We start from the raw sequence: 57,671 nt of genomic DNA on the forward strand, positions 1-57,671 counted from the left end.
TAAAAGGCTAAGGAATAGTCATAACTTTGAGCCATCGCACAAACCCCAATATCCACAAACTGAGCAATGTTTCTATCCATTCATATCGTGAAACATTCTGAATTAAAACTAATCGGGCAGTTTATTTGTTTATACATTGTTAACACATGTACGCTGAACAGCCACTAAAAAGGCAGCTCTCGCTGCCCTTCTATCTCTCTACTTTGAACCACCTAAGCACATTGGGCTATCAGGTGCTAAACCGTTCTGTTCTTTCCATTCAGAGCTTGTGTAAGTATGAATCGAAAGAGCATGGATATGATTGGCTAACTCATCTGCGAGCACTTGATTGACAAGTCGATGACGGCCGATCAATCGAACGCCTTCAAATTTCTCACTCACGATGATCACTTTGAAGTGACTTTCTGAACCTGGAGCAACATTGTGCATGTAGCTTTCATTAATAACTTTAAGGTACTCAGGCTCAAATTCTGTATGCAGTTTGGTTTCAATCACTTCTTCCAGCATTGTGTGTCACCATCTAATTATGAACAGTGTTAAAGAACAGATAATAATCGCACTCACCGTAAAGCAAAAGGTTTTAGTTTCCTGTTTGCTTAGCATCTGCGACAATTTAGCCACTGTTTATTAGCTAATTACTCAATTATGAAAACTGAGCTTACGTTACATCAGCGCACCCTTTCTCTCCATCGATTCCCTAAACGAAACAACGAAACCCTTCAAGCATGGGATGCTGGCGACGAATATCTCATCAATCATGTTGAAGAATTAGCTCTTGCTCATGACCAGAATGTATTGATTCTTAATGATCATTTTGGCGCATTAAGTTGTTGGTTCTCACAAAGACACCAGGTGACGATGATGAGTGACTCGTTCATTTCACATCAAGCAACGTTGGCCAATCTAGAACAAAATCAATGTAACCCAATCACGATGGCTTCAACGTTTGATCCGATTCCTAAAGATGTTGATCTTGTTTTGATGCAATTGCCAAAAAGCAATCGTCATCTCATCTGGCTGTTAACGCAATTAAGGCTCGCTCTACCAGCCGATGTGCCCGTTATTGCGGTTAACAAAGCCAAAGAGATCCATACCTCGACGTTAAAACTGTTCGAAAAATATTTGGGGGCGACGACAACTTCCCTCGCTTGGAAAAAACATCGCTTAGTCTTTGCCAACGCCAATTCACTAAAGGCTTTGGATGTTGAGCCATTTACCTCGTGGCAAGTCGAAGAACACGATATTCAGCTTGATAACTTACCAAACGTTTATTCCGGAGAGAGTCTCGATCTCGGCGCCCGTTTTATGTTGCCTAATCTACCGACAGGACTTGGCAACAAGCGAGTGATTGATCTCGGCTGTGGCAATGGGGTGTTATCCGTGAAGCTTGCGCAGCTCAATCCTGACATCACGCTGACCTGTGTTGACGAAAGCTTTATGGCAACACACTCGGCGCAGCGTAATCTAGACAAGAATGTTCCAAACGGAACAAATGCCAAATGTCTAACCAACAACTGTTTAGATGGATTTGAAGCCCACAGCGCCGATCTTGTCGTTTGCAATCCACCTTTTCATCAACAACAAGCCATTACCGATCATATCGCTTGGCAAATGTTCTGTGATGCAAAGCATGTTCTCAGTACTGGTGGGCAATTATTAGTTATCGGTAACCGTCACCTCGGCTACGATGGAAAGTTAGCAAGGCTGTTTGGTAAGTCGAACGTTAAGCAAGTTGCGGCAAACAAGAAATTTGTTATTTTACAAGCAACTAAATAGTTCACTATCCTAACTCTAGGATTATAGAGTTTCGAATAAAGGAAATTACAATGAGAAAACTGGTTTTAGCCGCATCAATGGCACTTCTCACTGCGTGCGCAGCTCCTCAACAAGAACAGATCAACTTTATGCCAAAAGCGGTATTGAGTAATGGTGATCTCGTTCAAGATGCGACATTTAGCTTGACCAGCAAGGATGTTCGCTCAGCACAATACGTCGCACTCGTTGACAGTGGCCGTTCTAACATTGAACCAATTCATTCAAAGCAGAACGTACGTATTTCGATCGAAAATGCCCTACTCGAACAGTTCCAGTCACAAGGGTTTAGAAACACAGTAACCAGCGAAAACAGCATTCAGATTGAAGTGCAAGAAGCGTTGGTATCGGTAAAACACACCATCATGGAAAACGAAATGGATGGTAAAGTGGTGATCGAAATTACTGCAGAAAACCCACAAGGCAAATTAGTTAAGACATACACGGGGACTGCGAAGCGTACTGGCGCGTTGAGTGCGTCTAACGAAGATATCGAAGTCGTTCTTTCAGATGTCGTCAACCTAGTGTTACAAGAAGTGGCGAATGATCGTGAGCTGCAAAACTACATGCAGGAGCGTTTCTAATGGGAAAATTTGCGATAGCCTCTTTAGCGCTTTTTACTAGCTTGGCGTTTGCTGGCCCTAAAGTCGAATTTGGTACCACAATGGGGTCGTTTACCATTGAACTGAACGAAGAACGTGCACCAATTACAGTAAAGAATTTTATTCGTTACGTTGAAGATGGCAGCTATGTCGGTACTCAATTCCACCGCGTTATCCCAGGCTTTATGGCTCAAGGTGGTGGTTTTGATAAAGAGATGAACATGGTACCAACGTACGCACCAATTAAAAACGAAGCGTCAAACGGTTTGAAGAACCAAGCGGCTACCGTTGCAATGGCTCGTACCAACGATCCAAATTCGGCCACTCGCCAATTCTTCATTAATTTCGTCGACAACAACTTCCTCGACTATGATCAACGCCCACCGGGTTACGCCGTATTTGGTAAAGTCACTGACGGGTTCAATATCATTCAAGACATGAGCCAAAAACGCACTCATTCGGTTGGACGTTATCGTGATGTACCTGTTGAACCTATCATCATCACCAGCGCAACTCTCATTCGTTAAGCTCTCACAAAAGATAGGCTCTCGATAGTCCTTGAGCCTATCCACTCTACATTCTTAAAAGGATTTGCGTATGTCTTCTGACTCCCCTTCCATGACTTGGCGAGAAACCATTCAAAGCTATATGGACAAGCGGCTACTTTGGGTGTTTATGCTCGGCTGTTCGAGTGGTTTCCCTTGGGTACTTATTGGTTCAAACATGTCAGGCTGGCTGAAAGATGCCGGATTAACTCGCGCTGCAATCGGCTACTTTGGCAGTGTGTTTGCCGTGTATGCCATTAACTTTCTTTGGGCTCCACTTGTCGACCGTGTCCGCTTACCTCTTTTACACTCCTTTTTAGGTCAACGTCGTAGCTGGATTTTCTTGTGTCAATCTATCGTTCTGATTTGCACACTCTTTATTGCTGGTGTCGATCCTTCTCAGAACTTGATGCTAACGTCGATGCTTGCACTTGGCATTGCAATCTCTTCTGCGACCCAAGATATTGCCATTGACGCTTTTCGTATTGATAGTTTCCCAAAATCTGAGCCTTCAAAATTGCCTCAAGCCTCTGCCATGGCGGTCGTTGGATGGTGGACAGGCTATTCGCTGCCAGGTTACATCGCCTTTATTAATGCAGATGCGATCGGTTGGAATGGTGTTTACTACGGCATGGCGGCCATTGTTGGTTTACTGATGATCTTTACGCTGCTAGTTGGCGAACCCAAGACCCATCGCGCGTCGCTGCAAGCGGAAGCTGAGAAACGTCATAGCCAAGTTGTTGGGAATAAAGTGCTTGCATGGATCACCGTAACGGTTGTCGAACCTTTCCTTGATTTCTTTAAGAGAAATGGTTTTCGTGTGGCTCTCACTCTGTTGTTGTTTGTTTTCCTATTCAAAATTGGTGAAGCATTCCTTGGTCGTATGTCGATCACCTTCTATAAAGAGATCGGTTTCTCCAACGAGCAAATCGGCTACTATTCGAAACTGATCGGCTGGGGTCTCACCATTCTATTCACGTTAATCGGCAGTATGGTCAACGTGAAGTTCGGAATTGTCCGTGGTTTGATGATTGGTGGTATCGCAATGGCATCAAGCAATCTCATGTTTGCTTGGATGGCGAAAGTTGGACCTAATGAACAGCTCTTCTTAGCGACCTTAGTCGTGGATAACTTTACCTCTGCATTTTCGACCGTGGCGTTTGTCTCCTTCCTGACAGTGGTAACAGGACAAGCCTTCTCAGCAACACAGTATGCCTTGCTTGCTTCACTCGGTAACTTTGGCCGAACAACTCTCGCCTCTTTCTCTGGTGAGTTGGTCGATTACCTCAATGATTGGTCAATGTTCTTTATCTTGACCGCGGTAATGGTCATTCCAAGTTTGTTAATGCTCTACTCGCTGCGACACTATTTCTCGGACATGTTGGATAAAGCACGCAAGCGTGACGCCGAAGAGCCGGCGCAAAGGGAAACAACCGAATCATAAACGTAAAAAAGGCTTGGATCTCCAAGCCTTTTTTTTGTTCGTAGCAAAGGATTACGGGTACATCCCCTTGCCAAACATGTTGAACAGACGCGCGACGCCTTGAGTGAATATCATTGGCTCGGTGAGCACAGCCAAGCACAAACAATCTTCCCCTGGTTTAGTAAATGGGCTGTGTTTGATGGAAGCATCCTTAACTAGATAGTCCCCCACTTCGTAGTGACCATCTTCATCACTAAAGCCCCCATGCAGTACTAGGGTAGACTCAATGCCTTTGTGCGTGTGTTGAGGGATTTGGACGTCTTCAGCAATGTACATCAAATTGACACGACATGAATCTGCGATCTCAATCGGCGCACTAAACACTTTACCGCCGTAGCTTTTCCAATCACCAATTTGGTCACTAAAACGTCCTAGAGCTCTTGGCAGCATAAACGTCTTGTTATTTACAGTGATCGGTTTTGCTTGCGGAGGCGCACGGAATGGTTCGCTGTTTTGCTCTAACGTCACAATTTGAGCGAACATGTCATCAAAGTTGTCTGGGGTTTGCTCAATCGAAGCGTGGCTCAGTGCTTCACCACACTTCTGCTCTGCAAGCGCAACTTTGCGTTTGCACTGCGGGCAAGACTCTAGGTGTATAGCGACGGTAAACGCCGTCACCTCGTCCAACGAACCTTCAACGTAGGCTTGTAAAATATCGCTTTGTGGGTGATAACTCATAACTTATCCGCCTCTATTGAAATTCGTAGTTTTTCGACAGCAAGTCTAAGTCGTGACTTTACTGTCCCCAAAGGTATATCAAGCATGTCCGCGACTTGCTGATGGGGCAAGTCTTCCAGGTAGACCGCTTGTACCACCTTTCTTTGTGCTTCAGGCAAAGTATCGAGGAACTTAACCACCTGCTCTTTCATCCTGTCAGCTTCGGGAGAGTAATGCTCTACCATATCAGGTGGGCAATAATCATTTGGCCAAATATCTTCTGAGTGGATATGCTGATCACGTCCTTTTTGTCTGCGTAACATATCAAAACAGAGATTCCTCGCTATGGTAAAAATCCATGTAGATAAAGAGCTTTTCTCACTGTTAAACAGAGCACTTTTCTGCCAGACCGTGGCGAGCGTTTCCTGCACCATCTCCATCGCGACTTGCTCATTACCGACGTGGCGATAAGTGAACTGCTTCAAGCGAGGAGAAAAGTGTTTAAAAACTAATGCGAACGCCTGCTTGTCTTGTTGTTTAACGCGCTCCATACACGAAGCCCAATCGGATTTCGAAAAGTTTTGCGTGTCCACGTTGCTCATTCGACTGTCCTTTGCACCCTTAAGATTCACTTTCTACGTTAAAGCCGAGTGTCGAGATCACTTTGCTCGTCATTTATTAACGCTCGGCTCAAGTACTCTATTGTTACCGTACAATCTAACTCTAATGCAAGGAGGTCAAATTGCTTATTTGACAAGGGGAGAATTTCTAACCAACGCTGGCTAACCCAACATTCATCATCAAAAAATTTCTGTTCGTACAGCTCATCTAATTGTTCAAACTGAGCATAAACTTGCTGCAGTTGCTGACTGAGCGATGCCCCCTGCTTCGAAAGCGGCATTAAAGGCCAGTTTGCCAACGGCTCTATCTTTGCAAAGCGCAGCCCATCGTGCTCTGTTCTCACTTTTCGTATCATGAAGCGATGAAGACCAGTGACAGTGATCCCCAACAAACCATCGTCCAGCTGCTCAAAGTCGACGATTTTGACCAAGGTTCCGACTACTGACAACTCACTGTTCTCTGCGCTCGCCTGCTTTTGGAACAAGCAGATACCAAACGTGCCATCGCCTTTCAACGCCTCAACGACCAACCGTTTGTACCTTGCTTCAAACACCCTTAAGCGCATTTTACCTTCGGGTAAAACTATAGAACTTAGCGGGAACAGCATTACTTCTTGCATCAACTTAATTCCTGTAAACATTTTAATTACAGGTACGCAACGTATTTAAGAAAGATCAGCGAAACAATCAATTGAACATGTGATAACCATCAAATAAAAGTGAAGCGTTTGCGTAATCGTTACCCCTAACATTTTTTATGCAACTAATATTTAGTTCCGTTACATGGCAACTTTTAACTTGTTAATGAGATCTAGATCGCTCGTTTTAGATTTTTTTACATGCGTTGCACATGGTTTTTGAGATTTTTGTCGATATTATGCAGCCCCATAAAGCACAACAAAGAGTGTGCACTTAAACAAATATCCAATGAATAATTGAATTAACAAACATAGAGAGTTCCACTATGCGTAAATCACTTCTAGCTCTTGGTGTTGTGGCAGCAGTATCAGCAGTACCAGCTCAAGCAGAGTATCTTTTCGGTTTTGGTAGCATGTATGCAGACTACCAAGTTTGGAATCACGGCATCGGTAACGATGATTCCAACTTCGGTCAAGAAATCTCAGAGCGTAACCAAGCTGTAATCGGTATCGAAGGCGGTGCGGTGTTCGATTGGGGTCAGATCTACGGCTTCTACGATTACGAAGGTGTGGATCGTGCTGGCGACGACCGCGGCGCTTCAACTAAAGGTACTATCCACTACAACCTAACTGAATCAGGCGTATCGCTTTACGCACAGGTATACAATACTGATAAAGATAAAGGCCCAGTGCTTCACGAACAAAACCGTGTTCTAGGTCTAGGTTACACTGGTCTTAAAGGTGATAACTGGGGCTTCACTCCATTCTTGGGTGCTCACCAGATCAACACAGAAGGCGGTATCAGCGGTAACAACGGTGGTATGCTAGGCTGGGTTGGTTACTACAATACTGACATCGCGGGTCAGAACTTTACCTTCTCTACTTGGGGTGAATATGAATTCGCTCGTAACGATGAGTATGCGGATATTCAGGGTGGCAATTACGGTCTTAACGGTAGCGTAAACGCAATGTGGAACTTCCACAAAGATTGGTCTGCCGGCGTTCTTTACCGCTACACAGTGAACAAGCTAGCTCGCGAAGGTTACGAAGATCTAGTAATTTACCGCGTTCAATACAACTTCTAAGACGAGAAGTGACAAGATTAAAAATGGCACCTTCGGGTGCCATTTTTATTGGCTTTCTCTTTTGATCACTTTATCCTCTTGGCCATCCCCTCTATTGCCAGAGAATTAAGATGAATATCGTAGTATTAGGCCCTGGTGCCATTGGTTCGCTATGGGCGTATTCTTTACATCAGGCTGGACATACCGTCGCCCTTTACTCCAAGCAAGAGTACGACAAGCTACCCCTTCAGCTTGATGGCAACACTCCGATTACTCTGGCAAATAACCAACCAGTCAGCCTTCAAAACGCCGATGTATTGCTTGTGACCGTTAAAGCGCCACAAGTCATCCCCGCACTTGAGGTACTGCGAAGCGACCTGCATCCAGATTGTATTGTGGTACTGATGCATAACGGGATGGGAACCGCTGAGATAGTCGCATCGCGTCTACCGAATAACCCTCTCGTACTGGCAACCACAACACATGGTGCTCTGCGCCAATCACACCATCAGGTGTTGCATACGGGGCAAGGCAGCACTCAGTTAGGTGGCTATAATTCGAAAGGCAATCAATGCGATTTTCTTCAACAGGTCTTTGCTCACGCCTTACCCGATGTCTACTGGAACGAGAATATTCTTGACGCATTGTGGTTAAAACTGGCGATCAACTGCGCAATCAACCCGTTGACCGCGATTCATCAAGTCAAAAATGGCCAGCTTGCAGACGAGGCATTCAAGCCAACCTTGCACCAGTTGTTGGATGAAGTACATCAAGTGATGACTTGTGAAGGGCTAACGCTTTCCCGCAACGAACTCGATACGCAGGTATATAATGTGATTCAGGCGACCGCGGAAAATCGATCGTCGATGCATCAAGATATTTGCCATCATCGACCAAGCGAGATCGACTTTATAACTGGTTATTTAATACAAAAAGCGCACGACCACCAGCTGGATGTACCTAGCAACGAGGCGCTTTATCAACAAATCAAACGAATCGAAAAAAGTTGGACATCATGAACAAGAAAGTACTGATCCCTATCGCACCCGGCACCGAAGAGATGGAAGCGGTAACCATCATAGATATGATGGTCCGAGCGGGCTATGACGTGGTTGTGGCGAGTGCCGATTTTGATGGCCAATTAACCATGAAAGCTTCTCGCGGTGTCACCCTAACCGCAGAGTGCAAGTTAGTCGATGTTGCCGATGACGAGTTTGATGCCGTGATCCTTCCCGGTGGCGTTGAAGGCTCAGAAACCTTTCGCGACAGCACGGTATTGGTCGAAATTGTTCGTCAACAAATGTATGAAGGCAAACTGGTCGCGGCCATCTGTGCGGCGCCAGCTATAGTCCTGCTACACCACAACCTCTACACAGAAGCTTTGATGACGTGCCACCCAAGCTTTCAAGATCAGATTGCCGAGAAGTACCGCCGTGTTAAACGCGTGACTTACGACATCAATCACAACCTGCTCACAAGCCAAGGACCAGGAACTGCTCTTGAGTTCGCGATGGAAATCATCATTAACCTCTCAGGCAAAGCGCACGCTTGGACCGTTGCAGAGCCAATGGTGACCATTCCAACCTTGCAATATCACAAACTGGGTGATGAAGATGTTTGATGCACAACTTGTCGCAAAGCAGTTTCCGGCTTTAACACAAACTATTAACGATCAACGCTTAGTCTATTTAGACAGCGCCGCCACGACTCAAAAGCCAAAGTGCGTGATTGAGGCCATAAGCCAATACTATGAGCGACAAAATGCGAACGTGCACCGCGGAAGTCATCGCCTAACAGCTGAAGCCACCTCACAGTTTGAGGCCGCGCGCGAAAGAGTTGCTCGCTTTATCGGCGCAGCCTCGCCAAACGAAGTGATATGGACTCGCGGCGCAACAGAAGCGCTCAACTTGATCGCCCAAACTTACGCAAGAAATACGCTTAAACCCGGTGATGAAATACTGGTCGGGGAAATGGAGCATCATGCCAATATTGTTCCTTGGCAAATTGTTGCACAACAAACTGGTGCAACGGTCGTCAAGATTCCAATGACCAATGACTGTAAGTTGGACATGGCTGAGTTCGCAAAGCAATTGAGCAGCAAGACGAAAATTGTCGCTGTAGCACATATCACCAATGTCACGGGTACCCGTCAGCCCATTGAAGCGATTATCCAGCGGGCGCATAAAGTAGGCGCCGTGGTCGTGGTAGACGGCGCTCAAGGGATAGTTCATGAGCAAGTAAATATGACTGCTCTGAATGCGGATTTTTATGTCTTCTCAGGCCATAAACTGTATGCCCCAGCCGGCATCGGTGTTTTATATGGAAAGATGTCGCTATTGGAAGTGATGCCGCCGTGGCATGGTGGAGGCAAGATGGTTGAAAAAGTCTCTTTTTCTGGCACCACCTTCACCCAAGTACCAGGGAAGTTCGAAGCGGGTACGCCGAATGTCGCCGGTGCCATTGCTCTCGCAACCGCAATTGATTGGTATACACAGTTCGATCATTCCACGGTCGAACACCACGTCCATGATTTGGTCAGTAAGACATACCAAGCGTTGAATAGCATCGACGATGTGACGATTCTCGGATATCAACCGGACGCATCGGTGCTATCTTTCGTCATTGAAGGGGTTCATCATCAAGATGTAGCGACTCTACTCGACCAACAAGGCATTGCCGTTCGAGCGGGTAACCATTGCGCGCACCCGTTGATGGATGCGCTTGGCGTGAAAGGGACTATCCGAGCATCATTCGCCATCTACAATACGATGGACGATGTAAAGCGTTTGGTCGCCGCCGTTGAGAAAGCCGTTGATATGCTTTAACTCAAGATAAGGGTTGATGTATATGACGCATCAACCCTTGCCCTCACTTCGCCATGTCTCATCTATAGCTCATCAAACGCTTCTATCGCTTCAGAAAGCTTCTTCACTCCATGAATCTGCATGCCAGGAATGCCCCCTTTAGGCATGTTGGCCGCTGGTACAATCGCTTTCTTAAATCCATGCTTAAACGCTTCATTTAAGCGCTCTTGACCACTTGGCACTGGGCGAATTTCCCCCGCCAATCCAACTTCACCAAACACCACGACATCCTTCGGTAGAGGGCGGTCTCTGAAGCTAGAGAGTAGCGCCATCACCAATGCGAGGTCTGCACTGGTCTCGGTCACTTTGACGCCACCTACCACATTCACAAAGACATCTTGATCCGCCATCTGCAAACCGCCGTGTTTATGCAGCACAGCAAGTAACAGGGAAAGCCGGTTTTGCTCTAACCCCACAGCAACACGACGAGGGTTTGCCAATTGGGAATAATCGACCAAAGCTTGAATCTCAACCAAGAGTGGACGAGTGCCCTCCCAAACGACCATCACGGAGCTACCGGATGTCTCCTCCTCACCTCGAGACAAAAAGATAGCCGATGGATTGCTCACTTCTTTGAGGCCTTGCCCCGTCATGGCAAAAACCCCTAACTCATTGACGGCACCAAAACGGTTTTTATGGCTGCGCATAGTTCTGAAGCGATTATCTGTTCCGCCATCTAAAAGCACAGAGCAGTCAATTATGTGTTCGAGAACCTTTGGTCCTGCCAAAGTGCCGTCTTTAGTAACGTGTCCAACAATAAATACAGAAACATTGTTCTGCTTGGCGTAGCGCGTCAGCGCGGTGGCCGACTCTCTTACTTGAGCGACACTGCCCGGCGATGATTGAACGTCAGATACATGCATCACTTGGATAGAGTCGATCACCATAATTTTCGGCTGCTCTTTCTCGGCAATCTGGCAAATTCTGTCGACGTTGGTTTCCGACAACATCTTTAAGTTATCTTTTGGTAGCCCCAATCGAGAGGCTCGCATCGCAACTTGCTGCAACGACTCTTCACCGGTGACATAGAGCGTCGGCATATGCGCCGCCAAATAACACATGGTTTGAAGCAATAATGTGGATTTACCCGCGCCAGGGTTACCACCAATCAGTATCGCCGCGCCTGGTACAACGCCGCCGCCTAATACTCGGTCAAACTCTTTGAACCCACTGGTAAAACGAGGGACTTCCTGCAGATCAATTTCTGACAATGTCTGAACTTGAGTTTCGCCGCTATTGCCCGCATAGCCCGACAATCGTTCGTTGCGCGCCGCCGCTGGAGATGCCGCTAGTCGCACTTCACTGATCGTATTCCATGCCCCACATGCATTGCATTGACCTTGCCAACGAGGGAAATCTGCTCCACAGTCGTTGCATACATATGCTCTTTTCGCCTTAGCCATGTCGCCTCATATTTGTATTTGTGAACTGAGATATTGGTTTGTGCTTAATTTTGCTTGATTCGCGACAACATATCACTAAAGATCTTTATATCAAGGTCGATAGTTTAGGTATGGAGTACTTCAAACAATAAATATGCAGCAGCCTGAAATCCTTTCTATAGCAGAAAGACTTATTCCTGCTTATCACGCGGACGATTTCGAGTTTCTTCTTGGTCAGATGACAGAGGGCGAACCGCCGTCGGTTAAAATCTTGGTCAAAATGGAACTGAACCGCGTTATGGCTCCATGCACTAAGAGTATTGACCTACGCGGACGCGTCAATGGCGAATGCCGAGAATACGAATTAGATGGCCTAAAACACTGGCTCGATGACGTAGCGTTCAACGCCTACCATAAGAATACCCGAAAATTCGGTGGCTACACCGAAGGGGTTTGGGAAGCACTGTGCAACACGCACAACAACTTCCGCGTGATGAAACAACGCGGTCAATCACTGAAAGGCGGCAACACGGCAGAAAGCTCGCCGTTTGAAGTCGAACCCATCAACCTAGGATATGACTTAAAACGTCGTGAAAACCGCTTAAGGATTTGCTCCCAAATCGAAATAAAGTTAGCCAATAAGCAAATTGTTCACGCGGTGACCGTCGATCTCTCCCCCTCAGGCGCAAAATTCAAAGTGCCCTCAGCATTTGGCTACAAACTGGGGGAAATCGTCAATGTTCGCTTTGTCGAACTAGAGAAAAACAGTGATATCGAAGGCATTCACGATGCCATTCCTTACCGAATTGTGGGTGTAGACGAATCGTACGAGAACGATGCGGTCAAATTTTTACGACTGCTTAAGCTCGATGATACCAACACACTTAGCATCGTCATTGAGCAGTACCTCAAGAGTGACGCTCAAAAAGCACGTCATGATAATCAAGACAAAATCATCCGCGCACGCTCGCGTGGCTTTGAGCACACCTACCTTAAGCACACTTGCAATCTGCCCGTGTTCTTTAGTGGGGATGAACTCAAACTGGTCTTGATGACTGAGAATAACCACTCGATATGGCAATATTGGCAAGACGAACGAAACCAACAAACGTTAAGCAGTCTGTTCAACAGTCAGCGAATGGCGAATCTCACTACCCCTGGGATGAAGGGTAGCAATAACGTTCTTTACTCGTTTACGCACGACCACAAAGGTCAGCAACTGTTTTTCTCTATGATGATGCCTGAAGCCTCTCGCGAAGTTCGCCAGTTGTTTTGGCACATTGGAGCCAAAAAAGAGAGTTGGAAAGCGTTCCGTTTGTCCGTTTTTGAGCTATCGGAAGAGGAACGTCAAGAGCTATCGGCTCATTCCACCGAACTGGGGTTAGAACCTAACTGCCTAACCCATTGTGGCATGCTGCAAGAGATATCCGATCATCGTAGTCGCCAAGATTATTTACTCACTGACAAGCCTCGACTTCCAAGCAGCGAATTAAATCCATTTCGCCACGCTCGTAATCCTAGCTATAACCCGATTTGTTTGTACTTTGATGCTAAGTCTCGTCGAAAAGAGCCAAGGTACCAATTTAAGTCGCCAGTAGAGCTCACCAGCGAAAATGGCGAGAAACTTCAAGGCGCAACGTTAGATCTATCAAAGCATGGGGCGAGCATTCAACTTGCAGAGCCTAGCCGAATGAAAGCGGGCGAGCTGTGTAATATCAACTTCAAAGAACTTCAGCTCTATGATAAAAAACTGCCGCTTGATGCTGTGCCTTATAAGGTTATCCGTATTAGTCCAGGTGGCAAGCAGCTTCAACTTGCGATAATTGAAGAGAGCCAGACCATGCGAGTCATTGCGTTCTTTGGCAAATTGATATCTCACAACCAAGAAAAGTTGATAGCGAAAAAAGAGCTGTTGCCAAGCAATAATTTGTTGGAAGGACTGCATGATATTTTGCTCGACAAAGCGGTAAGCGCTCCGGTCTTTGTCGAGAAGAAAGGCAGCAACATGAGGCCAAAAGTGATAGGGGTACACTACCCAATCCCTGCCTATTTAACGCTGTTTGCAAAACTGGGCAACGGACAAAGTTATTCACTAGAGCCGATATACAAGGGGCGTTCTGCTACGCTGCTGGCAGAACCCATGAAGCACATTGAAGGTGCCGAGCCCCAATATCACGAGCTCTACTTAAGCGCCGTCAAATTTGGGACCCGTATTCAATCTGTTGAGTCGAAGCTGTTAAGTGATTTCAGTGGAATCAAGGAGCGGATAAAGTTCATCAAGAATGCGCAGAATATTGGTGAGTTTTATGCGATCAGAATTTGTGGCGCCCCTGTATTTGATCCAATGACCGCATTAGTGCGCAAAGATTTGGAAGAGCTCGCCCAAATTAGCTTGCACAAAGCACGCAACTTAGAAAAAGAAATTAACGGCATTATTGGTTACGGTGAACTCACCGACATTACAGAAGAGATCTTAATAAGACTTGAACTGACTCAATAGAAAAAGGCGAGGATTTCCTCGCCTTTTTGTTTATTTGAGTGGAGAGAAGCTTACTCGCTTTTGCTTGACCAATATCGCAGATAATACGCAGATCAGCCCTCCTAAACCATGATAACGGATCGCCGTTTGAGCCTGCTGTTCAACCTTTGGTTTCGCGTGGTAAGCAACGCCTAAACCCGCAGCCGCCATCATGGTTAAATCATTGGCACCATCACCGACGGCAATCGTATTGTGTGGCTCGATGTCGTATTGCTCTGCCAGTTGAACAAGAATGTCGGCTTTGGTTTGCGCACTCACCACCTCACCAATCACGTTACCCGTCAACTTGCCATCGACGATCTCCAACTGATTTGACTGAGCGTGATCCAGTGAAAGCATCTCTTGAAGATGATCTGAAAAGTAAGTGAATCCACCGGAAGCAATCGCAGTTTTCCAACCGAAACGTTTAAGCGTTTGAATCAGCTCCGGCAAGTCAGGCATCAGTGGTAAAACAGAACGAACTTGCTCCAAAATCGCTTCATCTGCGCCAGCCAGTTTGCCCACACGCTGGCGAAGACTTTGTTCAAAATCAAGCTCCCCCTGCATCGCGCGTTCGGTTACTTCGGCCACTTCTTCCCCAACACCGGCAAGCTTGGCAATTTCATCAATACACTCAATTTGAATCGCGGTTGAATCCATGTCGAATACAACCAAACCTGGCTTGGATAGATCCGGAATGTCTTGCAGTCGAGCATAATCCAGCTCTAATGCTTGGAGAATCTCTTCATGCTCCGGCGTCAACTGACCTTCCATCAAGGCAACTTCATACTGACCGACTTTCCAGACATCGACCACAGAATTGTAGAATCCAGTGAAGAAGTCTATATCTTCAAAGCTTGCTGCAGAAAGGTGTGTACTGTAGACAACCCAACCTGCATTGGCTTTATCAAACCGTGTAGAAAGGCGAGTTTCTGGTAAGCGATTGATAAGAGGAATGTGACGACGAATGGGTAATGTATTAAACCTGTCCATGTTTAGAATCCTTATTAAACCTTGCAACACGTTAACCTATTGCAATTTGAAAGCGCAAGTCTCAATATGTTGATCCGCTTATTTAATGGATATTTTGGTGCCAAATGGACTCATCTCTGTTTTCATTTCGAAACGCAATACGAGCACTTGCCATCCTCTGTTTGGTGGCAATGGTTGCAATTATTGGCGTAAATAGCGTCAAGATCACCAAAGGGAACGAGCAGATCCAACAGAATCAGTTGGAGACTCTCACCCAAATTTTGATTTCCCAAGCCTCTCTATCTGCTGGCGATATGATCGTCGCTCAAGACCAAGAGCGCTTGCTTAAGTTGACTAACCAGTTAGCTAAAGATGCACTTGTGTATGACGCCGCAATCTATGACGCTGAAGGGATTCGTCTCGCCTCAAGTGAGAGTGCCAAGTCTGTACGTCAGATCCTAGGCTTAGATACTCCACTTGAAACAGCTCGTATTGGTAAGCAGCAGTTAGTCGAACCCATTATTCGCGATAACGTCGTCCTGGGCTTTGTTCGCATCACCTTTGAGACCGGCCGTGTAACTGCCTTTTCTGATCACTACTACAGAAAAAGTGATCGCTACATGTACACCATGGTGGGAATGAGCTTTATCGCAGGCTTGCTGCTAGCTATTGTGATTCGTCGTAAACCCAAGTCGAAAAGCGAAAACTTACTGCTCAAAGATATGCAGTAGAAACAAAACAGGGTTGGCATAATGCCAACCCTGTTTGATTAAATCGTCGGGAATCAAGGTAAGGAGCTCTCCCTCAGTCAGCTTGATTATTCTGCATCACCTAACAACACAGAATCTAGCGCGATGATCATCATATCGTTGAACGTTGTTTGACGCTCATCTGACGTGGTTTGCTCGCCTGTTTTGATGTGGTCTGAAACCGTACAAATAGTCAAAGCTTTAGCGCCATACTCTGCACATACGCCGTAGATGCCCGCCGCTTCCATCTCTACGCCTACGATGCCGTACTTATCCATTACGTCGAACATTTCTGGATTTGGCGTGTAGAACAATTCTGCCGAGAACAGGTTACCCACTTTCACTTCAATACCACGAGCTTTCGCTGCATCTTCTGCCGCGCGAACCATTTTGTAGTCTGCGATAGCCGCAAAGTCATGACCTTTGAAACGAATGCGGTTTACTTTAGAATCCGTACACGCACCCATGCCAATCACAACGTCGCGCACTTTAATATCTTCACTCACCGCACCACAGCTACCGACACGGATGATCTTCTTCACGCCGAAGTCTTTAATAAGCTCAGTCGCGTAAATTGAACACGATGGAATACCCATACCGTGGCCCATTACTGATACCTTACGGCCTTTGTAAGTACCCGTGAAACCGTACATGTTGCGTACGTCACATACCTGTACAACATCTTCCAGGAACGTTTCTGCAATGTATTTCGCACGTAGTGGATCACCCGGCATTAAAACGACATCAGCGAATGCACCCATTTCTGCGTTGATATGTGGAGTTGCCATGATTTCATTTCCTTTTCTTAATCGGATATAAGTAAGCGATAAACAAAACAATAGAGGGACATGCCCTCTATTGATAGTAACGAATTAGAATTACAGGAAGTTTTTACCGTAATCCATTGGTGAGGTACCAAAATGGCTTGCTAACGTCTGACCAATATCAGCAAACGTATCACGAAGACCTAAAGAGCCCGCTGGTACTTTAGCGCCGTAAACAATCACTGGAATATGCTCACGAGTGTGGTCTGTACCTGGCCATGTAGGGTCACAACCGTGGTCAGCAGTAAGAATTAGCAGATCATCTTCTTCCATCAGCTCCATGACTTCATGGATACGCCCATCAAAGTACTCTAACGCTGCAGCGTAGCCCGCAACATCGCGGCGGTGGCCGTAAGCTGAGTCGAAATCAACGAAGTTTGTGAATACGATAGTATTGTCACCCGCTTCTTTGATGGCATCTTTTGTTGCATCAAATAGTGCAGGAATGCCTGTTGCTTTGGTCTTCTTAGTGATACCACAGCCAGCATAAATATCAGAGATCTTACCGATTGAGTGAACTTCACCACCCTTCTCATCAACTAGTTTTTGAAGAATCGTTGCTGATGGCGGCTCAACGGATAGGTCACGACGGTTACCTGTACGTTCAAACTGGCCTTTACCTGGGCCGATGAATGGACGAGCGATAACACGACCAATGTTGTACTCTTCAAGCTCTTCACGAGCGATTTGGCATAGCTCTAATAGGCGGTCTAAACCAAACGTTTCTTCATGACACGCAATTTGGAATACAGAGTCAGCAGAAGTATAGAAAATTGGCTGACCAGTCTTCATGTGTTCTTCACCCAAGTCATCAAGAACTTGTGTGCCCGACGCATGGCAGTTGCCTAGGAAGCCATCAAGACCTGCACGCTCAAGAATGCGGTCTGTCAGCTCTTTCGGGAAGCTGTTTTCTTTATCAGTAAAGTAGCCCCAGTCGAACAAAACAGGCACGCCTGCAATTTCCCAGTGGCCTGATGGAGTATCTTTACCAGAAGAAAGCTCAGCCGCGTGGCCGTAAGCACCAATAATTTCCGCGTCAGCGTCAAGGCCAGGTGCAAAGCTACCTGTTGACTCTTTGTGCGCCATCGCAAGACCCAGTTTAGATAGGTTAGGTAGCTTAAGTGCGCCGCTACGATCCGCGTTGTCAGCCAAGCCTTTGTCACACTGCTCAGCGATATGACCTAGCGTGTCTGAACCCACATCACCAAAATCTTTCGCATCAGCCGTTGCGCCAATACCAAATGAGTCTAAGACTAAAATAAATGCTCTTTTCATTGCTCTCTTCCTATAACTGGCCGAGAGCAAATGCTCAATCGACCAATCTAATAATAATAGTAATTCAACTCTAAATAGTTGGACTTGCAGCAAGGCAACAAGCAAGTGAATCCCCTGAGCATAGCTCGTCTATGTGACTGGGGTGAGCGAGCGCAGTTAACGCCGCTGCAAGTTCAAATATGAAGAGTTTAAAGATCTTCTGCGCGAATCTGACGGTACACTTCTGGCGTTGGCGTATATTCACCACCGATTGTAATCGCCGCTTTCAGTGCGTTAGCCGCTTCTTGCCACTGCTCTTCATTACGAGCGTGGATAACCGCTAAAGGCTTGTCACTAGACGCTTGTTCACCCAAGCGAATAAAGCCATCAAAACCAACAGCGTAGTCAATTTCGTCGGTTGCTACGCGGCGACCACCACCCATAGCCACAACAGCCATACCGATCGCACGAGTATCCATAGCAGAAACCACACCTGACTCATCAGCGTAAACTGGCTTGATGATCTCTGCTTTTTCTAGGTAGTTATCGTAGTTTTCAACGAAATCGGCTGGGCCACCAAGGCCTGCAACCATCTTACCGAAGCATTCTGCCGCTTTACCGTTATCCAGAACTGCCATCAGTTTGTTACGCGCGTCTTCCGTATTCTCAGCCAGCTTGCCAAGAACCAGCATTTCCGCACATGACGCCATGGTTACTTCTAGAAGACGAGGGTTGCGGTATTCACCGGTTAGGAACTGAACAGCTTCACGAACTTCTACTGCGTTGCCCGCTGAAGAAGCCAGTACTTGGTTCATGTCAGTAAGAATAGCGGTTGTCTTGGTGCCAGCGCCGTTTGCTACTGCTACGATCGATTTTGCTAGCTCTTCAGAGGCTTCGTAAGTTGGCATAAACGCACCAGAACCCACTTTTACGTCCATGACTAGAGACTCAAGACCCGCTGCCAGCTTCTTAGACAAGATTGACGCTGTGATTAGCGAGATGTTATCGACTGTCGCAGTGATATCACGTGTTGCGTATACGCGCTTATCCGCTGGCGCTAAGTCACCAGTTTGGCCGATAATTGCCACGCCTGCGTCTTTGGTCACATCACCGAATACTTCGTTGGTAGGTGTGATGTTGTAGCCTGGAATGGACTCAAGCTTGTCTAGCGTACCGCCAGTGTGACCAAGACCACGACCAGAGATCATAGGAACAAAACCGCCACATGCCGCCACCATAGGGCCAAGCATTAGAGATGTTACGTCGCCCACACCACCTGTTGAGTGTTTATCAACGATAGGACCGCCAAACTCTTTGTGGCTCCAATCAATCACCATGCCAGAGTCACGCATTGCACACGTTAGTGCGATACGCTCAGGCATTGTCATTTCGTTGAAAAAGATTGCCATCGCAAACGCTGCGATCTGACCTTCAGATACAGAATTGTTTGCAACACCTTGAATGAAGAAGTTGATTTCTTCGGCTGTTAGAACTTCGCCGTCGCGTTTTTTACGAATAATTTCTTGAGGTAAGTACATTAGATCCTCCCATGCTTTGAGCAGCAAGGTTGTAAGGTAAAGAGGTAATGTGGAGCAGCGAATCACTACTCCACCAAACAGACTTTATTTTTATCTACTCTCGAACGAGAGAATTAGTAAGCTGCTGGATCAGCAGTCTCGTCTGTCACTTCTAATGTATTAAGTAGGTTAGTTAGCAGGCTTGACGCACCGAAACGGTAGTGACGTGCATCAACCCAGTTATCACCTAGGATTTCATCAGCCATTGCCAAGTACGCTTGTGCATCTTCAGCTGTACGCACGCCACCTGCTGGTTTGAAACCAACTGTTTCTGCAACGCCCATATCGCGAATCACTTCAAGCATCATGCGAGCGTATTCTGGTGTAGCGTTTACTGGCACTTTACCCGTTGAAGTTTTAATGAAGTCTGCACCTGCTTTGATACAGATTTCAGAAGCTTTCTTGATAAGTGCCTCTTCTTTTAGCTCACCGGTTTCGATGATCACTTTAAGAAGAATGTCACCACACGCTTCTTTACATTGCTTCACTAGCTCGAAGCCAACTTCTTCGTTACCTGCCATTAGGGCACGGTAAGGGAATACGACGTCTACTTCATCTGCACCGTAAGCCACTGCCGCTTTTGTCTCAGCAACGGCGATTTCGATGTCGTCGTTACCGTGTGGGAAGTTAGTTACAGTCGCGATGCGAACTTCTGGTGTACCTTGCTCACGAAGTGTCTTCTTAGCAATAGGAATAAAGCGAGGGTAAATACAGATTGCAGCTGTGTTACCTACTGCTGATTTTGCGTCATGACATAGTGAAATAACTTTCGCGTCAGTATCGTCATCATTCAGCGTAGTTAGGTCCATTAGTTTAAGTGCACGTAGTGCTGCTGCTTTTAAATCGCTCATTTCTATCTCCGATCAATATTCAAAAATTTTACTGCCCAGCTTGATGATTTCGACTCTAATCAAGCTAGCTTTGCAGTCATTAATGAACGGACTTGGTTCCTTGAAGACTCAGGGGTAAACAGCGAATTGACCCCTAATTGCTATCCTTGTCACCGCACAGTACCAGTTTGGTCTATGGCACAACAATCTGCGATTGAAGTGTCTAACGTGTATGCAGACATGCTGCAACCAACGCTCATCATACTCCTTGTACTCAGTAGCGCTAGCTAAAAAACTTCTCAATAATCCATTGATAAGTTATGCCACCTAAGTAAACACCGACAATGCCCATGATTCCTGATAACACAGGTGGAGCAGGTATTGGCAACTTGATGGCGGAAAACAGGATTCCGACAACAAACCCAGCAAGGGTTGCGAGGATAACTTCATTCATAAGTTAAGTCCTACTTTCTATAGATATATACATTATAGATATTTGTCGCAAAACTGTAGTGGCTCATAGAGCGCAAACGGTTTGTATCTCAAAAAAGTCGTTGGTTAACGTTTGCTCGATTCAGTGCATCGGCAAACCTTATCCAACTGGACACTCAACTGACTAAGAGTGTCGCGCTCAAGGCGTTTTATAACCTTGAGATTGTTTTACTGCAGCTAGGTACAGAAAAACAAAAAGCCCCGCAGCAAGAAACTTGCTACGGGGCTTTATAAAACGGCGTCTATATAATCTATCTACTTAATTAGAAAGATAGGAAGAAGCCAGCGATTGTCGCCGCCATTAGGTTAGATAGCGTACCAGCACAAACCGCTTTAACACCCATACGAGCGATGTCGTGACGACGGTTTGGCGCTAGGCCACCTAGACCACCTAGTAGAATCGCGATAGAAGAAAGGTTTGCGAAACCACATAGAGCGAATGCGATGATAGCTTGAGTCTTCTCAGACATTACCGCACCTGTTGCTGGAACAACTTGTGCTGCATCACCAACGTAAGGTACGAAGTTTAGGTACGCTACGAATTCGTTAACAACCAGTTTCTGACCGATGAATGAACCAGCAAATGTTGCTTCAGCCCATGGAACACCGATTAGGAATGCTAGAGGTGCGAACAACCAACCTAGAAGAAGTTCTAGAGTTAGGTTTTCCATACCGAACCAACCGCCAACGCCACCTAGGATACCGTTGATAAGAGCGATTAGACCGATGAATGCTAGTAGCATTGCACCAACGTTTAGCGCTAGTTGTAGACCAACTGACGCACCGCCAGCTGCAGCATCGATAACGTTAGCAGGCTTGTCATCACCACCGTCGATGTCAGCACCTAGATCTTCTTCTGGAGTATCAACTTCTGGTTTGATGATTTTAGCGAATAGTAGACCACCTGGTGCTGCCATGAATGATGCTGCTACAAGGTACTCTAGAGGTACACCCATAGATGCGTAACCCGCTAGTACACCACCAGCTACAGACGCAAGACCACCACACATTACTGCAAATAGCTCAGATTGAGTCATTTTAGGAACAAACGGACGAACCACTAGTGGAGCTTCTGTTTGACCTACGAAGATGTTAGCTGCTGCAGACATTGACTCGGCACGTGAAGTACCTAGTGCTTTTTGTAGACCGCCACCAAGAATCTTGATAACCCACTGCATCACACCGATGTAGTAAAGTACAGAAATTAGCGCAGAGAAGAAGATTAGCGTTGGTAGTACTTGGAAAGCAAAGATGAAACCGATACCGTCAACTGAGAAGTTAACTAGGCTGCCGAATAGGAAACCAGTACCGTCTTTACCGTAGTCGATCACGTTTTGTACACCAGCTGAGAAACCAGCTAGAAGATCACGACCCCATGGTACGTACAGAACGAAACCACCGATGATGAATTGGATAGCAAAAGCGCCACCCACAGTTCTTAGATTGATAGCTTTGCGGTTATCTGACAGTAGTAATGCAATTCCTAGCAATACTGCCATGCCGACTAGGCTCATAAACAGGCTCATAGTTTATGACTTCCTTATATGTTATTTGTTGGCGTGTTACAAAATGGAGCTCAAAAGCGGAGGCAATTATACTCATCCGTCCATTGATAAAGTAATGCCATCCTCACAGTTTCTGCGAAGATTCATCATGCGTTCACTCATTTACGTGAACAAGATCACCATTCATTCCCTGGGTAATCACTAAAAACACATTTTATTTAGAATTTATTCACAAATACCGAACGCCGAATTGCTATTTTTCCAAACGTTTTCAGCAATCGTTTGCTCTGACATTCCTTTTAACGATGCGAGACAGGACACTATTTCACCTATCATCTTCGGATGATTGGCCTTGCCCTGGTGTCCATTTAGTGGCATGTCGGGTGCATCAGTCTCAAGGACCAATTTCTCAACGGGCAACTGAGCCACAGTTTGCCTCGTTTTGTTCGCTCTCGGGTAAGTAATTACACCACCAACACCGATATAAAATCCCAGCTCTATAAACTGCATCGCTTGCTGATAACTGCCCGAAAAGCCGTGTAAAACACCACCAAATTGGAAACGACACTGCTTCAATATTTGTAGAGTTCGGTTGTGCGTTTTTCTGCTGTGGAGAATCAGAGGAAGTTGAAATAATGTTGCCAATTTCACCTGAGCGATAAAAATGTGTTCCTGCTCAGCGGCGCTGATATTAACAAGTCCATCTAAGCCACATTCACCAACGGCAACACAGAACTCCGTTCGGGTCCGAAGCCGATTTTCTAGCTCAATAAGGTAATCACCGCTTTCATCAGTCAGAAAATAAGGGTGTAAGCCTAGTGCATGATAAACGCCGTGAAACTGAGAAGATAAGGCTTCTACTTCTTGCCAGTTTTGTGGACCCACTGTGGGAATAACAAAGCGTTCTACGCCGCACTGGTTTGCCTGGGCGAGATTGTCAGAAAAGTTGTCGGCGAATGGTTCAAAGTCGAAGTGGCAATGAGTATCAAAAAGGCGCATGGTTACTGCGCCTTATCACAAGTCTTGTCTTGGCTGTTTGGATCGCGTCGATATGGAACGCAGCTCCGCTTGTTTTCAGGTGTTAGCCCCATCGACAAACACCAAGCATCATATTTTGCTACCAAACGCTTAATCCATCCCAGCATGCCTGACTCCTTGATTATTGTTCTTCGCGTTTGAAGACCAATTCTGTTGGCGTTGACTCTTCTTCCACGAAGTAATAGCCGGCTACATCAAACTTGGTAAGCTGTGCGACACTCGAGATACGATTTTCAATAATGTAGCGCGCCATCATGCCGCGAGCCTTCTTCGCATAAAAGCTGATCACTTTGTACTGACCATTCTTACAATCTTTGAAGATAGGCGTAATCACCTGCGCATCTAACGCTTTTGGTTTTACCGCTTTGAAGTATTCGTTGGACGCTAAGTTAATGAGAACATTATCACCTTGTGCGGCAATCGCCTCATTCAGTTTATCAGTAATGACGTTACCCCAAAACTGATACAAGTTCGTGCCTTTATCATTCGCTAGCTTAGTTCCCATCTCGAGGCGATATGGCTGCATCAAGTCCAGCGGCTTTAGCAATCCGTATAGGCCGGACAACATACGAAGATGTTTCTGGGCATACTCAAAATCCGCCTCAGTCAAAGATTCTGCATCTAACCCCGTGTACACATCCCCTTTGAACGCCAAGATAGCTTGTCGAGCGTTGTCCGTGGTGAACTCTTCACTCCACTCTTGAAAGCGACCAACATTCAAATCGGCAATCTTGTCGCTGACTTTCATCAAGCTCGCCACATCTGCCGGCGTCAGTTTACGACAAACCTCGATCAGCTCTTTTGAGTAATCAATCAACTCAGGCTGAGTGAACGTCTCTGTCGCAAGAGGAGATTCATAATCTAACGTTTTCGCAGGTGATACGACAATTAACATGACTTTACTTAACCCTTCTCTATTATTTATAACGTTTAGGGTACAAAAAAAGCCACACATTGTCTGCATGGCTTTTTGAATCGTATTAATAGGTAAACGCTATAGTGAACGATTAATCTTTCTTGCTTTGATCCCAGATCCCATCTTCAAGCTGAGACTTCAGTTCCGGGAAATCGTTCGAATCAAATGTCGGCACTTTACCTTCATCAAGCTGACGGTTGTAGTCTTTTGCTAGCTTAATCACGATACCAGACAGTAGGATGATCGCCACTAAGTTAACAATCGCCATTAAGCCCATTGATACGTCTGCTAACGCCCAAACAACTGGCAGCGAGGCAACCGCACCAAACATAACCATACCAAGAACAATCACACGGAAGATTCCAAGACCCGCTTTGTGGTTATGCTCAAGGAAGATCAGGTTCGTTTCTGCGTAAGAGTAGTTAGCAATGATTGAGGTAAATGCGAAGAAGAAAATCGCAACCGCAACAAAGATACCACCCCACTCGCCAACCTGAGAGCTTAAGGCTGTTTGAGTTAGCTCGATACCTGTCACTTCACCGTGTGGTACGTACTCACCTGACATCAAGATAATCGCAACCGTCGCCGAACAAATCACGATGGTGTCCATAAACACACCAAGCATTTGCACGTAACCTTGAGACGCTGGGTGCGGAGGATAAGGCGTTGCCGACGCAGCTGCGTTTGGCGCAGAACCCATACCTGCTTCGTTCGAGAATAGACCACGCTTAATGCCGTTGATCATCGCTTGCGCAATTGCGTAACCCAGACCACCTGCAGCCGCTTCTTGCAGGCCGAATGCGCTCTTAAAGATAAGCACTAAGATGTCCGGTAACTTTTCGATGTTCATCATCATTACGAATAGAGCAAGCAGTAAGTAAGCAAGCGCCATGATTGGAACAACTAACTCAGCCACACGCGCGATACGCTTAATGCCACCAAAAATAACCACCGACGAAAGCAGAACAACGAAGATACCAACATATGTATCTTCCCAGCCGAACGCATTGTGCATCGCGTTGGCAATTGAGTTCGCCTGCACCGCATTAAATACAAGACCAAAAGCGATAATTAGGAATACTGAGAACAGTACGCCCATCCAACGCATACCTAGGCCTTTTTCCATGTAATACGCAGGACCGCCACGGTAGTTTCCGTCATCATCCTTGGTTTTGTATAGCTGTGCTAAGGTACTCTCAGCAAACGAAGTTGCCATACCGAGCATCGCAATTAGCCACATCCAGAAAATCGCGCCAGGACCACCAGCGGTTAGGGCAACCGCAACACCAGCCATGTTACCGGTACCAACACGAGCAGCAAGACTAGTACAAAGCGCTTGGAAAGATGAGATACCAGCTTTGTCTGCTTTACGACTGTTCTTCAGAACAGAAAACATGTGGCCAAAGTGGCGAAACTGGATGAATCCCAAACGGACAGTGAAGTAAATTCCAACTCCGACAAGAAGGTAAACGAGAATGGAACCCCAAAGTAGGTCATTCATCAAATTGATTAAATCTGTCATAAGTTCCTCATAGTGAGATTTCGCTGATCATCGCGTCCCTGCCATCCATCTAACTGCCTGACTAAGTGTCAAGATAGCTTAGTGCATTGTTGTTTAATTATGCAGTTTAGACCTGTAAAACTCGCCTCATGCTTCCATTTTACGTATCAGCGTATTTTTTGACGGGCGGATAATGCAGCGAAGGCTCGCAAAAATCAATATGCAACCAATATCATCTTTATGTTATTTTTCACTATAAAATCACCAATAATTAACACAAGAGAGAACACTAGAAACACAAAACCAGAACATCAACATAATTTATTAACAACATAACAGATATTCCGCCCCAACAAAGAACCTCTTTCTGACATGCTGGTCGCACCCCTTACCCACCAAGGTCTCGCATAAAATCTCGCTCATGTGATATTTCGTCGCTTAGACGTCATTTTTTGCACGTAAAGCAACTCTTTGCACATTGGCGAAAAATGCTCTTTTTTTAAACACGAGATTAACAATCATATTTTGAGAATTTAATCGTTTTCGTTAACTCGTTTGCACAAAAAAAAACCACACCATACGGAAAATAGTGTGAGCCGATGTCAGATTTTTTAGGAAATCTTCATTGAATCGTAACAAATGAGAAACGAATCAAAGATACGCTTCAGTGAGAATGGTATTTAGATAGTACCCCTTCAAAGAGTAATAATTTAAAAAAGAGGTAGCTTATGGATGGCTTAAACTTTGAAGAAATGATGGAAATGGGTTTACCAAAAGCGCGTGCGACACGTTCAAAACCGGTAAAACGCAAATGGCGAGAAATAGAGGCAATTAAAGATAGGCAACGCCTACAAAGAGAACTCAAAGAAATGGATATCGGCTTTGAAGACTCTGCAGATTTAGAATTCTAAAAAAAGAGGCGCAATGCCTCTTTTTTTGTTTCTACGCTATTACAAAGCTTCTGTTTCGTTCTGCCTTACGCGACTCGCCAGTTGCTGATATTGCTCTGCAATCGTCTCACCAAACACCGGATCGTCTTCATTGACACTCCACATTGCCTCAACCGCTTGCCAATCTTTGACCGTAAAGTTTCTCAGGATTATCGGCAGAACTGATCGCTCTTCCATATCTAGGTGTTGATACTGAGAGCCGATAAAGTCTTTCAGTTGCTCCAAGAATATATCTTGTGGTACTACCGCGTCTTGCAAAATCATCTCAACAGTCGCCAAAAACTCGTGAGTCTTCTCAGAGAGTTGTTTATGTTCGGCTTCCAAATTTTCAATGGATTCAAGATGACCAAATTTATCGAGATAATATTGATAAATAATGTCTTCTTTAGGGTGATGAACCCGCTCTGAATGCTCCGCAAGATAGGCAACTATCTCGTACAGCAAGGAATAATTTATCGCTTGCTCGTTTTCAAGTTGAGCCATCTTTTGCTTGAGAACGGCCAACAAACGAACCATGTAGCCGTGCTCTCTTCTTATCCTTTCAATCATCATAGCGCTCTCCTTACACTTACTTATTATAAGTGTATAGCAGATGGTTTGATGACACTTTGACGCTGTTCGAATTTTAAGCAGAGCAAGTGGTTATGACAATTCGACCTCTAGTGGCAGGTGCCAATCAATGACAGATTTGCCCTGTTGAGCTAATAGCACATTGGTTTGTGAAAAATGCCGGCATCCGAAAAAACCTCGGTGTGCCGACAGTGGAGAAGGATGCGGCCCAACTAGCACATGATGCTTATCTCGATCGATAAAACGGCCTTTTTTCTGAGCATGAGCCCCCCACAATAAAAAGACAACGCCGGATTGATGCTGATTGATCGCTTCAATCACTCGGTCTGTGAATGTTTCCCAGCCCGATTTAGAATGCGAATGCGCCTTACCTTGCTCAACCGTTAACACGGTATTCAATAAAAGCACGCCTTGCTCAGCCCAACTTTGTAAATAGCCGTGCTGAGGAATTTGGAAGCCTTCAATATCTTGTGCGAGCTCTTTATACATATTGACAAGAGAAGGCGGCGTTTTGACACCAGGTAACACGGAGAAACAGAGACCATGCGCTTGGTTTGGTCCGTGGTAAGGGTCTTGACCAAGGATCACCACTTTCACGTCACCAAACTCAGTGGCGCGGAAGGCATTAAAGACATCTTGCGCCGGAGGAAAGACGACCTTACCTGATTGACGCTCTGCCTCAACAAAACTCAATGTGTCTTGAAAGTAGGCTTGCTGCTTTTCTTTGCCGATAACATCATGCCAAGTTAATGACTGAGTCATATCCCGTTCCTTCTTCTATTTAAGTCGCACAAATTGTCGCAAATATAGAAGAAGGAACAAAGGAGTTAATGACTGTGATAACTACTTTTTCTGTGGCGTACGATAATGCCCCTGTCCAGTAATATGACGATTAGGCGCTGGTAGTCGAACAACACGAACAGGAATATGATAAGAGGTAAAAGGCATAGTGGCACCCTCATTGGTAAAACACAGACTACGCTATGAAAGAATGGTGCCACCTTCTCACTATAAAGTGGAATCAGCTATCGATTGAAGGTGAAATTGCCGCATTGATTGAATCTCCTGCGGCCAAAGTTCAGGTTCGATCGTTTCTAAAATCAAAGGGATACCATCAAATCTGGGGGCTTTGGAGATATACTCAAAACAATCCCAACCAATCTCGCCTTTACCGAGTGCGTGATGCCTGTCAACTTTGCCGCCCAAGGCAACTTTTGAGTCATTGATGTGCATTGCGCGTAAATAGTGCATACCAACAATGCGATCAAACTCAGCAAAGGTGGCCTCACAAGCGTCAAAATCCCTTAAGTCATAGCCAGCTGCGAAAGTGTGGCACGTATCAATACAGACACCGACACGAGATTTATCTTCTACTTGATCAATGATTTGTGCCAAATGCTCAAACCGCCAACCTAGGTTGGTTCCCTGCCCTGCCGTATTTTCGATCACCGCAATCACTTCAGGTACCGCTTTGTGGGCAAGGTTGATGGACTCGGCAATTCTCGAGAGGCAATCTTGTTCCGAAATTTTCTTTAAATGACTCCCAGGATGGAAATTAAGCAAAGTCAGTCCTAACAAATGACAGCGTTTCATTTCATCGATAAACGCTGCGCGCGATTTCTCGAGCTTATCATCTTCAGGGGCACCTAAATTAATCAAATAGGAGTCGTGAGGTAAAATCTGCCCTGCGCCGAACCCCAAGCGTTTACAGTTCGCCTTAAATGCTTGAATGATTTTGGGCTCCAATGGCTTCGCTGCCCATTGGCGCTGATTTTTGGTAAACAGTGCAAACGCATTTGCACCGATCTCACTTGCTCTGAGCGGAGCCTGATCAACGCCGCCTGCAGCGGAAACGTGCGCTCCAATAAACTTACTTCCAAGCTCTCTTTTTAACATTGTCATTTAATCACTTTACACTTTCAATATACGAACCATTTACCGCTTTTTTTCGGCGACAGGTCAACATTTAAACTCAATTTGTAGTAAATTTACTACAAATTGAGTTATTAACTATTTTTTATATTATCAAATTTATTGTAACTACATTGTTTTTAAAGAGTTTATTGATTTAGAACAATAAAATAACCTTCATAAAAACAGTGTTTTTAGTTGTTTTTTGACCTAAATCAATATTATCATAAGGGATATTCGCTATATAATACGTAGCTCAACAAAATTCGAAAGTTAACACCAATAACACCACGTAAGTGGACTAGGAGACGGTAATGATCCAAGGTATTCAAATCACTAAAGCAGCTAACGATGACCTACTAAACTCGATCTGGCTACTTGATAGCGAAAAGAACGAAGCACGTTGTGTCGTAGCAAACGCAGGCTTCGAAGCTGACCAAGTTGTAGCGATCAACGATCTCGGTGACTACGAAAGCCGCGAAGTTGCTATCGAAACGGCTCCACGTATTGAAGGTGGTCAACACCTAAACGTAAACGTTCTTAAGCGTGAAACGCTAGAAGATGCAGTTGCAAACCCAGAGAAATACCCACAGCTAACGATTCGCGTTTCTGGCTATGCGGTTCGTTTCAACTCTCTAACTCAAGAGCAACAACGTGACGTTATCGCACGTACGTTCACTGAATCTCTATAAGTTTTAGAGTAAAGAATACACAGACGGCGCCATTCGGCGCCGTTTTTTTTATTTAAGCATGTCACTCTCTTCAATGATGCATAGCATCAGCAAATCAGTTACATTGATGAACCGCATCTCAATGAACGGGTAACCAACTATGCTTCTGGAAGGCATCGAAACTCTACTTGTATTAAGCAAAGCCAAAACAATGAGTCGAGCCGGCAGTCTGCTTTACATTAGTCAATCAGCCGTGAGTAAACGCATTGCCAATTTAGAGAAAAAAATGGGCAAAAAGCTGATTGTGCCTGCGGGTCGAAATATTCAACTCACTCAAGATGCCATCAACCTTATCGAAAGTATTAGCCCGACATTTAAAGAACTCCAAGGGCTTATCAACGAACAACAAGCACTTCCAGATTCAACGCCGCTACGTTTAGACTGTTCTGAAACCTTAGTCGCAGGCTACCTTCACTCGATTCTAGGCAATTATGTCGAGCTCGATCCGCATATCACGCTGACGACAAACCATACGCCAAGAATCATTGAGCATGTTCAATCAGGGAAAGCGCATATCGGCATTTGCGCTGGCTATCTACCTAAACACCCAAGCCTGCTTCAATTTCATTTAATTGACGAGCCATTTTATGTCGTTTCAAAGCAACATATTCGTCATATGCCTGACACCATCATCACCAATGATCTCAGCAATCCAGCTAACACTTATCAAATGGAGATACTGAGTAAACTCAATGTAGAGCCTGTGATGCAAATGGACTCTTATACTGCATCCACTCAGTTGGCGATCTCAGGCATCGCCCCTGCCCTCATTCCACTGTCAGTAATCAAGGCGATGAAAATCGAACCAGAATACTGCTTTCATTTTGAACAGCTCACGCCTTTATATCGACCAATTCATATCTGTATGCGGCCGTCCTCATACCGAAATCCGCGAATCAAATCACTGACAGAAGCCATTGCTGATGTTGTTCCCAAAGTAGCTTCAGCGCCATTAGCATAGACATGGCAATCACCAAAGGGCGAATCCATTGTTGGCCTTTGGTGACGACAACCTTAGCGCCCAACTGAGCCCCCATAAATCCGCCGATCGCCATTACCAAACCTAACTCCCACACAGGTAAACCTGCGAGTATGAAAAAGAGTAACGCAGCGATATTTGACGTAAAGTTAAGCACCTTGGTTCGAGCCGTTGCATCCACCAAAGAGAAGTGACCCAAAGCGACGAAACAGACCGTAAAAATGGATCCAGTTCCAGGACCAAAGAAGCCATCATAAAAGCCCACCCCACCACCAACACTGAACGCAAACATAGCTTCCGAAACCTTCGCTTCACCAGAGTGTTGCTTGGTTTTAGGCATCAACAGAAAGTAGAGCGAAATAGCGACCAGTAGAATCGGGATCAGACTCGTCAGTACACCCGCGTCTATATACTGTACAGCTTCAGCCCCCACCGCTGAGCCAATAAACGTGCAGGCAATAGCAAGGCGCATCTCTTTAATGCTGACAATACCATTGCGGATAAAATACCAGCTTGCAGAGAAACTACCGAATGAGCTTTGAAGTTTGTTCGTTGCCAAAGCTTGAGTCGGTGGAACGCCCGCCGCCAAAAGTGCGGGCAAAGTGAGTAGTCCACCGCCACCAGCCATCGCATCGATGAAGCCTGCGGCCGTCGCAACAAAGAAAAGAATCGTCAGTATTTCGAGTGTAAGTTCCATTTTCAATCAATTAGTTATCAATCGCTACCCATCAAAATACCACCAAGTTAACAATTCCCTTAGAGAAACATTAGACTTTAATTCATTCCAAATTTTCACCATTAAACACAAAAAAAGCCCACTCAAATGAGTGGGCAATGAGGTTGTCATATAAGCTCTGTTGCGAGCCTACTGATTTTTATTTTGCTTCGTTCTCTGCAACTTTTGCATGCAATTCTTGTACTGATGTTACTGACGTTTTCGCGTCTGCAGTGTGAGCCATACATACAGCAAATGCAGCGTTCAAGGTTGTTGTGTAGTTCACTTTCTCAGCCAGCGCACCACGACGTAGTACTTTTGAATCCTCAATCGCTTGACGACCAGCAGCCGTGTTTACGATGTAGGTGTACTCGTTGTTCTTGATACGGTCAAGAATGTGTGGACGACCTTCATGTACCTTGTTCACTAGACGTGGGTTAATGCCCGCTTCGCCTAGGATCACTGCCGTACCGTGCGTTGCATCCAGCTGGTAACCAAGCTTAGTGAGCTTAGATGCTAGGTCAACTACACGCTGCTTATCGCCTTCACGAACAGACAGTAGTGCACGACCACCTTCTGGGTAAACTGCGCCACAACCTAGCTCTGCTTTCGCGTAAGCTTCTGCGAACGTTGCACCAACGCCCATAACCTCACCAGTAGAGCGCATCTCTGGGCCCAACAGTGGGTCAACACCTGGGAACTTGTTGAATGGCAGAACCACTTCTTTCACTGAGTAATAAGGTGGGATGATTTCTTTCGTAAAGCCCTGAGACTCTAGAGATTGCCCCGCCATAACACGTGCAGCGATTTTCGCTAGTGGTGCACCCGTTGCTTTAGATACGAATGGTACGGTACGCGCAGCACGTGGGTTAACCTCGATTAGGTAAACCTTGTTGTTCTTAACCGCAAACTGAGTGTTCATTAGGCCGCGTACACCCAATTCGAAAGCGAGCTTTTCAACTTGCTCACGCATCACATCTTGGATTTCTTGGCTTAGCGTGTAAGCAGGTAGAGAACATGCTGAGTCACCTGAGTGAACACCCGCTTGCTCGATGTGCTCCATGATACCGCCAATTACTACGCGCTCACCGTCACAAATCGCATCGATGTCGACTTCTACAGCATCATCAAGGAAGCTATCTAGAAGAACTGGAGACTCATTCGATACACTGACTGCTTCGTTGAAGTAGCGACGTAGGTCTTGCTCGTCGTAGACGATTTCCATCGCACGCCCACCTAGAACGTAAGAAGGACGAACAACCAACGGGAAGCCAATTTCTTTTGATTTCTCAACCGCTTGCTCTAGCGTCGTAACCGTTGCGTTCTCTGGCTGTAGAAGACCTAAACGGTCAACAGCAACTTGGAAACGCTCACGGTCTTCTGCGCGGTCAATTGCATCCGGGCTAGTACCAATGATTGGCACACCTGCTGCTTCAAGTGCACGAGCCAGTTTAAGTGGCGTTTGACCACCGTATTGAACGATAACGCCTTTTGGCTTCTCAACACGGACGATTGAAAGCACATCTTCCAGAGTTACTGGTTCAAAGTACAGACGGTCTGAAGTGTCGTAATCAGTGGAAACTGTCTCAGGGTTACAGTTAACCATGATGGTTTCGTAACCATCTTCACGCAGTGCGAGTGAAGCGTGTACACAACAGTAGTCAAACTCGATACCTTGACCGATACGGTTAGGACCACCGCCCAGAACCATGATTTTGTCTTTATCTGTCGGCTGCGCTTCACACTCTTCATCGTAAGATGAGTACATGTACGCCGTGTCAGAAGAGAACTCAGCCGCACACGTATCAACGCGTTTGTACACTGGGTGGATGTCGTACTGGTCGCGTAGACGGCGAATTTCACTTTCAGACACACCTAAGATTGTAGATAGGCGAGCATCAGAGAACCCTTTGCGCTTCATCTTGCGCAAAACGTCTTGAGTTAGACCTGCGAAACCACCCGCTTTTACTTCGTTTTCTAGGTTAACTAACTCTTCGATTTGAACTAGGAACCAGCGGTCAATTGCTGTTAGGTTAAATACACCTTCCACAGACATGCCAGCACGGAATGCGTCTGCGATGTACCAAATACGCTCAGCACCCGCTTCTTTTAACTCGTGACGAATTGTTGTTAGCGCGTCTGGCGCATCCAGATCAACCATTTCATCAAAGCCATTCACACCAACTTCAAGGCCACGAAGTGCTTTTTGTAGAGATTCTTGTTGGTTACGACCGATAGCCATAACCTCACCCACAGACTTCATCTGAGTCGTCAGACGGTCGTTAGCACCTGCAAATTTCTCGAAGTTAAAGCGAGGAATCTTAGTCACTACGTAGTCGATGGTTGGTTCGAATGATGCCGGAGTCGCACCACCCGTGATATCATTTTGTAGCTCATCAAGCGTGAAGCCCACTGCCAGTTTCGCCGCAATCTTAGCAATTGGGAAACCTGTTGCCTTAGAAGCAAGAGCAGAAGAGCGAGATACACGTGGGTTCATCTCGATGATAACCATGCGGCCATCTTTCGGGTTAATACCAAACTGTACGTTTGAGCCACCTGTCTCAACACCGATTTCGCGCAGTACCGCTAGAGATGCGTTACGCATCAACTGATACTCTTTGTCCGTTAGCGTCTGTGCTGGAGCTACTGTGATTGAGTCACCAGTGTGGATACCCATTGGGTCGAAGTTTTCGATAGAACATACGATGATACAGTTGTCCGCTTTGTCACGAACCACTTCCATCTCATACTCTTTCCAACCGATCAGTGATTCATCGATAAGAAGCTCGTTAGTTGGCGACAGGTCCAGGCCACGACGACAAATCTCTTCGAACTCTTCTTTGTTATAAGCGATACCACCACCAGTACCACCCATAGTGAACGACGGACGGATGATACAAGGGAAGCCAACCATATCAAGAACGGCGTATGCTTCTTCCATCGTTTTCGCAGTATCAGCGCGAGGACACTCAAGGCCGATTGACTTCATCGCTTTATCGAAGCGAGAACGGTCTTCTGCTTTGTCGATTGCGTCAGCGGTTGCACCAATCATTTCTACGCCGAACTCTGCAAGTACGCCGTGTTTCTCTAGGTCTAGTGCACAGTTAAGAGCTGTCTGACCACCCATTGTTGGCAGTACTGCATCAGGGCGCTCTTTCTCGATGATCTTACGAACCACTTCCCACTGGATTGGTTCGATGTAAGTTGCATCCGCCATGTCTGGGTCAGTCATGATGGTTGCTGGGTTTGAGTTTACAAGGATAACTCGGTAACCCTCTTCACGCAGTGCTTTACATGCTTGTGCACCAGAGTAGTCAAACTCACATGCCTGACCGATAACAATCGGGCCTGCACCTAGAATTAGAATACTTTTTAAGTCAGTACGTTTTGGCATTCTCTACTACTCCGAATTAAGCGCTGTGTTGTTTGATTAGTTCGATAAAGTGGTCAAATAGCGGAGCCGCGTCGTGTGGACCTGGGCTTGCTTCCGGGTGACCTTGGAAGCTAAATGCTGGCTTATCTGTACGGTGAATACCTTGTAGAGAGCCATCAAATAGTGACACGTGCGTTGCTCGTAGGTTCTCAGGTAGTGTCGCTTCATCAGCAGCGAAACCATGGTTCTGAGACGTAATCATAACAACGTTGCGGTCTAGGTCTTTAACCGGGTGGTTTGCACCGTGGTGACCAAACTTCATCTTCACTGTCTTAGCACCAGATGCCAAAGCTAGGATTTGGTGACCTAGACAGATACCAAAAATTGGTAGGCCTTTTTCTAGGAATACTTTTGTTGCTTCAATGGCGTAAGTACATGGTTCTGGATCACCAGGGCCGTTTGATAGGAAAACGCCATCTGGGTTTAGAGCCAATACTTCTTCTGCACTTGTTTCTGCAGGTACAACCGTTAGGCGGCAGCCTCGGTCAACAAGCATGCGCAGGATGTTACGTTTCGCACCGAAGTCGTAGGCAACAACGTGATATGGCAACTCGCTGTCGTCTTGCGCTTCAGGAAGTCCACCCTCAAGCGTCCACGAACCTTGTTTCCATTGATACGCTTCTTTTGTTGTAACTTCTTTCGCAAGGTCCATACCTTTTAGGCCAGGGAATTCTTTCGCTTTAGCCAGAGCTAAAGCCTCGTCTAAGTTGTTACCTGCAACGATACAACCGTTCTGTGCACCTTTCTCACGCAGGATGCGCGTAAGTTTACGCGTATCGATATCAGCAATGCCGACGATATTTTGCGACTTAAGGTAATCAGAAAGAGTTTGTTCACTGCGGAAGTTAGAAGCGACAAGAGGAAGGTCGCGAATCACAAGGCCTTGTGCGTGGATTGAAGAAGATTCTTCGTCTTCGGTATTGGTACCGGTATTGCCAATGTGAGGATAAGTAAGGGTGACGATCTGTTGGGAATAGGAAGGATCAGTGAGGATTTCTTGGTACCCCGTCATCGAGGTATTAAAAACGACTTCACCAACGGATGAACCATCTGCTCCAATGGAAACACCGTGGAACACTGTCCCATCTTCTAGGACTAACAGTGCTGATTTACTCAAGACAACCTCCAGAATAAAAATGCAAAAATAATAAATTAAACTGCAAATCTGCCTTCCTTCACGCAATAAAAAAGCGTTTTTAGGTTATTTAGACAAATTGGCGGTATTCTAATGAGGTGATTGATATGTGTCAATATAATCTTAAAAAGAAATCTAACATTTAGAGCAGTTAAAGCAAAAAACGATTCTAGAGCGCCAAAAAATCAAGTTTAGTCATTATTTATAGACGAAGAGGTAACAATTTTATGAAATGATGATTTTTGAGCATATTTGAGTTCACACTTTTCCTTGAACATTTTAAGCAAACGATCCACCCTCATAGAAAACAGCTTTTTTTGAGCAACTAACCACAAAAAGAACACCAAAGACCAACAATAACAACAAAAGATAAGAGTTTTTATCCTACATAACACCATTAATATCGACCACTGTTATCAATAGATACAAAAAGCGCCGGGCAAGCCCGACGCATAATTATTTATTTTGACAACAACTCTTGATAAGAAGTGGTAAAGAGTCGGAACTTAGAGGTCATTGAGTCCAAGTACATCGGTCATGGTGTAGAAGCCTGGCTGCTTGCCGTTTAGCCACACCGCCGCCTTCACCGCACCATTGGCAAATGTCATGCGGTCTGTTGCTTTATGAGTAATTTCAACTCGCTCGCCAATATCAGCAAACATAGCGGTATGCTCACCAATAATGTCACCAGCTCGAATGGTAGCAAAACCGATTTCGTCTTTCGTACGCTCACCAGTAATCCCCTCACGGGCATATACTGCGACGTCGCTCAATTTATTACCCATCGCTCCAGCAATCGCTTCGCCCATGCCAATAGCTGTACCAGAAGGTGCATCGACTTTATGGCGATGATGCGCTTCAACGATTTCCACATCACAATAGTCGCCCATCACTTTTGCTGCTTTCTCCAACAGCTTGAAGACTAGGTTCACACCAACAGAATAATTCGGCGCCATCACGACAGGGACCTCTTGAGCAATTTGGTCAATAATTTCGCGTTCTTGTTCCGTAAATCCGGTTGTACCAATGACAATGCTCTTCCCATGCTGCTTACAAAGCTCTAGGTTTGCCAACGTGCTTACTGGCGCGGTGAAGTCGATGATGACATCAAAACGTTCAATATCTTTTGCTAAATCATCGGTCAGGAAGACATCAAATTTTCCTTCTCCGCAAAGTTCACCAATGTCGACGCCAACCAATGATGACTCAGGACGCTCTGATCCTGCTCCAACTTCAGACTGAGGATTTAAATAAGTCGCTTTCACCAAATTGCGACCCATTCGGCCCGCTGCTCCTGCAATTGCAATACGTACCATTGCATCTTCTCCATTTTCGAATTTGTGTTCTTGTTCGTATTGATTAAAACTAACAGTAATATGAGAGGCTGGCTAGAGGGTATCTTTTTCCAGCTAAGAATACTCGCGAATCACTCGCTCAAGAATTGGCACATTCGCTTCAGGGAACGCATATTGAGCCAAATCAGAGATTTTCACCCATAACCCCTCCTGTCCTTCACGTCCATAGGGTTGACCATCAAACTGAGTCACAGCAATGAAATCGAACTTAAGAGATTTTTCTGGATAATCGAACTCTAAATGTTCAAATGGTTGTTGCTGAGTAGTCACAATCCCAATTTCTTCCTCAAGCTCACGTACCATGGCCTGCTCGACACTTTCTTCGGGTTCAACTTTGCCACCTGGAAACTCCCAAAAGCCGCCTTTATGCTTGTCATCTGGTCGTTTTGTAATAAACACCTGTGACTTATCTTGGTTAAAGATAATACCTGCCACGATATGAATTCGTTTCATCAGACTTCCTATTTACTATCCATTGTCATGCCCCGTATTGTGGCTGACTATTTTTCTTAGATAACCATTAGATACAAAAAGAGCCGCCTAAGCGACTCTTAATTAGTTTTATAAGTTTGCATGAAGCTATGCGTTACAGCAACGATTCATCAAACCTTATGCGATTTTGCCGTGGCACTGCTTATACTTCTTACCACTACCACATGGGCAAGGCTCGTTACGGCCAACTTTACGCTCTTCACGAACCATTGGCTGATGAGCCCCTTCAGAAGATTCATCGCCATCTGCCAACTGGTTTTCAGCGGCAGCATGCTGCGCTTGAGCACGGCGAGCAGCTTCTTCTGCTTGCGCACGACGTTGAGCTTCCATGCGCTCAACTTCCTCTTGCTGCTGAACACGCACTTTAGAAAGAATTGTAATCACATCAGACTTCAATGCATCAAGTAAACCTTCAAATAGTTCAAACGACTCGCGTTTGTACTCTTGTTTCGGGTTCTTCTGCGCGTAGCCACGTAAGTGAATACCTTGGCGAAGATGATCCATTGCCGCCAAGTGCTCTTTCCAAAGCGTGTCGAGAGTTTGTAGCATGACAGATTTCTCGAAGTTGCGTAGTACCTGTGCACCGACCACTTCTTCTTTCTGCTTGTACACCTCAACTGCCGTAGTGATGATTTTTTCACGAAGCGCTTCTTCGTAAAGCTTATCATCTTCTTCAAGCCACTGCTTGATTGGCGCATCAAGATCAAAATCGTTCTTCAAGCGCTCTTGCAGCCCTTCGATATCCCACATATCTTCTAACGACTGAGGTGGGATATACTCATCAATTACCGCAGTAAGCACGTCTTGACGGTTGTGATCGATCATTTCACTGATGTCTTCAACACTCATCAGCTCATCACGAAGCTCGTAAACCACTTTACGTTGGTCGTTCGCAACATCATCGTACTCAAGTAGCTGTTTACGGATATCGAAGTTACGACCTTCCACTTTACGCTGAGCTTTTTCGATTGAACGAGACAGCATCTTAGACTCGATCGCTTCACCTTCTTCCATACCACTCTGGATTAGGCTCGCCATACGATCAGAGGTGAAGATACGTAACAGAGAATCCTCCATTGAGAGGTAGAAACGAGATGAGCCAGCATCCCCTTGACGACCCGAACGACCACGTAACTGGTTATCGATACGACGTGATTCGTGACGCTCTGTACCAATAATATGTAAACCACCAGCATCTAGCACTTGATCATGGACGACTTTCCATTCAGCTTTGATCGCATCAATTTGCTCTTGTGAAGGGTCTTGTAACGCTTCAACTTTCGCTTGCCAGCTACCACCTAGTACGATATCCGTACCACGACCAGCCATGTTCGTTGCGATTGTTACCGCACCTGGTGTGCCCGCTTCAGCAACAATCTCCGCTTCGCGCTCGTGGAACTTAGCGTTTAGGACGTTGTGCTTGATCTTCGCTTTCTTAAGCGCGTTTGATAGTAACTCTGACTTCTCAATAGAAACCGTACCCACTAGCGAAGGCTGACCTTTAGCAACGCGCTCTTTAATATCTTCGATGATAGCGTCGAACTTTTCAGCTTCAGTACGATAAACCACATCTGGCATATCGTCACGAATCATCGGCTTGTTGGTAGGAATAACTACCGTTTCAAGGCCGTAAATCGATTGGAACTCAAACGCTTCTGTATCCGCGGTACCCGTCATACCAGACAGTTTTTCGTAGAGACGGAAGTAGTTCTGGAAAGTAATCGATGCTAGCGTCTGGTTTTCATTTTGAATCTTAACGCCTTCTTTCGCCTCTACCGCCTGATGTAAACCTTCAGACCAGCGACGTCCTGGCATTGTACGACCGGTGTGCTCATCAACGATGACGACTTCACCCTCTTCATTGACGATGTAGTCAACGTTCTTTTCAAACAACACATGCGCACGCAATGCAGCGTTTACATGGTGCAACAGGCTGATGTTCGCAGGAGAGTAAAGAGTGTCCCCTTCTTCCATCAGTCCATTTTTAACCATTAACTCTTCAACAAACTCTTGGCCTGTTTCAGTAAGGTGAACTTGTTTAGATTTCTCATCCACCGTGTAGTGACCATCACCACGATATTCCTCCGAATCTTCTTTATCTTGTTGCTGAAGATTAGGGATAAGGGTGTTGATGCGCGTATAAAGATCTGAGCTGTCTTCGGCAGGACCTGAGATGATCAGAGGCGTACGAGCTTCATCAATTAGAATCGAGTCCACCTCATCCACGACAGCAAAGAAACGGTCACGTTGAACGCGATCTTCAGCACGGAAGGCCATGTTATCGCGCAAGTAATCAAAGCCAAACTCGTTGTTTGTGCCGTATAGGATATCCGCTTGGTACGCTTCTTTTTTCTCTTGAGGTGGCATATTTGGCACGTTTACGCCAACGGTCATACCTAAGAATTCAAATAGTGGACGGTTTGTCTCGGCATCACGCTTTGCAAGGTAGTCGTTCACGGTTACAACATGAACACCTTTACCCGGTAGCGCATTTAAGTAGGCTGGTAGTGTAGCAGTTAGTGTTTTACCTTCACCGGTACGCATCTCTGCAATTTGACCAGAGTTAAGAACCATACCGCCTATAAGCTGAACATCAAAGTGACGCATGCCGTAAACACGTTTTGATGCTTCACGAACAGTAGCAAATGCTTCTGGTAGTAGTTTATCTAGGGTCTCACCCTGTTCTAAGCGCTGACGGAATTCAACAGTTTTGGCTTTTAATTCTTCATCACTCAACGCTTCAAACGTTGGCTCGTAATTATTGATCTCTTTTACAATTTTTCTCAGGCGGCGCAGTGTTCGGTCATTGCGACTGCCAATTACCTTTGTCAGTAGCTTAGTTATCATTTGCTATGAATCTCTCTTTATTCAGATCGGGCCCGATCTACTTTTAATGCCTTCAGTCTCTAACAGTTTTGAACTAAGAATACTGAGATAAATCACTTTCCTCAGATATTGTGATGAGAACTATAGATTTCAAGGCTTGTGTATCGATAAGTGGCGCTTAGTGTATGAAATTTTGCTAGCAACAACCAATAACAAGGTGATTTGTTTGAAGCACTCTTTATTTTTTCGAGTTATATGATGGAAGTTTGCCCGGCGGGTAGCATCAAGATAAAAGAGATTTCGCTATCTTCCTCGAAACTCATTCACTAAAATGTCTTTAATAGCATGATAAGAGGCTCACCATGAGAGATCACCGTCCAACCCTTGGCGACGAAATATTAGCAGAATCTCGTCTCTCTCAGCTGCAACAGCACGCAAAAGAGATCATGATGATCAACAAAGAACTAAAAACGATCTTACCGCGAGGAACGGAAGATCATTGCCGTGTGGCAAATATTCGTGATGGTCAATTGGTGATAGAAGTGGCCAGTGCAGCGATCAAAATGAAGATCGACTACGAGCGTTTATCCATCCTAAACCAACTCCGCTCTAGAGGATTCGCCAGATTAATGGCAGTTAGTGTGCAAATTAACCCTGAGCTCTATCGTTCTCGTCAGTTATCTAACGAAGAAAAGGCCTCAAAAAAACGTGACCCTATCTCTGAAACTGCAGCCCAATACTTAGCAATGATTGCCGATGGCGCATCGCCAAAAGTAAAAGCAAGACTCGAGAGCCTTGCAAAATTAGCAAACAAAAAGCCTGAATAGCAGGCACAAAAAAGCCAGACAAACGTCTGGCTTTTTCACTGTAATAAGGGGTTATGCTAAAACCATATTTGGTTCAGCAAACGCAACCGGCGATGTCGCATCTTCTTCGAATGTGACCCATTCCCACGCTTCTTGGTCAGCCAGTACTGCACGTAACAATTGGTTGTTAAGACCATGACCGGATTTGAACGCTCGGAACTCACCGATGATTGGATGACCACACATGTAAAGATCACCAATCGCATCAAGAACTTTGTGCGTTACAAATTCATTTTCGAAGCGCAAACCTTCTTCATTCAGAATACGGTATTCATCGAGCACGATCGCGTTATCAAAACTACCACCCAACACAAGGTTTTGTGATTGAAGGTACTCAATATCTCGCATAAAGCCGAATGTGCGTGCACGTGAAATTTCTTTCACAAACCCTTTAGAAGAGAAGTCAAACAACAAGCGCTGCTCGTCTGAGTCGATAGCTGGGTGGTTGAATTCAATCTCAAAATCCATTCTAAAACCATTGAATGGAAGAAATTCTGCCCATTTATCGCCATCTTCAAAGCGAACTGGCTTCTTAATTCGAATAAAACGTTTAAGCGCGTTTTGCTCTTCAATACCCGCTTGCTGCAGCAAGAAAACGAACGGACTCGCACTGCCATCCATAATCGGGATTTCAGGAGCATCGACTTCTACTACGATGTTGTCAATTCCCATTCCCGCTAGAGCCGCATTTAGGTGCTCAACGGTTGAGATTCGAATGCCTTCATCGTTAACTAAAGCAGTACATAACATGGTGTCACGTACTGACATCGCATCAGCAGGGAAGTCAACAGGAGGATTGACGTCTGTACGTCGGTAGATTACGCCAGTGTTTGCAGCGGCAGGGCGAAGAGTAAGCGTGACTTTACGACCAGAGTGGAGCCCCACACCAGTTGTTTTCACTATTTCTTTCAGAGTACGTTGTCTGATCATCTACTTTGCCTCAGTAAAATGCCACAAATGACGGTCAATAATCGATATTGACCGCGTATGCTACCATAATTTTGAACACTGTCAAATTATAGTGTAACTGATTAATCCGCTTGACGACGTAAGAATGCTGGAATATCGAGATAACCGCTTTCTTTGTCTGCCTTAGGTGCTGCACTTTGACCTGCACCAGAACTTGTTGGTGTTGTCGTCGGCTGAGGAGTCACCTGAGGTTTCTCATGCAAAGTTGGTGCCGGTTTTTCTTCCACTTTATTGACACTTGCTTGTGGTGCCGGTGCCGCTTGTGGTTGAGTTTGAGGCTGTGCTACTGGAGCAACTTTCGCCTTACCGCCAGCTACTAGCGTGATATCTGGCTTCTTCTCGTTACCAATACCAGTCGCAACCACTGTTACACGAATTTCATCCGCCATATCAGGATCAAGTGATGTACCAATAACCACAGTTGCATTGTCAGAAGCGAACGCTTTAACTGTGTTACCCACAGTTTCAAACTCATCTAGACGCATGTCTAAACCTGCAGTGATGTTCACAAGTACGCCACGTGCACCAGCCAGATCGATATCTTCTAGAAGCGGGCTAGAAATTGCCATTTCTGCGGCTTCCTCTGCTCGGTCTTCACCTTTAGCAACGCCGCTGCCCATCATCGCGTGACCCATTTCCGACATCACGGTACGAACGTCTGCAAAGTCGACGTTGATCATACCAGGACGCGTAATTAGCTCTGCAATACCTTGAACCGCATTTTTCAGTACATCATTCGCGCTAGCAAAAGCTTCAAGAAGGGTAATACCGCGACCCAGTACTTTCAGAAGCTTCTCGTTAGGAATCGTGATTAATGAATCCACATGCTTAGAAAGTTCTTCAATACCCTGCTCAGCAAATGCAAGACGCTTCTTACCTTCGAAGCTAAATGGTTTAGTAACCACTGCTACAGTCAAGATGCCCAGCTCTTTTGCGACTTCCGCAATCACTGGAGCAGCACCTGTACCAGTACCACCACCCATGCCAGCTGCGATAAATACCATATCGGCACCATCGAGCTCATCTTTAATTCTATCGCGATCTTCGAGAGCTGCGTCACGACCTACTTGAGGGTTTGCACCTGCACCAAGTCCTTTGGTCATATCGCCACCAATCTGAATAACGCTATTCACACTGGTTTTACGAAGCGCCTGAGCATCAGTATTAATACTAATGAACTCAACACCTTCGATGGACTCACGTACCATGTGTTCAACGGCATTACCGCCACCGCCACCAACCCCAACGACTTTGATTACTGCGTCGTCAGACATTTCCATCATCGGTTCAAACATGTGTTATCTCCGTTTTTCCTGCTGCTCAGGTTAAAACTCTTTTTGTATCCAATTACGCAAACGACCAAACAATCCAGTTACTGAAGCACGAGCTGGCTCGTTGTATTCAGTATCTTCATTAATTTGACTGTCACGCGCGTAATGAAGTAAACCAACCGCCGTAGAATGATACGGCTCTTTAACGTAATCTGTCAGGCCGCTGACCTCTAAAGGCTTACCGACTCTAACTTGGTTGCGGAACACTCGCTCCGCACACTCTACCAACCCTTCAATTTGCGCTGCGCCGCCTGTCAGTACAACGCCAGCAGCCAAGTGATGCTTAATCCCATCATCACGTAGCTTTTCTTGAACAGAATCGATAGTTTGGTTAACCAATCCCATAAGTTCGGTGTAGCGAGGCTCAATCACTTCCGACAAAGTCTGTCTTTGCAAACTGCGGGAAGGTCGTCCTCCAACACTTGGAACGTTAACCGTATCGTCCTTGCTAACTAGCTCGCTTAACGCGCAGCCGTATTTTACTTTTATCTCTTCAGCATCACTTACTGGAGTGCCGAATGCAAATGCAATGTCACTCGTTACTGCATTACCAGCATACGAGAAAACTTCAGTGTGTCTTAGCGCGCCGCCTGTCCATATGGAGACATCCATAGTACCAGCACCGATATCAACAACACATACGCCCAGTTCGCGCTCATCTTCAGTGATCACTGCATTACTTGACGCCAAGCCAGAGTATACAAGGTGTTCGACCTTGAGTCCGCAACGCTCAACCGCTTTAATAATGTTTCTCGCCATATCATTGTGGCAAGAGATCAGGTGCACGCTAACTTCCATGCGTACTCCTGATAAACCTAGTGGATTTTTGATTCCTTCTTGGTAATCGATGGTGAATTCCTGTGGAATAACATGCAAAATGCGCTGTTCGTCACCAATTTTGATCGACTTTGCGGTATGGATAGCTCGATCCATATCTTCTTGAGAGACCTCCTCATCAGAGATGGTTCCCATGCCTTTTTCTATACGGCTCGCAATGTGACGACCAGAGATAGAGATGAACACATTGCTTATCTGGCATTCCGCCATAAGCTCTGCTTGATCCACCGCTCTTTGCACCGATTTAACCACCGATTCAAGATCGTTCACTCCACCTTTATCCATCCCCCGAGATGGACTACTTCCGGCACCAATTATATTAATTTGACCATCAGGCAATACTTCACCTACCAGAGCCGATACGGTTGCAGTGCCTATATCAAGACCAACAATAATGTTGTCATCAGCGGTCTTAGTCATCTGTATTCTCTTGTTCTAACTCTTGTTCTGGGAACCATCCAACGGAAGCTCCCGTATCATACCTGAGGTCTATGTAGCTCACCCTTTCAGCTGCACTACCTAAATTCTTGTACAACGCAAAAAAGCGTTCGATTCGCTCTTCAAGTGATTCTTTACCGAGCTCTAAGCGGATGCCATTATCCAATATAACTTGCCACGCTCTTCGATCATTAAGAACCAGTGAGGTAATCGATAAACTCAGTGCCTCAAACTTCGGTTCAAGCTCTCGCCATACTGACAATACTTCTTCGTTTGTCCCTTCTGGTCCGTAAAGCTTGACGCGTTCCCCTTCAACTTGACCCAAGTCACCGTTAAACAGCAGACCTTCGCTATTGAGCAGACTATTTCCATTCCAAATCGCTTCGGCTTTGTGCTCAGTCAGAAACACTTTTACGGTGTCTGGCCACTGTTTACGGATTGAAGCATGAGATACCCAAGGAATAGATTCGGCTACGTCTTGCAGCACATTCACATCCTGCGACATGAATGTGCCCACATGTTCCAAGCGCGAAAAAGCGAATTGGACATCATTGGCAGAGACGTAATGCAAATCGCCTTGAAGTACGATTTTGGACAATGGCAGACGCTGGTCATCCCACATCCAAGAAACGGTCGAGTAAAGGAGAGAGCCTATTAACAATAAGACCACCAGTAAAAAGCTCGCCCCAAAGGCATGCTCTTTGACTAGAGGACTCGAAGTTAAACGAGGGCCTTCATTAAAAGCACTTTTAATCAAAGTCCATAGTCCTTGCCGTTAGCTCGCTGATCGATTCCCTATCTCATTTCGTATAAAAGGGGCAAAAGCACTTACTTTAACCTTCGGATTATACTGTTGAGATTAAAAGTATCAAACACTGATATTGAGAAATCACCACTTAAAATGCAATAAGTGTGTCAAATACCCAAAAACCTGACTTTCCTACTAGGCGTTAAGCATCTTATCGATATTTAACTCAAAAGCCGCAAGCTGTTTAGCCACCTTACCGACATCTCCCGCACCTTGCGTCAGTACTAGGTCACCATCTTGTAGCACATTAGCAAGCACAGAGGGTAAAGACTGACTATCGGGAACAAATATTGGGTCGAGTTTTCCACGCCCCCGAATTGTTCGACATAACGCACGTCCATCCGCGCCCGCAATGGGTTTCTCGCCGGCAGAGTAGACATCCAACATGATCAACACATCAACCTGCTCCAACACGTTGGCAAAGTCATCATAGAGGTCACGAGTACGACTGTATCTGTGAGGCTGAAAAATCATCACTAGGCGCTTGTCTTCCCACCCATTACGTGCAGCCTGGATCGTAACGTCGACTTCTGTTGGGTGATGCCCGTAATCGTCCACCAGCATCGCGTTACCGTTACCCGTTTCGAATTCGCCTAAGTGATCGAAGCGACGCCCCGTACCTTGTGTTCCAGCCATCGCATTTAAGATTGCTTCATCAGAAATATCATCTTCCGTTGCCACAGCAATTGCTGCTGAAGCATTTAACGCATTATGACGGCCTGGAATATTCAGAGTAATCTCAAGGTCCGCCTTTCCTTCACGAATGACAGTAAATTTCCCTTGCTGACCTTCTTGGCGATAGTTGTCGATACGCACGTCCGCATCTTCTGAGAAACCATAGGTAATCACTTGTCGACTAATGCGAGGCACTAACTCTCTTACAACGGGATCGTCGATACACACGATGGCTTGACCATAAAATGGCAAGTTATGTAGGAAGTCGATAAAGGTTTGCTTGAGCGTTTCGAAATCGCCGCCGTAAGTGTCCATATGATCAGCTTCAATATTGGTTACGATGCTAACCATCGGCTGTAAGTGGAGAAATGATGCGTCACTTTCATCCGCTTCAGCAATCAGAATACGACTAGAGCCCAAACGCGCATTCGTTCCCGCACTCTTTACAAGCCCGCCATTCACAAACGTAGGATCTAAGCCTGCTTCTGAGTAGATTTGTGTCACGAGTGCCGTTGTTGTGGTTTTTCCGTGTGTACCAGCAACAGCGATGCCGTGACGAAAGCGCATCAACTCGGCAAGCATTTCAGCTCGGCGGACAACAGGGATACGTGCAGCGCGTGCCGCAATGACTTCAGGGTTTTCTTCGTTAATCGCGGTCGATACGACGACAACACTGGCTTGTGCCACGTTTTCTTCTGCGTGACCAATGTATACCGTTGCGCCTTTCTGAGTAAGTCGGTCAGTGACCGGATTCTCTGCGATGTCTGAACCTGAGATTTGATAGCCTTCGTTTAGCAAAACTTCAGCAATTCCACTCATCCCCGCGCCACCAATGCCGATAAAGTGGATGCATTTAACGCGGCGCATCTCTGGCACCATTGCTCTAATCTGAGCCAAATCTTGTGTATGTTGAATTGTCATGAATATTTCTCGTTATTTTGTTAGTGCGACAATGGCCTCAGCAACCACTTTGTCCGCATCTAACTTAGCGGCCTCACGAGCTTTCGTCGCCATCGTCACTAACGCATCTCGATCCAAAGAGCGGATCTGCATGGCTAGCTTTTCGACGGTGAGCTCTGGCTGCTCAATCATTTTTGCTGCGCCACATTCTACTAAGTGGTCAGCATTTAAAGCTTGTTGTCTGTCTTTATGCATAAACGGGATAAAAATGGCCCCAACTCCCGCCGCAGAAACTTCTGAAACGGTCAGCGCGCCTGAGCGACAGACGAGAAGATCTGCCCACTCATAAGCCTCGGCGACATCATCGATGAACTCAACCACTTGCGCATGCCTAACGCTCTGCTGCTGATAAGCTTGAGATACCTCTTGATGATTGTTTTTCCCCGCCTGATGACGAATTTGATAACCATCTCCAAGCTTGGCCATCACTTCAGGCATGGTGCGATTGAGGATCTGAGCACCTTGGCTTCCCCCCATGACCAATATCCGAATGTCATCATCACGCTCAACCATGCGCTTCGTTGGTGGGTCTATCGCGACAACATCTTCGCGTACTGGATTGCCAACAACCGGAGCCTTAGGAAAAGCCCCAGGGAAAGCCTGAAAGACGCGCTTTGCGATCTTAGACAACCATTGGTTTGTCAATCCTGCGACCGCATTTTGTTCATGCAAAACAACTGGAATACCAAGTAACCAAGCAGCGACGCCACCAGGACCGCTGACATATCCACCCATACCGAGCACAGCGTCAGGCTTCCATCGTTTCATATGCGCCTTGGCTTGCATAATCGCGTTTATGATTTGAAATGGTGCTTTAATCAACCGACCAATACCTTGACCTCGTAGACCTTTTACTTGGATAAAATCGATCTCAATGCCATGTTTGGGGACCAGATCAGCCTCCATCCGGTCCGCAGTGCCAAGCCAGCGAATTTCCCATCCTTGCAACTGCAGCTGTTTGGCAACAGCCAGCCCAGGGAAGACATGTCCCCCGGTTCCACCCGCCATTACCATTAAACGTTTATTCTTTTTCATCATTCTCTAACTGTTTTTCATCATTGCCTTGGCTAATCAATCGACATTCATGGTCAATGCGCAACAATATCGATACGGCAACGGACATGACAATCAAACTCGAGCCACCATAACTAATTAAGGGTAGTGTTAATCCCTTGGTAGGAACCATGCCCGCAGCGGCGCCAACGTTGACTAAGGTTTGAAAAGCAAACCAAATTCCAATACCAAATGCTAAATAGCCACCAAACAATTGCTGGCATTCGAATGCTTTGCGGCCAATCAAAATCGCTTTGGTGACCAAGCTAAAGATCAGTACTAAAGCAAGGACGACACCAACGAAACCTAGCTCTTCAGCGAGTACGGCAAATACGAAGTCGGTATGCGCTTCAGGTAGATATTCTAGCTTTTGGATTGAATTACCGAGGCCTTGACCGAACCACTCTCCTCGTCCAAATGCCATCAGGGATTGCGTCAACTGGTAGCCGCTACCAAACGGGTCTTCCCATGGATCGGCAAAGGACGTTACCCGCCGCCAACGATAAGGTTCGAAATAGATCAGTGCCGCAACTGAGGCAAGACCAACGACCATTAACGCGAGGAACTGAGTCATTTTCGCGCCAGCGATAAAGAGCATCCCAAATAAGGTGACAAGCATGACGACCACTGTGCCCAAGTCAGGCTGGAGCAGTAATAGAACCGCTAACGTGCCAAAGACAATGATCGGCTTTATAAAACCACCAAAAAAGCTCGAACGCACCTCGTCATTCTTACGTACCAGATAGCCGGACATAAAGATGAACAATGAGAGCTTAGCGACCTCAGCAGGCTGGAGGTTGAATAGCCCTAAAGGTATCCAACGGGAAGCACCATTAACTGATTTACCCGCGACAAGCACCACAAACAGCAAACCCACGGAGATAAGCAGCAATGCCATACTGAACTTCAGCCATCGCTCTAGAGGGACCTGTATGACAACGGTCGCGACACACAAAGCCAAAGACAAAAAAATCGCATGTCGGAACATGAAATGAAACGGCTGATCAGTTAAGCGAGAACTGATCGGAAACGACGCAGACGTCACCATCACCAACCCAGTCAGCATCAGACCCAACGAGATCCAGACCAACTGCCTGTCGTACAAGACTTCCGGTGATGCTGTGGTAATCCAGCGTTTGATGCTGGCAAAAGGGTTGTTTATCTGCATATCATTTAATGTGTCGAATTCATCGCTCAGGGTAATCCTTACGAGTAACGAAGCGCTAGCTCAGTGAATGCATCACCTCTAGCCATAAAATTACTAAACTGATCAAAACTCGCACATGCCGGAGACAGCAATACCATATCACCAGCTTGCAGTTGAGGCTTAATCCACGCCATGATCGCTTCCATGTTGTCAAAATCTTTTGCACTAGGGTGCAACGGCATAAACTGGGAGCCATCTTCGCCAAAGCAACATAGTTGAACATCAAGTGATGCGAGTACCGGTGCCAGTTCAGAAAAGTCTGCTCCTTTACCGACACCGCCAACCAACAAATAGAGTTTACCTTGCAGCGAAAGACCAGAAAGCGCAGCCAGTGTGCTGGCTACATTCGTCGCTTTCGAATCATTGATCCATTTAATGCCTTGATTATCAGCAACAACTTGGCAGCGATGTGTCAGACCGTTGTAAGACTTTAGCACATCTAAACCTAAGGAGAGGTCAACGTCGACTTGAGAGAGCAAAGCTAACACCACTAACGCGTTCGCTATGTTGTGTCGGCCAACTAACGTCAAATCACTGGATGGTATAATCGGCGCCGAACCTTGAAACAAGAACTCTTGCCCCTGATGCTCAGCCACATGATAGTCAGCCGAACCATTGAGACTGAACTCAATTAGTTTTTTGTCGCCCACATCCGGGTATGTCGCTTTATCATCCGCGTTTACAATGCACGCGTCAGCATGATCAAAGATTCTCAACTTCGCTTGGCGATAACCCTCCATACCATCATAGCGATCCATATGGTCTTCGGAGAGGTTCAAAAACGCAGCGGCTTTCAGCGATAAACTAGACGTCGTTTCAAGTTGGAAACTCGACAGTTCAAGGACGTATAAATCCGCTTCTTGCGCTAATAAATCCAATGCCGGAACGCCAATGTTGCCTCCTACACCGACTTTTAGCCCCGCCGCTTTCGCAACGACGCCGGTTAAGTCTGTGACCGTGCTCTTACCATTTGAGCCTGTAATCGCAATCACAGGTTTATCCACCTGCCATGCAAAAAGCTCGATATCACCGACAACTGGCACACCAGAAGCTAATGCCAACTGAATTTCAGGTGTTGCTAACGCAATCCCTGGGTTGGCAACAACCAAATCGGCATCAACGAGCCAGTCAGTGTTCCAACTGCCTGAATGTAACTCCACGCCACTAGGAAGTGATTCCTGACCGGGTGGGTTATCGCGAGTGTCGATGACTTTGATTGTTAAAGAGTGAGGCAATTTGTCGAGGTATTTAACGACAGAGAGCCCGGTAATACCGAGCCCTGCTACGACGACACTTTCAATATTTTGCCAGCGGTCCATGGTCATATCGTGTTTCTATCCTTAACGTACTTTTAGCGTCGCCAAACCAACCAAAACAAGCACAATGGAGATGATCCAAAAACGCACGATAACACGCGGCTCCGGCCAACCTTTTAACTCGTAATGGTGATGAATCGGTGCCATACGGAAAATGCGTTGACCACGCAGTTTATAAGAGCCCACTTGCAGAATCACCGACAATGTCTCCATCACAAAAACACCGCCCATGATAACAAGAACAAACTCTTGACGTACTAACACCGCAATCGTGCCCAACGCTCCGCCCAATGCTAGTGAGCCGACATCGCCCATGAACACTTGCGCTGGGTAGGTGTTAAACCATAAGAAACCAAGACCTGCACCCACAATGGCCGTACACACCACAACTAACTCTGATGCTTGAGGGATGTAGGGGATATGAAGATAATTGGCGAACTGGACGTTGCCCGTCGCCCAAGCAATAGCGGCAAAACCTGCTGATACTAGGACTGTAGGCATAATCGCTAAACCATCTAAGCCATCCGTCAAGTTAACCGCATTACTGGTACCCACGATGACAAAGTAAGTCAGTACGATATACATCAAACCGAGTTGCGGCATGATCTCTTTGAAAAAGGGCACCACAAGTTGAGTTGCAGCGGTATCTTTCCCATGTGCGTACAGAGCAAAGGCAACAACTAACGCAATTGCCGACTGCCAGAAGTATTTCCAGCGAGCAATTAAGCCATCAGTGTTCTTTCGCACGACCTTGCGGTAATCATCAACAAAGCCGACAGCACCATAGCCAATTAATACCGCCAACACTGCCCATACGTAAGGGTTAGATAAATCAGTCCAAAGTAAAACAGTGGTCACAATCGCAGCCAGAATCATGATACCGCCCATTGTCGGGGTACCGCGCTTACTAAAGTGCGACTCTGGTCCTTCATTGCGAACAACCTGACCAATTTGCAGCATCTGCAAGCGGCGAATCATTTTCGGTCCCATCCATAAAGAGATACCCAGAGCCGTCAATACACTGACAATGGCTCGAAACGACAGGTATTCGAACAAACGGAAAAACGAAAAATATGGCTGGAGCAGCTCTGCAAGCCAAATGATCATGAATACATCTCCTTTAAAGCAGCGGCAATCTTACTCATTCCGGCACTGTTCGCGCCTTTAACCAACAAGGTTTGCGCGCAATCGTGCAACGGTAGCTGCTGCTTAATAAACTCAATCATAGCGTCATGAGTATCAAAGTGCTTTCCTTGGCATTGTTGACTGATTGCTCTCGCATCAGCGCCATAAGTCAGCACATGTTCAAATTTGAATGGGGCAGCATGTTCCCCGACTTGGCGATGAAGTGCAAGACTTTCGTCTCCTAACTCAGCCATATTGCCTAAAATTAACCAACGAACACCTGTAAAGCTGCCTAACAAGTCTGCAGCGGCTTTCATAGCGGGTACGCTGGCGTTGTAACTGTCATCAATCAGCGTTATTTTTTCCGTTAAAGCGATAGATTCAACGCGGCCTTTCACTTTTGCCAGATGGCGTAACCCAGACTGAACCATCTCAATTGACGCTCCTAACTCGAACGCCAGTGCCGTTGCTGCCAGCGCATTCGCCACATTGTGTTGACCGATAATGCCTAGCTTAACCTCAAAGGCCCCCATAGGACTGAGGAGCTCAAATGACGCCTCACCAGAATTGTTCATCGTAATCTTATGAGCAAAATAGTCAGCAGTAGAATCTAACACAGAAAATGTTTTGACCTGCTTATCCGCGAGAACCGCTTGCCAGTACTCTCCGCCGTTACTGTCTAAATTGACAATGGCGGCGGACCCCGGGGCCAACCCCTGATAAATCTCACCCTTGGCTTGCTTCACTCCATCCATTGAGCCAAAACCTTCAAGGTGCGCCGCAGCGACGTTATTCACTAAAGCCACGTCAGGTTTAACTAGCTGAGTCGTGTAGGCAATTTCACCGATATGGTTCGCCCCCAACTCGATGACAGCAAAATCGTCTTCTGGAGTGGAGCGCAGGAGTGTGAGTGGAACGCCGATGTCATTATTAAAGTTGCCAGCCGTAAACAGGACTTGGCCCTTGTTCATCATAATGCTAGCAACCATCTCTTTGACCGTGGTTTTGCCGCAACTGCCGGTGATGGCAACAGTCGGAGTTTGACAGACTTTATGTACAAATTTGCCCAACTGGCCAAGAGCGGCCTTCGTGTCTTTGACAAGCAACTGCGGTGTTTGCGTGTCTAGCGCTCGGCTCACCAGTAAAGCGGTTGCTCCGGCTTCTACCGCATTCAATGCAAAATCGTGAGCATCAAAACGCTCTCCGACCAAGGCAACAAATAGTGCTCCAGGTTCAATTGTACGCGTATCTGTTGAGACCGCATTGATGGCTGCATCATTGCCAACCAACTGCGCATCTAATTCATCTGCCAACTGAGATAACATCAAACTAATCATTAGTTAAGCTCCAAAAGTTGCTGAGCTGATTCGCGATCAGAATAGTGAACGGTTTCATTGGCGAGCACTTGGTAGTCTTCATGACCTTTCCCCGCAAGCAAGATAATATCGTGAACCTCACTATTGGCTAGCGCATATTGCAGCGCTTTAAATCTATCGTGTTCAACGATCGCTCGCTCCGGATTGCGCATGCCTGCGAGCATGTCATCCACAATCGCACTCGGCGATTCACTGCGTGGATTGTCGTCAGCTAATACAACATGATCAGCAAGTCGCTCACCAATCTCAGCCATCATTGGACGCTTTCCGGTATCGCGGTCGCCACCACAACCAAAGATCGCCCATAGTTTGCCGTGACAATGCACTCTCAGCGCCATCAGTGCTTTTTCTAGAGCATCAGGCGTATGCGCATAATCTACGACGACCTTAGCTTTACCTTCGTTGTGGAATAACTCCATACGTCCGATGACGGGAGTGAGTTGTTTTGCCATCTCGATAAGTTGCTGTTTATCGATTCCCAACGCCAGTAACGTGGTAAAGGCGACCAGTACATTATTCGCATTGAATTCACCGATTAAAGGCACGCTAAACTGACCATCACCAAAACAGCCAGAAAATGCGAGTGAGATACCAGACTCTGAATACTCAACTTGGGAAGCAAAGACGGCATTAGTGCTCGACAATGGTTGAAGAGAGACTTGAATCGCATCCGGCAATTGCTCTGCCCACTTGGCACCGACTTGATCATCAACGTTAATGATCGCTTTACCACACTGATGCTCGGTAAATAGAGAGCGTTTAGCGAGCTCGTACTCCTCCATCGTGCCGTGGTAATCAAGATGATCTCGGCTTAAATTGGTAAACACACCAGCGGCAAAAGGCAGTGTTTTTACGCGACCTTGAACCAAACCATGCGAAGAGATTTCCATCGCCGTATAGTCTGCACCTTGAGACTCTATCGACACCAGTGTGTGTTGAATTTCAATTGCGCTCCCAGTCGTATTGACCGCAGGCTGAAGTGCATCTAAAAAACCATTACCCGCAGTACCTAATACGGCTGCTCGCTTACCGACTAGATTTAGCCACTGCGCAATAATTTGCGTAATCGTTGTTTTACCGTTTGTTCCCGTGACACCGACGAGTTTCATGTCACCAAGCGTATACAAGCGTGACGCTAGCGCAGAAAGATTGCGATCGAGCTGATCAATATAAATGACAGGCACGCGGCTTTCTATAGAGCAAACACCTTGAGGATGACGTTCACACGATTGTGCAATCACAGCGTTAGCACCGCGATTGATGGCTGACTCGATAAAACGTCGACCATCTACAGTGTGACCTTTGATGGCAACAAACGTTGTACCCTCGGTGATTTTACGGCTATCCAACTCTAGGTTTGAAATAGCCATGTCATGGAATTCATGGGCTGAGATATCCACCCAAGGCGCAAGTAATGTCGATAATGCGATCGGTTTTGACATAAAGCGTCTCTATTAATTTTCTTTAAATCTGTTTTCGTCAGGCGCCACATTCAATATTTGCAGCGTGCCTTTTAAAATCTCTGAAAAAACGGGGCCAGCCACCGAGCCGCCGTAATAGTTGTCACCTTGTGGTTCGTTAACCACGACAACCAGTGCCACTCTCGGGTCACTTGCTGGAGCGACTCCTGCGGTATAGGCAAAGTATTCATCACCATAGCCGCCCGCAATCGCTTTTCTTGAGGTACCAGTTTTAGCTGCGACTCGATACCCTGGTACTGCCGCTTTTGTTGCGGTACCGCCAGGTTGAGTGACCGTCTCAAGCATAGCAAGAACCTTATGGGCATTGTCACTGTCAATCACCTGTCTTGAGAAGTCTTGGTCATTATTTTCAATAATGTGAATAGGCTGGTATTTACCAAAGTTACCTAATGTCGCATAAGCGTGGGCAAGCTGAAGTGGAGTGATGGTGAGACCATAACCGAACGAGAGCGTCGCGATTTCAAATTTAGACCAGCGGCGGCGATTGGGGAAAATACCCTGAGTCTCACCAACCAAGTTAAGACCCGATACTTCACCAAAGCCCACCGAGCTGTACATTCCTAATAAAGCCTCTAACGGCATATCAAGCGCCAGTTTCGCGACACCAATGTTGCTCGACTTTTTAAGGATAGTAGTAAGATCGGCTTTGCCCACCTTAGAAGTATCACGTACGCGGCTGCCACCAATTTGCATGATGCCATTGCCGGTATCAATCACGGTATCATCGTCGGCAACGCCATTTTCAAGCGCCGCCAACACGACAAAAGGCTTAACCGTGGAGCCTGGCTCAAAGGCATCGGTGATCACGCGGTTGCGCATTTTTGCCGATTGCAAATCAGAACGATTGTTAGGGTTATAGGAAGGTGCGTTCACCATGGCTAATACAGCGCCAGTTTTCACATCGAGGATAACGGCAGAGCCAGAAGTCGCGCGATAATCCGCAACCGCTTGCTTAATCGCTCGATAAGCGATGGCTTGGATACGTTGATCGATCGTCAATTTTAAGGGTTTACCCTCTTCACGCTCTTCCAGTGAGATGTTTTCAACAACGCGTCCATAGCGATCTTTACGGATAATGCGCTTGCCCGCCTCTCCGGTGAGCCACTTGTCGTAGCTTCTCTCTACCCCTTCAAGACCATGGCCATCAATACCCGTCACACCGACAAGGTGGGCACTAACTTCACCGGCAGGATAATAACGACGAGATTCCGCCTTTAAGCCAACCCCTGCGAGTCTCAGTTCTCGAATATAGTGCGCCATCGCAGGACTCACCTGACGCTGAAGATAAATAAAGCGACGTTTCTTGTTGCGATTGATTTTCTCGATCAATTCACCGCGTTTAATGCCAAGGACGTCGGCAAGTGCATGCCAACGGTCTATGTCACTTAATCCACCTTCTTTAAAGATGGTCACAGGATCGGCCCAAACCGCTTCAACGGGCACGCTGACAGCAAGTGGTTCATCATTGCGATCGGAAATAATACCACGGGCTGAGTGCAACGTTTTTGCACGAACAGAACGTAAGTCACCCTGCTTGATCAAATTGTCTGGTTCGATAATTTGGATATAAGCAATGCGCCCCACCAAGGCCGAAAACGCGATAAAAACACAGCAAAGCACAAGGTTAAAACGCCAACGTATAAGCGTTGGTGGTTGACTCACTTCTGAAGTTTTAGCGGGGGTGACTTTCTTTTTGCTCATGGGAGTTGAATAATGACTTCTTTGTCTGATTCAGGACGCATCATTTCGAGCTCCTGCTTAGCAACCGCTTGAACTCGGCTATGTTCAGCTAGAGCGGTTTCCTCTAACAACAGGTTGCGCCACTCATTGTCTAAACGTTCCCGCTCCATTAACGCTTGGTCTTTTTCTGTGATCGCCTGACGGGTATGGTGAGTGGTAAAAACAACCCCCATTGCACTGGCAAAAATAAGCACCAACAAAACCAACGGCACCCGACCTACCGTAATCAGATCGAGTGCAATAATTTTAGCGAGATTAGGCGCAGGCTTGCTCATTGGAAATTACAGTTTTTCAGCAATACGTAACACAGAGCTTCGTGAGCGTGCGTTCACTTCCACTTCATTCTTGGATGGTTTGATGGCTTTGCCGATCGGCTTCATGTTGGCGCTGCCGAGTGCTTTGATTTGTTCTTCGGTCATTGGAATACCGTGTGGCACTTCAGGGCCTTTGCTCTCTTTGCGAATAAAACGCTTCACCATACGGTCTTCCAGAGAATGGAAACTGATCACCGATAAACGACCCTCAGGAGCCAAAATGCTTGCCGCCCCT

General features: G+C 46.1%; 53 protein-coding genes (1 of these 53 cut by a window edge). 14 read left to right on the forward strand and 39 right to left on the reverse strand.

Features of this window, described 5'->3' with window-relative positions:
- Positions 1–198 precede the first annotated feature (198 nt).
- Positions 199–507, reverse strand: coding sequence for a BolA family protein (locus tag RJ47_RS09565; protein ID WP_038139605.1), 309 nt, complete (start codon positions 505–507; stop codon positions 199–201).
- A 138-nt stretch (positions 508–645) separates the two neighbouring features.
- Here RJ47_RS09565 and RJ47_RS09570 point away from each other — a divergent pair, with 138 nt between their 5' ends.
- The 4 genes from RJ47_RS09570 to RJ47_RS09585 all read left to right on the forward strand — a co-directional run bounded on the left by RJ47_RS09570 (position 646) and on the right by RJ47_RS09585 (position 4,403).
- Positions 646–1,776, forward strand: coding sequence for a methyltransferase (locus RJ47_RS09570; RefSeq protein ID WP_039483475.1), 1,131 nt, complete (start codon positions 646–648; stop codon positions 1,774–1,776).
- Positions 1,777–1,826: 50 nt separating this feature from the next.
- On the forward strand, positions 1,827–2,396 hold the full coding sequence (locus tag RJ47_RS09575) for a YajG family lipoprotein (protein WP_005473590.1): 570 nt from the start codon (positions 1,827–1,829) through the stop codon (positions 2,394–2,396).
- Positions 2,396–2,941, forward strand: coding sequence for a peptidylprolyl isomerase (locus RJ47_RS09580; protein ID WP_038139609.1), 546 nt, complete (start codon positions 2,396–2,398; stop codon positions 2,939–2,941). The genes RJ47_RS09575 and RJ47_RS09580 overlap by 1 nt, the downstream gene beginning before the upstream one ends.
- A 70-nt stretch (positions 2,942–3,011) precedes the next feature.
- Positions 3,012–4,403 carry an AmpG family muropeptide MFS transporter gene (locus RJ47_RS09585; RefSeq protein WP_039483477.1) on the forward strand — a complete coding sequence of 464 codons (1,392 nt, stop codon included), beginning with the start codon at positions 3,012–3,014 and terminating at the stop codon, positions 4,401–4,403.
- A gap of 51 nt (positions 4,404–4,454) precedes the next feature.
- Here the strand turns inward: RJ47_RS09585 and RJ47_RS09590 are convergent, their stop codons facing one another.
- Genes RJ47_RS09590 through RJ47_RS09600 form a run of 3 tightly spaced genes read right to left on the reverse strand, consistent with a single transcriptional unit; the run spans position 4,455 to position 6,339 of the window.
- On the reverse strand, positions 4,455–5,120 hold the full coding sequence (locus tag RJ47_RS09590; RefSeq protein ID WP_039483479.1) for a ChrR family anti-sigma-E factor: 666 nt from the start codon (positions 5,118–5,120) through the stop codon (positions 4,455–4,457).
- Positions 5,117–5,701, reverse strand: a complete 585-nt coding sequence (locus tag RJ47_RS09595; protein ID WP_038139615.1) for an RNA polymerase sigma factor — start codon at positions 5,699–5,701, stop codon at positions 5,117–5,119. The genes RJ47_RS09590 and RJ47_RS09595 overlap by 4 nt, the downstream gene beginning before the upstream one ends.
- A gap of 38 nt (positions 5,702–5,739) precedes the next feature.
- Positions 5,740–6,339: an LON peptidase substrate-binding domain-containing protein gene (locus RJ47_RS09600; protein WP_039483481.1), complete on the reverse strand. Its 600-nt coding sequence runs from the start codon at positions 6,337–6,339 to the stop codon at positions 5,740–5,742.
- 344 nt (positions 6,340–6,683) lie between these two features.
- On the opposite strand from RJ47_RS09600, the gene RJ47_RS09605 reads away from it, so the two are divergent.
- The 4 genes from RJ47_RS09605 to csdA all read left to right on the forward strand — a co-directional run bounded on the left by RJ47_RS09605 (position 6,684) and on the right by csdA (position 10,246).
- Entirely contained in the window at positions 6,684–7,442 is a 759-nt protein-coding gene (locus RJ47_RS09605) for an outer membrane protein OmpK (protein ID WP_039483484.1), read from the forward strand.
- Between the two features lie 110 nt (positions 7,443–7,552).
- On the forward strand, positions 7,553–8,440 hold the full coding sequence (gene panE / locus RJ47_RS09610; protein WP_039483486.1) for a 2-dehydropantoate 2-reductase: 888 nt from the start codon (positions 7,553–7,555) through the stop codon (positions 8,438–8,440).
- Positions 8,437–9,042 (forward strand): DJ-1 family glyoxalase III, encoded by a 606-nt coding sequence (locus tag RJ47_RS09615; RefSeq protein WP_038139623.1) that lies wholly within the window; start codon positions 8,437–8,439, stop codon positions 9,040–9,042. Before panE ends, RJ47_RS09615 begins: the two co-directional genes overlap by 4 nt.
- Complete coding sequence (csdA, locus tag RJ47_RS09620) at positions 9,035–10,246, forward strand: cysteine desulfurase CsdA (RefSeq protein ID WP_039483489.1); 1,212 nt, start codon at positions 9,035–9,037, stop codon at positions 10,244–10,246. The genes RJ47_RS09615 and csdA overlap by 8 nt, the downstream gene beginning before the upstream one ends.
- 62 nt (positions 10,247–10,308) lie before the next feature.
- On the opposite strand, the gene radA is transcribed toward csdA, so the two are convergent.
- The gene (gene radA / locus RJ47_RS09625) at positions 10,309–11,688 is read right to left on the reverse strand and encodes a DNA repair protein RadA (RefSeq protein WP_005473514.1); all 1,380 of its coding nucleotides are present in this window, start codon (positions 11,686–11,688) and stop codon (positions 10,309–10,311) included.
- 133 nt (positions 11,689–11,821) lie between these two features.
- Between radA and RJ47_RS09630 the strand changes: the two genes are divergently transcribed.
- The gene (locus tag RJ47_RS09630; RefSeq protein ID WP_039483492.1) at positions 11,822–14,167 is read left to right on the forward strand and encodes a PilZ domain-containing protein; all 2,346 of its coding nucleotides are present in this window, start codon (positions 11,822–11,824) and stop codon (positions 14,165–14,167) included.
- Between the two features lie 30 nt (positions 14,168–14,197).
- Here RJ47_RS09630 and serB read toward each other — a convergent pair whose 3' ends face one another.
- Positions 14,198–15,178 (reverse strand): phosphoserine phosphatase, encoded by a 981-nt coding sequence (serB, locus tag RJ47_RS09635; RefSeq protein ID WP_038190793.1) that lies wholly within the window; start codon positions 15,176–15,178, stop codon positions 14,198–14,200.
- 104 nt (positions 15,179–15,282) lie between these two features.
- Between serB and RJ47_RS09640 the strand changes: the two genes are divergently transcribed.
- On the forward strand, positions 15,283–15,888 hold the full coding sequence (locus RJ47_RS09640) for a YtjB family periplasmic protein (RefSeq protein WP_038139633.1): 606 nt from the start codon (positions 15,283–15,285) through the stop codon (positions 15,886–15,888).
- An 86-nt stretch (positions 15,889–15,974) separates the two neighbouring features.
- On the opposite strand, the gene deoD is transcribed toward RJ47_RS09640, so the two are convergent.
- From deoD to RJ47_RS09685, 10 genes are all read right to left on the reverse strand, one after another.
- Positions 15,975–16,694: a purine-nucleoside phosphorylase gene (deoD, locus tag RJ47_RS09645; protein ID WP_039483496.1), complete on the reverse strand. Its 720-nt coding sequence runs from the start codon at positions 16,692–16,694 to the stop codon at positions 15,975–15,977.
- 90 nt (positions 16,695–16,784) lie between these two features.
- A complete protein-coding gene (locus RJ47_RS09650) occupies positions 16,785–18,005 on the reverse strand; it encodes a phosphopentomutase (protein WP_038190795.1) in 1,221 nt (406 codons plus the stop codon).
- Positions 18,006–18,193: 188 nt separating this feature from the next.
- On the reverse strand, positions 18,194–19,522 hold the full coding sequence (gene deoA / locus RJ47_RS09655) for a thymidine phosphorylase (RefSeq protein WP_005473547.1): 1,329 nt from the start codon (positions 19,520–19,522) through the stop codon (positions 18,194–18,196).
- 113 nt (positions 19,523–19,635) lie between these two features.
- On the reverse strand, positions 19,636–20,412 hold the full coding sequence (deoC, locus tag RJ47_RS09660) for a deoxyribose-phosphate aldolase (RefSeq protein WP_005473560.1): 777 nt from the start codon (positions 20,410–20,412) through the stop codon (positions 19,636–19,638).
- Between the two features lie 262 nt (positions 20,413–20,674).
- On the reverse strand, positions 20,675–20,845 hold the full coding sequence (locus RJ47_RS09665) for a XapX domain-containing protein (RefSeq protein WP_005473572.1): 171 nt from the start codon (positions 20,843–20,845) through the stop codon (positions 20,675–20,677).
- Positions 20,846–21,146: 301 nt separating this feature from the next.
- Entirely contained in the window at positions 21,147–22,409 is a 1,263-nt protein-coding gene (locus tag RJ47_RS09670) for a NupC/NupG family nucleoside CNT transporter (protein ID WP_039483499.1), read from the reverse strand.
- Positions 22,410–22,613: 204 nt separating this feature from the next.
- The gene (locus RJ47_RS09675; protein WP_005473513.1) at positions 22,614–23,387 is read right to left on the reverse strand and encodes a TatD family hydrolase; all 774 of its coding nucleotides are present in this window, start codon (positions 23,385–23,387) and stop codon (positions 22,614–22,616) included.
- A gap of 2 nt (positions 23,388–23,389) precedes the next feature.
- On the reverse strand, positions 23,390–23,533 hold the full coding sequence (locus tag RJ47_RS21420; RefSeq protein ID WP_179944652.1) for a DUF5363 family protein: 144 nt from the start codon (positions 23,531–23,533) through the stop codon (positions 23,390–23,392).
- Positions 23,534–23,547: 14 nt separating this feature from the next.
- Positions 23,548–24,321 (reverse strand): peroxide stress protein YaaA, encoded by a 774-nt coding sequence (gene yaaA / locus RJ47_RS09680; RefSeq protein WP_038139643.1) that lies wholly within the window; start codon positions 24,319–24,321, stop codon positions 23,548–23,550.
- Positions 24,322–24,433: 112 nt separating this feature from the next.
- Complete coding sequence (locus RJ47_RS09685) at positions 24,434–25,864, reverse strand: alanine/glycine:cation symporter family protein (RefSeq protein ID WP_038139645.1); 1,431 nt, start codon at positions 25,862–25,864, stop codon at positions 24,434–24,436.
- A gap of 707 nt (positions 25,865–26,571) precedes the next feature.
- On the opposite strand from RJ47_RS09685, the gene RJ47_RS09690 reads away from it, so the two are divergent.
- A complete protein-coding gene (locus RJ47_RS09690) occupies positions 26,572–26,754 on the forward strand; it encodes a DUF3545 family protein (RefSeq protein WP_038139648.1) in 183 nt (60 codons plus the stop codon).
- A 39-nt stretch (positions 26,755–26,793) separates the two neighbouring features.
- On the opposite strand, the gene RJ47_RS09695 is transcribed toward RJ47_RS09690, so the two are convergent.
- From RJ47_RS09695 to nfo, 3 genes are all read right to left on the reverse strand, one after another.
- A complete protein-coding gene (locus tag RJ47_RS09695; RefSeq protein ID WP_038139650.1) occupies positions 26,794–27,345 on the reverse strand; it encodes a hemerythrin domain-containing protein in 552 nt (183 codons plus the stop codon).
- 90 nt (positions 27,346–27,435) lie between these two features.
- Positions 27,436–28,125 carry a uracil-DNA glycosylase gene (ung, locus tag RJ47_RS09700; protein ID WP_039483502.1) on the reverse strand — a complete coding sequence of 230 codons (690 nt, stop codon included), beginning with the start codon at positions 28,123–28,125 and terminating at the stop codon, positions 27,436–27,438.
- Positions 28,126–28,371: 246 nt separating this feature from the next.
- The gene (nfo, locus tag RJ47_RS09705) at positions 28,372–29,265 is read right to left on the reverse strand and encodes a deoxyribonuclease IV (protein WP_197058132.1); all 894 of its coding nucleotides are present in this window, start codon (positions 29,263–29,265) and stop codon (positions 28,372–28,374) included.
- A 323-nt stretch (positions 29,266–29,588) separates the two neighbouring features.
- On the opposite strand from nfo, the gene grcA reads away from it, so the two are divergent.
- Both grcA and RJ47_RS09715 read left to right on the forward strand, forming a co-directional pair.
- A complete protein-coding gene (gene grcA, locus RJ47_RS09710) occupies positions 29,589–29,966 on the forward strand; it encodes an autonomous glycyl radical cofactor GrcA (protein WP_039483505.1) in 378 nt (125 codons plus the stop codon).
- 139 nt (positions 29,967–30,105) lie between these two features.
- Positions 30,106–30,966, forward strand: coding sequence for a LysR family transcriptional regulator (locus RJ47_RS09715; protein WP_039483508.1), 861 nt, complete (start codon positions 30,106–30,108; stop codon positions 30,964–30,966).
- On the opposite strand, the gene RJ47_RS09720 is transcribed toward RJ47_RS09715, so the two are convergent.
- The 6 genes from RJ47_RS09720 to secA form a co-directional block, all read right to left on the reverse strand.
- Entirely contained in the window at positions 30,902–31,681 is a 780-nt protein-coding gene (locus tag RJ47_RS09720) for a TSUP family transporter (protein WP_039483510.1), read from the reverse strand. The genes RJ47_RS09715 and RJ47_RS09720 overlap by 65 nt on opposite strands.
- Before the next feature lie 178 nt (positions 31,682–31,859).
- Positions 31,860–35,093 carry a carbamoyl-phosphate synthase large subunit gene (carB, locus tag RJ47_RS09725; RefSeq protein ID WP_005473508.1) on the reverse strand — a complete coding sequence of 1,078 codons (3,234 nt, stop codon included), beginning with the start codon at positions 35,091–35,093 and terminating at the stop codon, positions 31,860–31,862.
- Positions 35,094–35,109: 16 nt separating this feature from the next.
- Positions 35,110–36,249: a glutamine-hydrolyzing carbamoyl-phosphate synthase small subunit gene (gene carA / locus RJ47_RS09730; protein WP_038139660.1), complete on the reverse strand. Its 1,140-nt coding sequence runs from the start codon at positions 36,247–36,249 to the stop codon at positions 35,110–35,112.
- Between the two features lie 524 nt (positions 36,250–36,773).
- Complete coding sequence (gene dapB, locus RJ47_RS09735) at positions 36,774–37,583, reverse strand: 4-hydroxy-tetrahydrodipicolinate reductase (protein WP_038139662.1); 810 nt, start codon at positions 37,581–37,583, stop codon at positions 36,774–36,776.
- A gap of 93 nt (positions 37,584–37,676) precedes the next feature.
- Positions 37,677–38,075, reverse strand: a complete 399-nt coding sequence (gene mutT / locus RJ47_RS09740) for an 8-oxo-dGTP diphosphatase MutT (RefSeq protein ID WP_005473541.1) — start codon at positions 38,073–38,075, stop codon at positions 37,677–37,679.
- 156 nt (positions 38,076–38,231) lie between these two features.
- Positions 38,232–40,961, reverse strand: coding sequence for a preprotein translocase subunit SecA (gene secA / locus RJ47_RS09745; protein WP_039483512.1), 2,730 nt, complete (start codon positions 40,959–40,961; stop codon positions 38,232–38,234).
- Positions 40,962–41,302: 341 nt separating this feature from the next.
- Between secA and RJ47_RS09750 the strand changes: the two genes are divergently transcribed.
- Positions 41,303–41,767 carry a DUF721 domain-containing protein gene (locus tag RJ47_RS09750; RefSeq protein WP_005473484.1) on the forward strand — a complete coding sequence of 155 codons (465 nt, stop codon included), beginning with the start codon at positions 41,303–41,305 and terminating at the stop codon, positions 41,765–41,767.
- A gap of 51 nt (positions 41,768–41,818) precedes the next feature.
- On the opposite strand, the gene lpxC is transcribed toward RJ47_RS09750, so the two are convergent.
- From lpxC to rsmH, 14 genes are all read right to left on the reverse strand, one after another.
- On the reverse strand, positions 41,819–42,736 hold the full coding sequence (lpxC, locus tag RJ47_RS09755) for a UDP-3-O-acyl-N-acetylglucosamine deacetylase (RefSeq protein ID WP_038139670.1): 918 nt from the start codon (positions 42,734–42,736) through the stop codon (positions 41,819–41,821).
- Positions 42,737–42,837: 101 nt separating this feature from the next.
- Positions 42,838–44,070, reverse strand: coding sequence for a cell division protein FtsZ (gene ftsZ, locus RJ47_RS09760; RefSeq protein WP_038139672.1), 1,233 nt, complete (start codon positions 44,068–44,070; stop codon positions 42,838–42,840).
- Between the two features lie 30 nt (positions 44,071–44,100).
- A complete protein-coding gene (gene ftsA / locus RJ47_RS09765) occupies positions 44,101–45,363 on the reverse strand; it encodes a cell division protein FtsA (protein ID WP_005476324.1) in 1,263 nt (420 codons plus the stop codon).
- A complete protein-coding gene (locus tag RJ47_RS09770; protein WP_038139674.1) occupies positions 45,356–46,138 on the reverse strand; it encodes a cell division protein FtsQ/DivIB in 783 nt (260 codons plus the stop codon). The genes ftsA and RJ47_RS09770 overlap by 8 nt, the downstream gene beginning before the upstream one ends.
- 186 nt (positions 46,139–46,324) lie before the next feature.
- Positions 46,325–47,785: a UDP-N-acetylmuramate--L-alanine ligase gene (gene murC, locus RJ47_RS09775; protein ID WP_039483516.1), complete on the reverse strand. Its 1,461-nt coding sequence runs from the start codon at positions 47,783–47,785 to the stop codon at positions 46,325–46,327.
- Positions 47,786–47,797: 12 nt separating this feature from the next.
- Entirely contained in the window at positions 47,798–48,859 is a 1,062-nt protein-coding gene (murG, locus tag RJ47_RS09780) for an undecaprenyldiphospho-muramoylpentapeptide beta-N-acetylglucosaminyltransferase (RefSeq protein ID WP_039483520.1), read from the reverse strand.
- The gene (gene ftsW, locus RJ47_RS09785) at positions 48,846–50,045 is read right to left on the reverse strand and encodes a cell division protein FtsW (RefSeq protein ID WP_038139680.1); all 1,200 of its coding nucleotides are present in this window, start codon (positions 50,043–50,045) and stop codon (positions 48,846–48,848) included. The genes murG and ftsW overlap by 14 nt, the downstream gene beginning before the upstream one ends.
- Positions 50,046–50,083: 38 nt before the next feature.
- The gene (murD, locus tag RJ47_RS09790) at positions 50,084–51,409 is read right to left on the reverse strand and encodes a UDP-N-acetylmuramoyl-L-alanine--D-glutamate ligase (protein WP_197058133.1); all 1,326 of its coding nucleotides are present in this window, start codon (positions 51,407–51,409) and stop codon (positions 50,084–50,086) included.
- A gap of 15 nt (positions 51,410–51,424) precedes the next feature.
- A complete protein-coding gene (gene mraY, locus RJ47_RS09795) occupies positions 51,425–52,507 on the reverse strand; it encodes a phospho-N-acetylmuramoyl-pentapeptide-transferase (protein ID WP_005476334.1) in 1,083 nt (360 codons plus the stop codon).
- Positions 52,504–53,862: a UDP-N-acetylmuramoyl-tripeptide--D-alanyl-D-alanine ligase gene (locus tag RJ47_RS09800; RefSeq protein WP_039483524.1), complete on the reverse strand. Its 1,359-nt coding sequence runs from the start codon at positions 53,860–53,862 to the stop codon at positions 52,504–52,506. Before RJ47_RS09800 ends, mraY begins: the two co-directional genes overlap by 4 nt.
- Positions 53,862–55,343, reverse strand: a complete 1,482-nt coding sequence (gene murE / locus RJ47_RS09805) for a UDP-N-acetylmuramoyl-L-alanyl-D-glutamate--2,6-diaminopimelate ligase (RefSeq protein ID WP_039483527.1) — start codon at positions 55,341–55,343, stop codon at positions 53,862–53,864. The genes RJ47_RS09800 and murE overlap by 1 nt, the downstream gene beginning before the upstream one ends.
- A gap of 12 nt (positions 55,344–55,355) precedes the next feature.
- On the reverse strand, positions 55,356–57,083 hold the full coding sequence (locus RJ47_RS09810; RefSeq protein ID WP_038190840.1) for a penicillin-binding transpeptidase domain-containing protein: 1,728 nt from the start codon (positions 57,081–57,083) through the stop codon (positions 55,356–55,358).
- Positions 57,080–57,397: a cell division protein FtsL gene (ftsL, locus tag RJ47_RS09815; RefSeq protein WP_039483530.1), complete on the reverse strand. Its 318-nt coding sequence runs from the start codon at positions 57,395–57,397 to the stop codon at positions 57,080–57,082. Before ftsL ends, RJ47_RS09810 begins: the two co-directional genes overlap by 4 nt.
- A gap of 6 nt (positions 57,398–57,403) precedes the next feature.
- Positions 57,404–57,671: the end of a 16S rRNA (cytosine(1402)-N(4))-methyltransferase RsmH gene (gene rsmH / locus RJ47_RS09820; protein ID WP_038139688.1), read on the reverse strand. The gene runs 683 nt beyond the window's last position; only the last 268 of its 951 coding nucleotides appear in the window; the start codon falls outside the window, past its right edge; its stop codon occupies positions 57,404–57,406.

The sequence above is a fragment of the Vibrio sinaloensis genome (genome assembly GCF_000808535.1).
GTDB classification, from domain to species: Bacteria; Pseudomonadota; Gammaproteobacteria; order Enterobacterales; family Vibrionaceae; genus Vibrio; species Vibrio sinaloensis_D.

What these genes read in the sequence shown, in the direction of transcription:
- RJ47_RS09595 (WP_038139615.1), bottom strand. Translation starts at nt 5,701, where the DNA reads ATGAGCAACGTGGACACGCAAAACTTTTCGAAATCCGATTGGGCTTCG.
- dapB (WP_038139662.1), bottom strand. Translation starts at nt 37,583, where the DNA reads ATGGTACGTATTGCAATTGCAGGAGCAGCGGGCCGAATGGGTCGCAAT.
- ftsZ (WP_038139672.1), bottom strand. Translation starts at nt 44,070, where the DNA reads ATGTTTGAACCGATGATGGAAATGTCTGACGACGCAGTAATCAAAGTC.
- RJ47_RS09600 (WP_039483481.1), bottom strand. Translation starts at nt 6,339, where the DNA reads ATGCAAGAAGTAATGCTGTTCCCGCTAAGTTCTATAGTTTTACCCGAA.
- murG (WP_039483520.1), bottom strand. Translation starts at nt 48,859, where the DNA reads ATGAAAAAGAATAAACGTTTAATGGTAATGGCGGGTGGAACCGGGGGA.
- carB (WP_005473508.1), bottom strand. Translation starts at nt 35,093, where the DNA reads ATGCCAAAACGTACTGACTTAAAAAGTATTCTAATTCTAGGTGCAGGC.
- murC (WP_039483516.1), bottom strand. Translation starts at nt 47,785, where the DNA reads ATGACAATTCAACATACACAAGATTTGGCTCAGATTAGAGCAATGGTG.
- RJ47_RS09640 (WP_038139633.1), top strand. Translation starts at nt 15,283, where the DNA reads ATGGACTCATCTCTGTTTTCATTTCGAAACGCAATACGAGCACTTGCC.
- RJ47_RS09615 (WP_038139623.1), top strand. Translation starts at nt 8,437, where the DNA reads ATGAACAAGAAAGTACTGATCCCTATCGCACCCGGCACCGAAGAGATG.
- RJ47_RS09675 (WP_005473513.1), bottom strand. Translation starts at nt 23,387, where the DNA reads ATGCGCCTTTTTGATACTCATTGCCACTTCGACTTTGAACCATTCGCC.
- RJ47_RS09750 (WP_005473484.1), top strand. Translation starts at nt 41,303, where the DNA reads ATGAGAGATCACCGTCCAACCCTTGGCGACGAAATATTAGCAGAATCT.
- mraY (WP_005476334.1), bottom strand. Translation starts at nt 52,507, where the DNA reads ATGATCATTTGGCTTGCAGAGCTGCTCCAGCCATATTTTTCGTTTTTC.
- RJ47_RS09570 (WP_039483475.1), top strand. Translation starts at nt 646, where the DNA reads ATGAAAACTGAGCTTACGTTACATCAGCGCACCCTTTCTCTCCATCGA.
- deoA (WP_005473547.1), bottom strand. Translation starts at nt 19,522, where the DNA reads ATGTACTTACCTCAAGAAATTATTCGTAAAAAACGCGACGGCGAAGTT.
- RJ47_RS09630 (WP_039483492.1), top strand. Translation starts at nt 11,822, where the DNA reads ATGCAGCAGCCTGAAATCCTTTCTATAGCAGAAAGACTTATTCCTGCT.
- RJ47_RS09715 (WP_039483508.1), top strand. Translation starts at nt 30,106, where the DNA reads ATGCTTCTGGAAGGCATCGAAACTCTACTTGTATTAAGCAAAGCCAAA.
- nfo (WP_197058132.1), bottom strand. Translation starts at nt 29,265, where the DNA reads ATGACAATGTTAAAAAGAGAGCTTGGAAGTAAGTTTATTGGAGCGCAC.
- secA (WP_039483512.1), bottom strand. Translation starts at nt 40,961, where the DNA reads ATGATAACTAAGCTACTGACAAAGGTAATTGGCAGTCGCAATGACCGA.
- RJ47_RS09575 (WP_005473590.1), top strand. Translation starts at nt 1,827, where the DNA reads ATGAGAAAACTGGTTTTAGCCGCATCAATGGCACTTCTCACTGCGTGC.
- RJ47_RS09670 (WP_039483499.1), bottom strand. Translation starts at nt 22,409, where the DNA reads ATGAGCCTGTTTATGAGCCTAGTCGGCATGGCAGTATTGCTAGGAATT.
- RJ47_RS09580 (WP_038139609.1), top strand. Translation starts at nt 2,396, where the DNA reads ATGGGAAAATTTGCGATAGCCTCTTTAGCGCTTTTTACTAGCTTGGCG.
- deoD (WP_039483496.1), bottom strand. Translation starts at nt 16,694, where the DNA reads ATGGCAACTCCACATATCAACGCAGAAATGGGTGCATTCGCTGATGTC.
- deoC (WP_005473560.1), bottom strand. Translation starts at nt 20,412, where the DNA reads ATGAGCGATTTAAAAGCAGCAGCACTACGTGCACTTAAACTAATGGAC.
- ftsA (WP_005476324.1), bottom strand. Translation starts at nt 45,363, where the DNA reads ATGACTAAGACCGCTGATGACAACATTATTGTTGGTCTTGATATAGGC.
- lpxC (WP_038139670.1), bottom strand. Translation starts at nt 42,736, where the DNA reads ATGATCAGACAACGTACTCTGAAAGAAATAGTGAAAACAACTGGTGTG.
- panE (WP_039483486.1), top strand. Translation starts at nt 7,553, where the DNA reads ATGAATATCGTAGTATTAGGCCCTGGTGCCATTGGTTCGCTATGGGCG.
- RJ47_RS09800 (WP_039483524.1), bottom strand. Translation starts at nt 53,862, where the DNA reads ATGATTAGTTTGATGTTATCTCAGTTGGCAGATGAATTAGATGCGCAG.
- RJ47_RS21420 (WP_179944652.1), bottom strand. Translation starts at nt 23,533, where the DNA reads ATGCTGGGATGGATTAAGCGTTTGGTAGCAAAATATGATGCTTGGTGT.
- RJ47_RS09585 (WP_039483477.1), top strand. Translation starts at nt 3,012, where the DNA reads ATGTCTTCTGACTCCCCTTCCATGACTTGGCGAGAAACCATTCAAAGC.
- RJ47_RS09720 (WP_039483510.1), bottom strand. Translation starts at nt 31,681, where the DNA reads ATGGAACTTACACTCGAAATACTGACGATTCTTTTCTTTGTTGCGACG.
- csdA (WP_039483489.1), top strand. Translation starts at nt 9,035, where the DNA reads ATGTTTGATGCACAACTTGTCGCAAAGCAGTTTCCGGCTTTAACACAA.
- murE (WP_039483527.1), bottom strand. Translation starts at nt 55,343, where the DNA reads ATGTCAAAACCGATCGCATTATCGACATTACTTGCGCCTTGGGTGGAT.
- RJ47_RS09695 (WP_038139650.1), bottom strand. Translation starts at nt 27,345, where the DNA reads ATGATGATTGAAAGGATAAGAAGAGAGCACGGCTACATGGTTCGTTTG.
- RJ47_RS09690 (WP_038139648.1), top strand. Translation starts at nt 26,572, where the DNA reads ATGGATGGCTTAAACTTTGAAGAAATGATGGAAATGGGTTTACCAAAA.
- RJ47_RS09810 (WP_038190840.1), bottom strand. Translation starts at nt 57,083, where the DNA reads ATGAGCAAAAAGAAAGTCACCCCCGCTAAAACTTCAGAAGTGAGTCAA.
- RJ47_RS09685 (WP_038139645.1), bottom strand. Translation starts at nt 25,864, where the DNA reads ATGACAGATTTAATCAATTTGATGAATGACCTACTTTGGGGTTCCATT.
- yaaA (WP_038139643.1), bottom strand. Translation starts at nt 24,321, where the DNA reads ATGTTAATTGTCGTATCACCTGCGAAAACGTTAGATTATGAATCTCCT.
- RJ47_RS09590 (WP_039483479.1), bottom strand. Translation starts at nt 5,120, where the DNA reads ATGAGTTATCACCCACAAAGCGATATTTTACAAGCCTACGTTGAAGGT.
- serB (WP_038190793.1), bottom strand. Translation starts at nt 15,178, where the DNA reads ATGGACAGGTTTAATACATTACCCATTCGTCGTCACATTCCTCTTATC.
- ftsW (WP_038139680.1), bottom strand. Translation starts at nt 50,045, where the DNA reads ATGCAGATAAACAACCCTTTTGCCAGCATCAAACGCTGGATTACCACA.
- grcA (WP_039483505.1), top strand. Translation starts at nt 29,589, where the DNA reads ATGATCCAAGGTATTCAAATCACTAAAGCAGCTAACGATGACCTACTA.
- RJ47_RS09650 (WP_038190795.1), bottom strand. Translation starts at nt 18,005, where the DNA reads ATGAAAAGAGCATTTATTTTAGTCTTAGACTCATTTGGTATTGGCGCA.
- RJ47_RS09605 (WP_039483484.1), top strand. Translation starts at nt 6,684, where the DNA reads ATGCGTAAATCACTTCTAGCTCTTGGTGTTGTGGCAGCAGTATCAGCA.
- ung (WP_039483502.1), bottom strand. Translation starts at nt 28,125, where the DNA reads ATGACTCAGTCATTAACTTGGCATGATGTTATCGGCAAAGAAAAGCAG.
- radA (WP_005473514.1), bottom strand. Translation starts at nt 11,688, where the DNA reads ATGGCTAAGGCGAAAAGAGCATATGTATGCAACGACTGTGGAGCAGAT.
- RJ47_RS09665 (WP_005473572.1), bottom strand. Translation starts at nt 20,845, where the DNA reads ATGAATGAAGTTATCCTCGCAACCCTTGCTGGGTTTGTTGTCGGAATC.
- mutT (WP_005473541.1), bottom strand. Translation starts at nt 38,075, where the DNA reads ATGAAACGAATTCATATCGTGGCAGGTATTATCTTTAACCAAGATAAG.
- ftsL (WP_039483530.1), bottom strand. Translation starts at nt 57,397, where the DNA reads ATGAGCAAGCCTGCGCCTAATCTCGCTAAAATTATTGCACTCGATCTG.
- murD (WP_197058133.1), bottom strand. Translation starts at nt 51,409, where the DNA reads ATGACCATGGACCGCTGGCAAAATATTGAAAGTGTCGTCGTAGCAGGG.
- RJ47_RS09565 (WP_038139605.1), bottom strand. Translation starts at nt 507, where the DNA reads ATGCTGGAAGAAGTGATTGAAACCAAACTGCATACAGAATTTGAGCCT.